The sequence below is a fragment of the Pseudomonas sp. G3-39 genome, assembly GCF_054790485.1.
This window is the reverse complement of record NZ_CP186497.1, coordinates 1720512-1777124: the sequence shown is the minus strand read 5'-3', so window position 1 is coordinate 1777124 and position 56613 is coordinate 1720512. Positions and strand designations below refer to the sequence as shown.

Genomic DNA, 56613 nt, shown 5'->3' with positions numbered 1-56613 from the left:
TCATTTTTACAACGTTAGCTCCCTGACTATCCTGTCCGGTGAAACGAGGGAGTCCGCGTTCAACCCTGGTGGTCGCGAGAACATAGGCTTCAAGCATTATTTCCCAACTGTAAAATCTGGAGCTCGGATTACCTACACCAGCATTTCGACCTCTTCTTGGTTGACCCGTAATCGGGTCCGTCCCATCAATAGCCCTTTTTTTAAATTTTTCATTTGGCAGCTCAGGGCCATGCTTACCAACCATGTGCATCCCCTGACTGTCATTTAACCTCTCAACCTCTTTCTTCGCGGCCTCTCTTGCGCTTAATTTCGGCTTCGGAAGTTCAGGCTCTTCTTCATCAACCTTAGCTCCATCACTCGCACCAGGTACCGTACAGCCCGGCCTATTCGGCGGCGGGCAGTTAGAGTTCAACCCCAACGGATCCACCCACCCCGTCGGATTCGGCACGTACTGGTACTGATTCAACCCACCCGCCAACTTGATGGGATCCGGCGTCAAATACCGCCCCAACCTCGGGTCGTAATACCGATGCCGGTTGTAATGCAGCCCGCTTTCCGCATCGAAATACTGCCCCTGAAAGCGCAGCGGCTGGTCCAGGTAGTCCTCGCCCGCGAGGGTGATCGCCGATACCTTGCCGTAGGCGTCGTATTGCGCCGACCAGACGATTTCGCCGCTGTAGTCGGTGAGTTCCTGCGGGGTGCCGAGGTGGTCGAGTTGGTAGTAGAACGGGCAAGCGCGTTTCGGGCCTTTGCCGTCGAGCAGCGCCAGGGGGCGGAAGGTGCCGGGTTCGTAGACGTAGCTGCGGTGGTGGGTTTTGCTGCTTTCGGCGACGAGGTGGTCGCCTTGCCAGAAGAATTCGGTGGTCTGGCCGTCGACGGTTTTGCGGATGCGTCGGCCGAAGGCGTCGTACTGGTAGGACGCGGTTTGGCCATCGGCGCGGGTCAGGCCGATCAGACGGTGCTGGCAGTCGTAGCGGTATTCGGTGATCAGAAGTTGATCGCGGCCACGACGCTCGCGGATCAGGTTGCCGAAGGCGTCGTAGTCGTAATGCCGGTCGCCCTGCATCAGCAGGCGGTTGCCCTTGATCCGGGTCGGCCCGGGACGATCCTGCATCAGCAGGTTGCCGGCCGGGTCGTGGGCGAAGGATTCCGGCAGTTCGTCGCGCGAGTGACGGACGCGGATCAAGCGGTCGAGGGCGTCATAGCCATAGGTGCGCTGGCCGTGGCGGCTGTCGGCAATGTGCTCCAGATTGCCGTTGGCGCTGTAGGCATAATCCCGGCGATACAGCGAGTCGTGCTGATGACCTACAGCATGGGCCAGCAAACGTCCCTGATCGTCGTAGGCATAATCGCTGAGCAGCAGGCCTTGCTGGCGTTGTTGCTCACGACCGCATTCAAACTGATGGCTGGTCAGCCGCGTGCCATTGAGGTCGATGGCGGTCAGCGCACCGCCCTTGGCGTAGTGATAGTCGAGCTTGCTGTTGTCCGGCAGACGCTGGCGCTTGAGCTGGCCGCAGGCGTCGTAGGTGTAGCGCAGGGTGCCACAGCCCTGATGCTCGGTGATCAGCCGATCCTGCCGGTCGTATTCAAAGGCCAGTGGATGTTGCTGGCCGTCATCAACCCCGGTCAAACGGCCCAGGCGGTCGTAGGTGTAAGCCACCTCAACTCCGTCGGGCAGGGTTTTCAGCAGCAAGCGCCCGGCCGCATCACGCGTGTAGGCGGTGACCAGCGTCGAGCCGTCATCGCCGAATTCGGTCTTCTCCAGCAGGTGCCCGTTGCGGTCGTAGGCGTAGGCGGTGCGCCGGCCGTCGAAGCCGGTTTCCTGTCGGATCAATCCGGTGGGCGTGTAGTCCAGCCGGTACTTTTCCCCGGACTCGTTCTCGATTTCCGTGAGCAGCAGTTGCGCATGGTCGTAGCGGTACTGCACCCGCGTGCCGTCGGGATTGATCTTGCGCGAGACGAGGTGCAGGTCGTCGTCATACTCGTAGCGGGTGATGCGCCCGAGTTCGTCGCGCTCGGCAGTGACCTGGCCGTAAGCGCCATAGCTGTAGGCGCGGGTAGCGCCCGTAGGAAAGGTCGTCTGAATTAGTCGGCCAACCGCATCCCACTGCTGACGGGTGATCGCGCCGTATTCGTCGCAAGTGGTCGTCCGTCGCCCCAGCGCATCGTAGGAAAAGCGCCGTACTCCACCGTCGGGCAGGGTTTCCTCGATCAGTTGCCCGCGGTCGTTCCACGACAACTTGTGCCTGCTGCTGTCCGGGTAGCGGATCGACAGCAACTGCCCGCGCGTGTCGTAGTAGTAATGGGTGACCTGTCCGTCGGGATCGACCGCCTCGGTGACATCGCCCTCGGCGTTGCGCCGAAACGTCCACACCGCCTCGCCGCGAGAACGGCTGTGCAGGAAACCGTTGCGGTACTCGTAGGACGTTGGCTCATCGTCCGGCGGCAGCAGCGCGATCAGCCGTCCAACGTCGTCGTAGCGGTATTCGGTGACCGCGCCCAGCGGATCCTGCTCGGCGATCAGCCGGCCCGCGTCGTCATAAGCCTTGAGGTGCTCACCGCCATCGGCCTCGACCTTGCGCACCAGCCGTGCGCTGTCGTCGTGGACGTAGGTTTCTTCGCTGCCATCGACGTAGTGCACCGCGACGCTGCCGTCATCGGCCCAGACGTAACGGGTGTCCATCTGCGCGAACGACGCCCAGTGCCGCACGCAGCGCGCCGCCTTGCCCGAGCGTTCCCACTCCCAGAAAAAGCTCGCGCCGCCGGTCAGTTGCCGCTGCAGGATGACGTGCTGATCGTCGTAGTCGTAACGCTCGCTGTCACCGACCGCGTTGGTCGCAGCCAACAAACGCTGACGGGCGTCGTAGCAATAACTGACCAGCGTTTGCTCGGTGCGCCAGCCATCAGCCTCAAGCACCTGGTAATCAACCGCCACCAGATGCGCCCGGTCATAACGCAACAGCAGCGACCGACCCGCGCCATTGTCCAGGCGGAAAACCCGCTGTTGATGATCGCGATGCACCGTCAGCCGATTGCCATACGCATCACTGACCGCCACCAGCCGCCCGGCACGAAAGTGATAAAACCGCGCCGCATCCCCCGCCAGCGCGAGGATTACTTCCTCGGGCTCATCCCCGAGAAAAATCGCCGCCCGCGACAGGCTGTTGTGAATCGCCGGGCGCTCAACGCTGGGCAACGGAAACCGCGTGCGGCGGTTCTCGTGATCGACCCAGATCACCGCCTCGCCATCGAACTCCAGCCGATGCGCCAGCGAATGGCTCCAGCCAAACCCCAGCCCGACATCAACCTCCACCGCGCTGGTGCGGTACAACCGGGTGAACTCGAACGGCAACACCCCATCGAGCGTGCCGTCGGTCAGGGTCAGCAGTTCTTCACCGGTGACCATCGACACCGGACAGCCGTTGGTGCAGGTCAGCGGCGCGCAGTCGGCGCTGTCGCCGTTGGGGTTTTTCGCTTGATCGGGAGCGTTATCGTGATGCTCGTTTTTCTTCAGGGCGGCATTGCGCTTCGCATCCCAGCGCAATTGCATGCGGCCCTTTTTCACCCCGGCGGCAATGCCCCGCGCGGCGACAGTTTTGTATTGATCGACGTAATGGATGAACGTGTTGACGATGCCGAACATCGCCTTGACCAGGCGTTTCACAACCGAGAGCAACTGGGCGGCGCGATCCGCCAGGCGTAGCGTCAGATAAGCGATCCCGGCGCCAGCCCCGACGAATGTCAACACAACGCCGATCAGCACATCGATCAGCACCTGCACGATCATCATCGACGCCGTTTCAGCGGTTTTGCCGGCGATCTGGCTGGGCGGCAGCATCTCCAGCCAGAGACTCGCCGCACGCAACAGCAAACACAGCGCCGCTTCATCACTGACCAGCAACTGCAGTTTCTGCATGACATCCGGAGCTGATTCTGCGAGATGAATCAGATCAGCCGCGCCGCTTCCCAGCCGCTCGGCAAATGCGCCTGGATCCTTGAGAATCTCCGACAGCATGCCGATGCTGTCCCATACCCCCTCGATCGCCGCCCAGCTCCCGGCGAGCATGCCGTTGCCCGCCGCCGTCGCCACCGACTGCGACCACTGCGGCTTGAACCCCTGCCACTCGCTGCGCAGCCAGCCATCCAGCTCGCCGGTCAAGCCGTCGTAGGACTTGAACAGTGCCTCGATCTGCTCCGGGGTAACGTCGCTGTGCACCTGCACGCGATAGAACTTGCCTGGCGTACCGCTGAAGGTTCCCCGGCCTTGCGCATCAAGTGCGACGGGGGAGGTTTGGCCATCATCCACCGCGACCACATCCACCACGATGTCGCCCAGCGGAATGTCGTACACCGACTCGAATTTACTCTCGATCGCCAGCACCCCGCTTTTCGGGCACTGCACGACTCCGGAGGCAAACTCACTGTCGCCCGTGCTGACCGCGGTGACGCGATCACCAAAGCGGATGACCCGCTCTATGCCCATCAGCGACGGCAGATCCGCCGCATGACTGACCTGGTCGGCCGCTCCGCTGAGCCAGTGTTCAAGTTGCTGGCGATAGAGGCTGAGGGAGTCGGGGAAGCTGTCGAGTTCCTGCTCGATACGGCTGACGGCTTCCATCAGCGCACGCAACGATGCGGGGTGGAATGAAAAACCGGGTCAAACATGAGCGTTCCCTCGCGCAAAAATTAGGCGCGGGGACTTTGCGGGGGATCAATCAGGAAAGAAGTCAGGCGAGTAGGCGTTTACTGTAGGACTAATCTGCAAAAGACCAATTACTACAAAACGTATGGCGATAAACGCAAACGTGGCGTGAGGTTTCCCTCACGCCACGTTTATCGAGCGATACAAAATGATTTACCGGGTTTAATCCCGAGCGCTCAACTCTTTGAGTTTGAGCTCGGCCAACGGGTGGCCGGCCTTGGCGGCCAGCGTCCACCAGCGTGCCGCTTCGGTCGGATCCGGCGCTTTGCTCGGCGTACCGGCCAAGCTGATCACGCCGACTTGATAAGCCGCTTTGCCATCGCCGGCGAGCGCCGCCAGACGCAACAGCCGCACACCCTCTTCGCGGGCACCCAGGCCAACCCCGCGAAACGTCAGAATGTGCCCATAAAAGCTTTGCGCGCCGACATCGCCAAGATTGGCCATGCGCGCAAACTGCCCTTCGAGCCAGCGCCAGCCTCTGGGCTGGCGAACAAACCACGACCAGTGAAACAGCCTGCGGGCCAACCAGTAACTGGCTGACGCCTTGAGTCGTAAGAACACTCAGGCCTCCGCCGATTCCGGGTACTCGTATTCGAAAACTCTGACCACTTCCGACGCATGCCAGGAAGCAGCCGCGACGCCATCGGAGGGCCCAGAAAAGCGCCCCAGACGCTCGACACACTCAAAGAAACCGGTACGTGGCAAACGGCTGGCACCCTGGCTGATCACCAGCGAACTGCGCAACGGCTGTTCAGCCTTGGCGTCGAGTGCGGCCAGATGCTCAAGTGCCGCGGTCAGCGTCTGCATCGCCGGCGTCGGCAGTTGCAAACGTTCGAGCAAGGCTCGATAGGTCAACAGATGGCGCTGCCTGCGCGCTTGATCCAGCTCCCCGAGCAATCCGTCCCAATGTTGACGACTGATGCGTACGCTCACGATTCATCCCTCCAACCCGGCACCGTCAGTTCCCAGGCCAGGCTGCGACGAATCGCGGCGTCAGGTTGACGCTCGCCGCTTTCGATCATGGCCAGATAAGACGGGCTGATGCCTACCGTGCGGGCCAGCGCCTCGATGGCGATGCCCTTCCCTTCGCGCAAACTGCGTAGTTGATCCAGACCTGGAAGAATCGGGTCTGGCGTTGCGGCGGCCGGCGCTAGCGCCTGCTGCTGCGGTGTTTCGTTGATGCCTGCTGCTTTCAGTAGAGCCTGATACTGAACCCATGGCAGAACCGCATATTCGGGTTCGCCATCGCGTGCAATTATCTGAATATCCATGACTACCCCGTAGGACAACAACACTTAGCGAGTCGGCACTTTTCCCTAGAAGTGTAATCCTAACAGCGGCCAAGGTCGCGGGGGGTATCTATCTGTCTGCAGGCGAAGTGAATCAGGGCTTTTTCGGGCCCTGAAGCTGAAGTTGCTCGGGGGTATCAGGCAGGCGCTCGACCACCGCGAGTTTTTCCGGCTGCTGGCGGTTGCGCCAGAGCCGAAAAGCATTGAGCTCATCGTCGAGGGTTTTCATCAGCCAGGCCAGAACGGCGATGTCATCGAGCATACCGAACACCGGAATGAAATCCGGAATCGCATCCACCGGGCTGAGGAAATACATCAGGCCCGCCACCACCGACACCAGAGCTTTCGGACTGATGGCCCGATACTCGCCGCGCCAGTAGGACAGGCAAAGTGCCTGGAGCAAACGCAGATCATCCTTGAGTTTGCCAAGGCGATTGCCTTGCGCGGCCCCTTTGCTCGCCACCGCGAATAACAGGGTCGGCAGACGCCCACGCGCCAGCAATCGACCGGCGAGGGGCAGAAATCGGGCGAAATTCCACGGCGCTTTCATCTATTTCTCCCGTTGAAATGTTATCCACACAAATTGTGGATAACCTTGTGAACAGAGCTGCATTTCAGCGCTGAAAGCCCCGTTTCATAAGGGCTGCGCTCAGATCGGGCGTTTTTTACTCACATAAAAAACCCCAATATTTCATTGACTTGGCGGCTCAGGGCGTCTAGCGCTGGCAGCCTCAATCTCTAGGACTGCTGTAAGCGCCATCCGTTCGCTCTGTTTACCGCCAGCATCGTCCAGATGCAACAACGCCCCGCATATGCGAGGCGTTGTCTTCGAAGCTACAGCCGATTACTTGGCGGCGGCGTCTTCTTTGGCAGGATCCTTGATGGCCAGCAGTTCCAGGTCGAAGACCAGAACCGAGTTGGCCGGGATTGCCGGGCTTGGCGATTGCGCGCCGTAAGCCAAATCGCTAGGGATGTACAGTTTGTACTTCTCGCCAACGTGCATCAGTTGCAGACCTTCAACCCAACCCGGGATCACGCCGCTGACCGGCAGATCGATCGGGCTGCCACGTTCAACGGAGCTGTCGAACACGGTGCCGTTGGTCAGCTTGCCGGTGTAGTGAACAGTCACGACGTCGGTAGGCTTGGGCTGTGGGCCGTCGGCTTTCTTGACCACTTCGTACTGCAGACCGGAAGCGGTGGTGGTGACACCAGGCTTCTTGCCGTTTTCTTCGAGGAATTTCTTGCCAGCGGCTGCCGACTCTTCGCTCATCTTGGCCATACGCTCTTCAGCACGCTTTTGCAGCGCGGCGAAGGCTTCGACCAGTTCTTCGTCTTTCAGCTTCTGTTCTTTCTTGCCGACGGCATCTTCGATGCCCTGGGCTACCGCTTTGGAGTCCAGATCATCCATGCCTTCCTGAGCAAGGCTCTTGCCCATGTTCAGGCCGATACCGTAGGAAGCTTTTTGCGCCGGGGTTTTCAGCTCTACGCTGGTCTGCGAATCACAACCCGCGAGGACCAGGCTAACCAGGGCTACCGCCGCCGCCAACCGATGCTGTTTCATGCTATTTCCTTGTTCATGCGCCGAAAGGGCAATCGAGTAAAGCCGCGAGCTTATCAGGCCGCCACGACCAATGGCTACCGGCATGAGAGCAGGAAATGTCCGATAAGTTCAGGGATTAAAACGCATTCGGGCCAAGGGACGATGAAGCTTCTGTCATCTGAAGCTGACAAGGGCTGATGAGACTTCCTACGACAGTTGGCGTAATGGCCACTTGCCGCACCTGCAACAGCTGAGGCATAACAAGGCAACAACTCGACAAGGATGTTTATCTTGCGCCTCTTATACCGTGTGCTGGCACTGATCATTGTGCTGCTGGGCCTGGCTCTGGCAGTGATTCTGTACTTCGTCGCCAACCCGAAACTTCCATTCTATATCCCGGCCCAACAGGTGCATTACCTGCAGCAGTGGAGCGAGGAGGAACGCCAGACCTACTACTTCACGCCGCAAGGCACACAGGTCAAAGGCCTGCGCTATGAATGGTTCGAGGCGCTGGAACTGCCCTTCTCGCAGCAGCGTTTCCCGTCCCCGGAATACCTCGCACGCTTCGGTTTTCTGGTTGATCCACAGCAGAAAGCCACGTCGAACAACCCCGGCAATCTGCCGGTCGGCTTTGCCCGCCACGCGAATCCCGGTGGCAGCGAGCAATATCTCGATATCACCTGCGCTGCTTGCCACACTGGCGAATTGCGCTTCAAAGACCAGGCCGTGCGAATTGACGGTGGTTCAGCGCAGCATGTCTTGCCTTCTAGCGTTCCTACATTACGCGGTGGCAGTTTCGGACAAGCCTTGGTCGCAAGTCTGGCCGCGACTTACTACAACCCATGGAAATTCGAGCGTTTCGCCAAAAATGTTCTGGGCGATGAATACGAGACACGCCACGAGCAACTGCGCAAAGACTTCAAGCAATCGCTGAACACCTTCCTCAAAGTCGCCTGGAACGACACGCATCGCGGCCTCTACCCGACCGAAGAAGGCCCGGGCCGCACCGACGCATTCGGCCGCATCGCCAACGCCACCTTCGGCGACGCGATCTCCCCCGCTAACTACCGCGTGGCCAACGCACCGGTGGACTACCCGCAACTGTGGGACATGTGGACGTTCGACTGGGTGCAGTGGAACGGCTCGGCACAGCAACCGATGGCGCGCAATATCGGGGAGGCACTGGGTGTCGGCGCCACGTTGAACTTCTTCGACAGCAATGGCCAGCCGCTGCAGGGCGATGCCCGTTACGCCTCCAGTGTCCGCGTGCGTGATCTGCACAAAATCGAAGAAACCCTGCAACACCTGCAACCACCCGCCTGGCCGGAGGATGTTCTGGGCGCCATCGACAAACCGCTGGCCGCCAAGGGCCGCGCCCTGTTTGAGGAGAACTGCGCCGGTTGCCACGTGCCACGCAAGACTCAGGAGGGCGAACGCTGGGTGCAGCATTTGCACATGCTGCCGGTGGAGGTGATCGGCACCGATCCGAATGCAGCGACCAACATTGCCAACCACCGTTTCGACCTGACGCCGCTGCAATGGGATCTGAAAGAGCTTGAGCAGATGGATGTGAAGCTGCATCCAACGCCCAAAGAGCCATTGGATCTGAGCCAGCTATCGGTGGCCAAGGGCCTGGCTTACGTCACCGCATTCGTCGAAAACCGCGCTTATCGCGAGGCTGGTGTCAGCCCTCAGGAAAAGCCACAACTTGATGGCTTCGGTCTGCCGATCGGCGTGCGCGAAAAAGTCGCTTACAAGGCCAGACCACTGGCCGGGGTTTGGGCCACCGCGCCATTTCTGCACAACGGTTCGGTACCGAGTCTTTATCAACTGCTGTCGCCCCAGGATGAACGCGCCACCACCTTCTATAAAGGCACTCTCGAGTACGACCCGCGCCATTTGGGGTATCGCACCGAAGCCTTTACCAATGGTTTCCTGTTCGACACGCGAATTTCCGGCAACCACAACAGCGGCCATGAATTCCGCGCCGGCGAGCGTGGCAATGGGGTCATCGGCCGACTGCTGCAACCAGAAGAACGCTGGGCCTTGCTGGAGTACCTGAAAGTACTGGGCGGACCGTTGGAGGCGCAATTGCCATGATGATCAACCCGTACAAAAGACCGTCGATGTTCGCCCGCGTCTGGTTATGGCTGGGGCGCCTGCTGGGCAAAGCCCTACTGACATTGCTGATTATCGGCCTGCTGGGCTGGGCCATCGCGAGCGCATGGTTCGTCTGGCAACACAGAGGCCCGGTATCGGCGCAGGAACAGATTCCCGCCGGTGAAGCGGCGATGACCCAGGATGTAATCCAGACCGCCGTACGCATCGTCGATCAACATCGCGAAAGCACGCGTTATCTGCGCGACGCGCATGCCAAGGCCCATGGTTGCGTGAAAGCCGAAGTGACGGTGCTGCCGGAACTGACACCTGCGTTGCGCCAAGGCGTATTCAGTGAGCCGGGCAAAACCTGGCAGGCGATGATTCGCCTGTCCAATGGCAACGCCTACCCGCAGTTCGACAGCATCCGCGACGCTCGGGGCATGGCGATCAAACTGCTCGATGTGCCCGGCAAACCATTGCTCGGCGACCGTCAGCAGCGCCGCGAGCAAGACTTCGTGATGTTCAGCCACCCGAATTTCTTTGTCAGCGATGTCGCCGATTATCGTCAGAATGTGGCGGCTCAGGCTGATGGCAAAAAGATCATGGCGTTCTTTCCTGGCTGGGATCCGCGCACCTGGCAGATCCGCCACCTGTTCATCGCCTTGGCGACCCTGGCGCCGCCACCGAACAGCCCGACGGCGACCACGTACTTTTCGGTATCGCCCTACAAATTCGGGGAGGCCAATGCGAAGTTTCGAGTCGCGCCGGATCCGGACAATTGCCCGGCGTATGCCCTGCCCCCGCAAAACCACGACCTGCCGAATTTCCTGCGCAGCGCCTTGAACCAGCAACTGTCGACGGATCGGGTGCCAGCGTGTTTTGTGTTGCAGATTCAGCGCCAGGACGCGAACAAGTACATGCCGATCGAGGACACCAGCATCGAATGGCGCGAGCAGGATTCACCGTTCGAAACAGTGGCGCGGATTACCCTGCCTGCGCAGGACTTCGACACACCGGCATTGAATCTGGAGTGTGACAACCTGTCGTTCAACCCGTGGTTTGGTATCGAAGCGCATCGACCGATTGGCGGGATCAACCGCTTGCGTAAAGCGGTGTATGAGGCGGTGAGCGATTATCGGCATAGCCGCAATGCCCTTCAGTAAAAAGACGAGCAGATGATTTGTGGTGAGGGGATTGATCCCCTCACCACAAAGGCGTTGCAGAAATTCACAAATCGCAGACAGCAAAAAGCCCGCACTTGGCGGGCTTTCTGTGGTGACCTGGCGTTCAGTGGGTCCAGGTGACCGAATATGGCGCAGCGGACGGGACTCGAACCCGCGACCCCCGGCGTGACAGGCCGGTATTCTAACCGACTGAACTACCGCTGCGCGAAACGCTTGAAACGAATGGTGGGTGATGACGGGATCGAACCGCCGACATTCTGCTTGTAAGGCAGACGCTCTCCCAGCTGAGCTAATCACCCTTCGCTTCGTTACGGGGCGCATTATGCCACAAGTTTTCGTAATGTGTTGATTTAATTGAAGTTTTTTTCAAAAAAATCCGAAAACCGGTGAAACGACACAAACCCGATGGAACAAGGTACAAACTTGAGACAGAAAAAAACCCGCTTCAGCGGGTTTTTCCGTGGTGACCTGGCGTTCAGTGGTCCAGGTTACCGAATATGGCGCAGCGGACGGGACTCGAACCCGCGACCCCCGGCGTGACAGGCCGGTATTCTAACCGACTGAACTACCGCTGCGCTAAACACTTGAAACGAATGGTGGGTGATGACGGGATCGAACCGCCGACATTCTGCTTGTAAGGCAGACGCTCTCCCAGCTGAGCTAATCACCCTTCGCTTCGGTGTGGCGCGCATTCTACGGAGCGACCCAACCTCTGGCAAGCACTTTTTTAATTAATTTTCTCAGGCCTTCCAAAGGCTTAGAGAAGGGTTGGCCTATGACCCGGCGAAGACAATAATGCCCCCCTTTGTATAAAGGAGAGACTCACCCCATGTGGTTCAAAAACCTGCTTATCTATCGCCTGACCCAAGACCTGCCTGTCGATGCCGAGGCGCTGGAAACTGCACTGGCCACCAAACTGGCGCGTCCATGTGCAAGCCAGGAGTTGACCACCTACGGTTTCGTCGCGCCGTTCGGCAAAGGCGAAGATGCGCCACTGGTGCACGTCAGCGGTGACTTCCTGCTGATCGCTGCGCGTAAAGAAGAACGCATTCTGCCGGGCAGCGTCGTGCGCGATGCGGTCAAGGAGAAGGTCGAAGAGATCGAAGCCGAGCAGATGCGCAAGGTCTATAAGAAGGAACGCGATCAGATCAAGGATGAAATCATCCAGGCGTTCCTGCCGCGCGCCTTTATCCGTCGTTCGTCGACCTTCGCCGCGATTGCGCCGAAACAGGGCCTGATCCTGGTCAACTCGGCCAGCCCGAAACGTGCCGAAGACCTGCTTTCCACCATGCGTGAAGTGCTCGGCACCCTGCCCGTGCGTCCGCTGACCGTGAAAACCGCACCGACCGCCGTGATGACCGAGTGGGTCACCACCCAGCAAGCCGCCCCGGACTTCTTCGTTCTGGACGAATGCGAGCTGCGCGACACCCATGAAGACGGCGGCATCGTGCGTTGCAAGCGTCAGGATCTGACCAGCGAAGAAATCCAGCTGCACCTGAGCACCGGCAAAGTAGTCACCCAATTGTCGCTGGCCTGGCAGGACAAACTGTCGTTCATGCTCGACGACAAGATGACCGTCAAACGCCTGAAGTTCGAAGACCTGCTGCAGGATCAGGCGGAACAGGACGGCGGCGACGAGGCTCTGGGCCAACTGGACGCCAGCTTCACCCTGATGATGCTGACCTTCGGCGACTTCCTGCCGGCACTGGTGGAAGCGTTGGGCGGTGAAGAGACTCCGCAGGGGATCTAATCCTGACGAGTTTCAAAACTGTGGGAGCGAGCCTGCTCGCGAATGCGGAGTGACAGTTAACATTAATGTGTCTGGCACGCCGCTTTCGCGAGCAGGCTCGCTCCCACAATTGTTTTTGTGGTGTTCATTCAATAATAAGGAACAGGCCATGCGCGCACTGGCTGCACTCAGCCGCTTTGTCGGCAACACTTTCGCTTACTGGGTTCTGATTTTCGCCGTGATCGCGTTCCTGCAACCGGCGTGGTTCCTCGGCCTCAAAGGCGCAATCGTGCCGCTGCTGGGGCTGGTGATGTTCGGCATGGGCCTGACCCTCAAACTCGATGACTTCGCTGCCGTCGCCCGCCATCCGTGGCGCGTGGCTTTGGGCGTGGTCGCACATTTCGTGATCATGCCCGGCGTGGCGTGGTTGCTCTGCCAGATCTTCCACCTGCCACCGGAAATCGCGGTCGGGGTGATTCTGGTGGGCTGCTGCCCAAGCGGCACCTCCTCCAACGTCATGACCTGGCTGGCCCGCGGCGATCTGGCACTGTCGGTGGCGATTGCCGCTGTCACCACCCTGCTCGCTCCGCTGCTGACCCCGGCATTGATCTGGCTGCTGGCTTCGGCATGGCTGCCGGTGTCGTTCATGGAGTTGTTCTGGTCGATCTTGCAAGTGGTGCTGCTGCCGATCGTGCTCGGCGTGGTCGCGCAACGCGTGCTCGGCGACAAGGTGCGCCACGCGGTGGACGTGTTGCCACTGGTGTCGGTGGTCAGCATCGTGATCATCGTCACCGCCGTGGTGGCCGCCAGTCAGGCGAAGATTGCCGAATCCGGGCTGCTGATCATGGCCGTGGTGATGCTGCACAACAGCTTCGGCTACCTGCTGGGTTACTTCACCGGGCGCCTGTTCAAGTTGCCACTGGCGCAGCGCAAGTCGCTGGCGCTGGAAGTCGGCATGCAGAATTCGGGGTTGGGCGCGGCCTTGGCCAGCGCGCACTTTTCGCCGCTGGCGGCGGTGCCAAGCGCGTTGTTCAGCGTCTGGCACAACATTTCCGGGGCGTTGCTCTCGACGTACTTCCGGCGCATGAGCGAGAAAGAAGACCGTGAGGCGCTAGCGCAGCAGCCGGCCGACTGACCGGCAAACTTGATCCCCGGATTAATGCTCGGCAGACTGTTGCGCTACGCGGGGACGACCCTGCGGCTCGATCGAGTTATCAATCTGGGGACGGCCCCGTCAATCGATGGAGGTCTCTTATGTCCTGGATCATTCTGTTTTTCGCCGGCCTGTTCGAAGTCGGCTGGGCCGTCGGCCTGAAATACACCGACGGCTTCACCCGCCCGCTCCCCACCGTCCTGACCGTTGCGGCCATGGCCATCAGCCTTGGCCTGCTGGGTCTGGCAATGAAGGAATTGCCGCTGGGTACGGCTTATGCAATTTGGACCGGGGTCGGCGCCGTGGGCACGGTGATTGCGGGGATCATTCTGTTTGGCGAGTCGATGGCATTGATTCGGCTGGCCAGTGTGGCGTTGATCATTACCGGGTTGATTGGCCTCAAGGTCAGCGCTTAAGCAACTAGCGCTTTCGCGAGCAGGCTCGCTCCCACACTGGAGTGCATTTCAAATGTGGGAGCGAGCCTGCTCGCGAAGGGGCCCTTGAAGTCACCGATTACCTGACGGTGCCGCGCAACGCCCCCACCAAACCCTGTAATTTCGCCGGCTGCGCCGCCTCAACCTCGACCGCCGAACCCGCCACCAACGTCACCCGCGACCACAACCGCTTGAACAGCCCCTTGTTCGGATCGCGGCTGAAGAAACTCCCCCACAACCCTTGCAACGCCAGCGGAATCACCGGCACCGGCGTCTCTTCGAGAATCCGCGTCAGCCCGCCCTTGAACTCGTTGATCTCGCCATCGGTGGTCAACTTGCCTTCGGGGAAGATGCACACCAGCTCACCGTCCTTCAGATACTGGGCAATCCGGGTGAAGGCCTTTTCGTAGATCTGGATGTCTTCGTTGCGTCCGGCAATCGGAATTGTTCCCGCCGTGCGGAAGATAAAGTTCAGCACCGGCAGGTTATAGATTTTGTAGTACATGACAAAGCGAATCGGCCGACGCACCGCACCGCCGATCAGCAGCGCATCGACGAACGACACGTGGTTGCACACCAGCAGCGCCGCGCCCTCGTCCGGGATCGCCTCGAGGTTGCGGTGCTCGACGCGGTACATGGAATGGCTGAGCAGCCAGATCATGAAACGCATGCTGAACTCGGGGACGATCTTGAAGATGTAGGCGTTGACGCCGATGTTCAGCAGCGACACCACCAGGAACAGCTGCGGAATCGACAGTTTGACCACACTCAGCAACACGATCGAAACGATCGCCGAGACCACCATAAACAGAGCGTTGAGAATGTTGTTGGCGGCAATCACCCGCGCCCGCTCGTTTTCGGCGGTGCGCGACTGGATCAGCGCGTACAGCGGCACGATATAGAAACCACCAAAAATACCCAGGCCGAGAATGTCGACCAGCACCGCCCAGGTATGCGCAAAGCCCAGCACTTCAGTCCAGTTGTGGCCGGTGACGCTCTCGGGGATTCCGCCGGAATGCCACCACAGCAACAGGCCGAACACGGTCAGACCGAACGAACCGAACGGCACCAGTCCGATCTCGACCTTGCGCCCGGAGAGTTTCTCGCAAAGCATCGAACCCAGCGCAATCCCCACCGAGAACACGGTGAGAATCAGGGTGACCACGGTTTCGTCGCCGTGCATCCATTCCTTGGCGTAGGCCGGGATCTGCGTCAGGTAAATCGCCCCGACAAACCAGAACCACGAGTTGCCGACAATCGAACGCGACACCGCAGGCGTCTGGCCCAGTCCGAGTTTCAGCGTGGCCCAGGACTGGCTGAAGATGTTCCAGTTCAGGCGCATTTCCGGCGACGCGGCGGCCGCGCGCGGAATGCTGCGACTGGCGAGATAACCGAGCACCGCAATTCCGACAATCGCGGTCGACACCAGTGGCGCGTAATGGGTCGAGGACATGATGATCCCGGCGCCGATGGTTCCGGCAAGGATCGCCAGAAACGTACCCATCTCCACCAGACCGTTGCCGCCGACCAATTCATCCTCGCGCAACGCCTGCGGCAGGATCGAATACTTGACCGGCCCGAACAGCGCCGAATGCGTGCCCATGGCAAACAGCGCCACCAGCATCAGCGACAGGTGATCGAACAGGAAACCGATCGATCCTACGGCCATGATCGCGATTTCCGCGAGCTTGATCAGACGGATCAGCGCGTCCTTGGCGAATTTTTCCCCGAACTGCCCGGCCAGCGCCGAAAACAGAAAGAACGGCAGGATAAACAGCAGCGCGCACAGGTTGACCCAGATCGAGCGGTCACCTTCGATGGTCAGCCGATACAGAATGGCGAGGATCAGCGATTGCTTGAACACGTTGTCGTTGAACGCGCCCAGCGACTGCGTGATGAAAAACGGCAGAAAGCGCCGAGTGCGAAGCAGGTTGAACTGTGAGGGGTGACTCATCTTCCGTGTTTCCCTGAGGTCGGTAGAGAATGGCCTGGATCTGCTTATTGGAATCTCGATCGGCGTTCCAGGCCACACCTTACCTAAACTTTTCAGGTTATTTCTTCAACCCTGCAATACAAGGTGAGACAAACAGCTCACCGCGCCACGCGCCTTGCACGGTGCGTTTACCGACGATCAGCCACATCACCGCCAGCAGGCTCACCAGCATGCAGCCGACCACGCTGAAAAAACCGAGGTTCAGCGTACTGGCGAGCTTGAGGGTCGCCAGCGAATACACGCCCAGCGGAAAGGTGAAACCCCACCAGCCGAGGTTGAACGGGATGCCGTCACGCAGGTAACGCGCGGTGATCAGCAGCGCCATCAACATCCACCACAAGCCGAAGCCCCACAGCGTGATACCGGCGACCAGCCCCAGCCCCGCAGCGATTTCACCGATGCCCGGCAGGCCGTTGGCGGCGAAGATCGCCGGTGCATCAGCGCCCAGCAGCAACATACCCAACGCACCGGTACCGATCGGACCGAGGGCCAGCCAGCTCGAAGCGGCCATGTTTTCGTGAGGCAGTTTATGCAGGGCCATGCGCAGCAACAGGATAGTCAGAATGCTGAACGCCACCGGCAGGGAAAATGCCCAGAGCACGTAGCTGGTGGTCAGCACCACCAGTTGCGCGTGGGCATCGGCCAGATGCGGCGCGAGCAAGCCGCCGCTGGCCGCCGCCACTTCCGCCGCCACCACCGGCAACAGCCAGACCGCCGTCATCTGGTCGATGCTGTGTTCCTGGCGGGTAAACATCATGTAAGGGATCAACACACCGCAGGCCAGCGACATCGCCACGTCGAGCCACCACAGCACTTCGGCCAAATGAATCACGCCTTCGCCCCAGCGTGGCAGGCCGAACAGCAGAAAGCCGTTGATGATGGTCGCCAGGCCCATGGGGATGGTGCCGAAGAACATCGAAACGGTGGAATGGCCGAAGATCCGCCGCGCTTCATCGAAGAAGAGAACCCAGCGCGCGGCATAGGCAAAGGTAAACAGGGTGAACAACAGAATGTTGAACAGCCACAACCCTTCGGCCACCGCGTGCAACCCGGGGATCGCCACCGGCAGTTGCGCCAGCGCCAGGGCCAGCACGCCGGTGCCCATGGTCGCGGCGAACCAGTTCGGGGTGAATTGACGGATCACTTCACGCGGATGCTGAAGCTGACTGAACGGCTTGATGCCGGGTTTGGCTATGTTGGGGCAAGTCATCATGAACTCCTGTCCTCAGGTGAGGTTGAGTCCATGGTAGAACCGAATCGAATATCTATATAACGGGTAATTTCTCTATCTGTTATCTACTTTACAGATAAGCAGTCAAACACTGCCTTCTCTTTCGATCACCAGAATCCGCGCCGCGCCTTGCGGATGCGCCACGTGCTCGGTACCGACTGAGGCGTAGAAGATATCGCCGACCTCAAGCAGCGCCTGCTTTTCTTCACCCTGTTCGCGATAGCGCATCTGCACCTGACCATCGAGCACCACAAACACTTCCTCACCATCGTTGACGTGCCATTTGTACGGCTGATCAGTCCAGTGCAGGCGCGTGGTGATGCCATTCATGTTGGCAATGTCCAGCGCACCCCAGGCACGCTCGGCGGTGAACGACTTGCTGCGGATAATCTTCATCTGTCGATCCGTGAAAAGAAGGCCGGACAAAGGTAGCTGAAACCATCACGTTTATGGAGTGCTGCAAGCCTTCACTGCTTGCGGGCGCAGGCTGAGCAACAGCGCGGCGACGGCCAGGACGATCAATCCGGCGCCGTAGCCGTCGGTGGTCGCCAGCAACCCATAGGCTCGGGTCAAATGCCCAGCCAGCAACGCCGGCAAACAGAACGCCAGATAACTCAACGCGTAGTACGCCGACATCAAACCGGCCCGTTCATGCGGCAGGGCCAACGGCACCAGGCTGCGCACCGCGCCTAGGAAACCCGAGCCAAAGCCGCAACCGGCAACCAGTGTGCCGAGGAAAAACAGCGCCAGACTGGCGCTGTGCACGCCGAGCAAAATCAGCAGCACGCCGATAGGCAGCAGACTGGCGCCGATTTGCAGGGCTTTGCCGGCGGGACGATTGCGCAAAGTGAAGATCATCAGCGCCCCGGTCACGGTCAACGCCGAAACGGTAGCGCCGCCGATCAGGTTCGAAGTCGAACCGGTAGCAGTGCGCACCAGCGACGGTGCCAGTGAGGCAAAAAAGCCGCCGAGGGCCCAGGTTGCGGTGTTCAGCGGCAGCACACGCCATAAGGTCGAACGCGCCTGAACCGGCACATGCAGGGTCGGCCGCAGTGAAGCCCAAGCCCCGGATTGCGGGGTGACGCTTTCCGGCAGACGCCAGACATACACCGCCTGCAACACAAACAGCGCCAGCAGCAGCCAGTAAGTCAGTTGCAACGGCGCCGGGGCGAACTCGGCCAGCAAGCCGCAGCCCATGCTGCCCAGCGCCATGCCGAGCAACGGTGCGACGCTGTTGATCAACGGCCCTTGCTGACGGTCGGTGTCGAGCAGCGTCGCGCTCAAAACAGCGGTGGCCATGCCGGTGGCAAAACCCTGCAATACGCGGGCACTGATCAGCCAGGCAACACTGTCGGCGCTGATAAACAGCAACATCGCTAGCGCATTGAGCAGCACGGCAGTGAAAATCACCGGTCTACGTCCCAGGTGATCGGACAGCGATCCGACCGTCAGCAGCGCCGCCAGCAGACTCAGCGCATACACGCCGAAAATCAGGGTCAGCACCGCTGCCGAGAAGTGCAGTTGATCCTGATACAGGTGATACAACGGCGTCGGCGCCGTGGAAGCGGCGAGAAAACTGAGTAAGGTGATCGCCAGAAAAATCAGGCTGCCACGGTTGGAAGCAAGGCTGGTCATGGGCACACTCCGCAAAAGCTAATTTTTTGCTTTTGCGGAGTGTGCTCCCGGCTTTGGCTTAAAGCAAATTCTTTGTGTTAAGGTCTGACGCATGGCTACTAAAGAAGGTTTACGCCCCGGCGGCCGCAGTGCCCGGGTGCAAGAGTCGATTCATTCGGCAGTCCGCGCGCTTCTGCAAGAACAGGAGCGCAGCAGCGTGACCGTCCCGCAAATCGCGGCGCGCGCCGGGGTCACGCCGTCGACGATCTATCGGCGCTGGGGTGATCTGGCGGCGTTGCTCGCCGACGTAGCCCTCGCTCGCATGCGCCCGGACAGCGAACCGGCGGTGACCGGTGACCTGCGTGGTGACATTCGCGCCTGGGCTGAACAGTATCTCGACGAGATGAGCTCAGAGCCGGGGCGCAACATGATGCGCGATGTGCAGGCCAGCGCCACGCCGGGGTACTGCGTGACGATTCTTGGTGGGCAGTTGCAGACCATCATTGACCGCCACCCCGATGAAGCAGCGCCGAGCGTTGATCGGTTGATCAATCTGGTGGTGGCGCCGGTGGTGTTCCGGATTCTGTTTTCGGCGGCGGCGCTGGAGGTGGATGAGCTGCATCGGTTGATCGATATCGCACTGCAACAGGACTGACGCTTCCGCGAGCAGGCTCGCTCCCACAGGGGATTGCATTCCAAATGTGGGAGCGAGCCTGCTCGCGAAGAGGCCCGACCGGTCACCCCAAAAACCACCCGGTTTCAAACCTGCGACACCCCGCCACGCCACGACCTTGGTCGACACTGACTAACCGCCATACTCATGCGAGACTGTCCGCCCGGGCAGGACTGCCGGGGAGTCTTTTGTCGGGAGTGTTGCATGTCGCTGTCCACCGGGCTGATCGCCGCCGTCGCCCTGGCCTATATGGCCATCATGTTCGCCATCGCCTTCTACGGCGACCGTCGCAGCACACCGTTGCCGCCGCGGATGCGCGCGTGGGTGTACAGCCTGTCGCTGGCGGTTTATTGCACCAGTTGGACGTTCTTTGGCGCGGTTGGTCAGGCGGCGGAACAGCTGTGGTCATTCCTGCCGATCTACCTCGGACCGATCCTGTTGCTGCTGGGCGCGCCGTGGGTCCTGCAGAAAATGGTGATGATCAGCAAGCAGGAGAACATCACCTCGATTGCCGACTTCATCGCCGCGCGCTACGGCAAATCTCAATCGCTGGCGGTGGTGGTGGCGCTGATCTGTCTGGTTGGCGTCCTGCCCTATATCGCTCTGCAACTCAAAGGCATCGTCCTTGGCGTGAACCTGCTGATCGGCGCCGGGGCCGACGCCATGGGCACCCGCGCCCAGGACACCGCGCTGATCGTCTCGCTGGTACTGGCGCTGTTCACCATCGTCTTCGGTACGCGCAACCTCGATGCCACCGAGCACCACCGCGGCATGGTGCTGGCGATTGCGTTTGAATCGCTGGTCAAGCTGTTCGCCTTTCTTGCCGTTGGCGCGTTCGTGACCTACGGGCTGTACGACGGTTTTGACGACCTGTTCAATCAGGCGATGCTCGCGCCACGCCTCGAGGAATACTGGAAGGAAACGATTAACTGGCCGTCGATGGTAGTGCAGACCGGGGTGGCGATGATGGCGATCATTTGCCTGCCGCGGCAGTTTCACGTCACGGTGGTGGAGAACATCGACCCGCAGGACCTGCGTCTGGCCAAGTGGGTGTTCCCGGCGTATCTGGCGCTGGCCGCGCTGTTCGTGGTGCCGATCGCCCTCGCCGGGCAGATGATGCTGCCGAGTCACGTGTTGCCCGACTCGTTCGTGATCAGCCTGCCGTTGGCCCAGGCCCATCCGGCATTGGCGTTGCTGGCGTTCATCGGCGGTGCGTCGGCGGCCACCGGGATGGTGATTGTGGCCAGCGTGGCACTATCGACCATGGTTTCCAACGACATGCTCTTGCCGTGGTTACTGCGACGTAACAACGCCGAGCGCCCGTTCGAAGTGTTCCGCCAGTGGATGCTCTCGGTGCGCCGCGTGAGCATCGTGCTGATTCTGTTGCTGGCCTACGTCAGCTACCGCTTGCTCGGCTCCACCGCAAGCCTCGCAACCATCGGCCAGATCGCCTTCGCCGCTGTCACCCAACTGGCCCCGGCGATGCTCGGCGCGCTGTACTGGAAACAGGCCAACCGCCGTGGGGTGTTCGCCGGTCTGGCCGCCGGTACGTTCCTCTGGTTTTACACGCTGATCCTGCCGATTGCGGCCCATAGTCTCGGCTGGTCATTGAGCACGTTTCCCGGTCTGGCGTGGCTGCACAGCAACCCGCTGAACCTGCCGATCACCCCGCTGACCCAAGGCGTCGTGCTGTCACTGGCGGGCAACTTCACGTTGTTCGCCTGGGTTTCGGTGCTGTCGCGTACGCGGGTTTCGGAACACTGGCAGGCCGGGCGCTTCATCGGTCAGGAAATCAGCGCGCGGCCGAGTGCGCGTTCGATGCTGGCGGTGCAGATCGACGACTTGCTGCAACTGGCGGCACGCTTTGTCGGTGAAGAACGTGCGCGGCAAAGCTTCATTCGTTTCGCCTACCGCCAGGGCAAAGGCTTCAACCCGAACCAGAACGCCGATGGCGAATGGATCGCCCACACCGAACGCTTGTTGGCCGGTGTGCTCGGTGCTTCGTCGACGCGCGCGGTGGTAAAAGCCGCGATCGAAGGTCGGGAAATGCAGCTGGAGGACGTGGTCCGTATCGCTGACGAAGCCTCGGAAGTCCTGCAGTTCAACCGCGCGTTGCTGCAGGGCGCGATCGAGAACATTACCCAGGGCATCAGCGTGGTCGACCAGTCGCTGAAACTGGTGGCATGGAACCGGCGTTATCTGGAGTTGTTCAACTACCCCGACGGTTTGATCAGCGTCGGCCGGCCGATTGCCGACATCATTCGCTACAACGCCGAACGTGGCCTGTGCGGCCCCGGCGAGGCGGAAGTCCACGTCGCCCGGCGCCTGCACTGGATGCGTCAGGGCCGTGCGCACACCTCCGAACGCTTGTTCCCCAACGGCCGGGTGATCGAGCTGATCGGCAACCCGATGCCCGGCGGCGGTTTCGTCATGAGTTTCACCGACATCACCGCGTTCCGCGAAGCGGAGCAGGCACTGACCGAGGCCAACGAAGGCCTGGAGCAACGGGTCAGCGAGCGCACGCAGGAGCTATCGCAGCTCAACGTCGCACTGACCGAAGCCAAGGGCCATGCCGAGGCGGCGAACCAGTCGAAAACCCGCTTCCTCGCCGCCGTCAGTCATGACCTGATGCAGCCGTTGAACGCCGCTCGCTTGTTCTCTGCCGCCCTCTCCCATCAGGACGACGGCTTGAGCAGCGAGGCGCAGAAACTGGTGCAACACCTCGACAGTTCGCTGCGCTCGGCAGAAGACCTGATCAGCGACCTGCTGGATATTTCCCGCCTGGAAAACGGCAAGATCAACCCCGATCGCAAACCGTTCGCGCTCAATGAGCTGTTCGATACGCTCGGCGCCGAATTCAAGGCGCTGGCCCAGGAACAAGGCCTGACTTTCCGCGTGCGCGGCAGCCAGTTGCGCATCGACAGCGACATCAAATTGCTGCGGCGGATTCTGCAGAACTTCCTGACCAACGCTTTCCGCTATGCCAAGGGCCCGGTGCTGCTGGGCGTACGTCGGCGCGATGGCGAGTTGAGCCTGGAAGTGTGGGATCGCGGGCCGGGAATTCCGGAAGACAAACAACAAGTGATTTTCGAGGAGTTCAAGCGCCTCGACAGCCATCAGACCCGCGCCGAAAAAGGTCTTGGGCTGGGCCTGGCGATTGCCGACGGTTTATGTCGCGTGCTCGGCCATACCCTGCGCGTACGCTCGTGGCCGGGGCGCGGTAGTGTGTTCAGTGTCAGTGTGCCGCTGGCCCGGGCGCAATCTCTGCCACAGAAAACTGCGGTGGAGTTGAACGGCAAGCTGCTCAGCGGCGCGCAGGTGCTGTGCATCGACAATGAAGACAGCATTCTGATTGGCATGAACAGCCTGCTGACCCGTTGGGGCTGTCAGGTGTGGACGGCGCGCAATCGCGAAGAATGCGCGGCGTTGCTGAACGAGGGTGTGCGACCGCAACTGGCACTGGTCGACTATCACCTGGACCACGGCGATACTGGAACCGAGCTGATGGCGTGGTTGCGCACCACGCTGGGTGAGCCGGTACCAGGGGTGGTGATCAGCGCCGATGGTCGTCCGGAGACGGTGGCGCAGGTGCATGCGGCGGGGCTGGATTATCTGGCCAAACCGGTGAAACCGGCGGCGTTGCGGGCGTTGTTGAGTCGGTATGTGCCGTTGTAACCGTTCGACTTGAGTGTTGCAGCGCTACCACTGACGCCTTCGCGAGCAAGCCCGCTCCCACTTTTGGAATGCATTTCACTGTGGGAGCGAGCCTGCTCGCGAAGCTCTTCGGGTTATTCCGGGAGCTCGACCAGCCCATCGACATCGGTCATCGCCCGCTCCAGCAGATCCGCCGGCAAACTCTTGCTGGCCCGCGCGCCCAGCAATTTGAGCTGCTCACTGCGGCTGACCAGGTTGCCGCGCCCTTCCGTGAGTTTGTTGCGCGCCGAGCTGTAGGCCTTGTCCAGCTGTTGCAGGCGATTGCCGACTTCGTCCAGATCCTGAATGAACAGTACGAACTTGTCGTACAGCCAGCCGGCACGCTCAGCGATTTCCCGGGCGTTCTGGCTCTGCCGCTCCTGCTTCCACAGGCTGTCGATCACCCGTAACGTCGCCAGCAACGTGGTCGGACTGACGATCACGATGTTGCGGTCGAACGCTTCCTGGAACAACGCCGGCTCGGCTTGCAGGGCGGCGGAAAATGCCGCTTCGATCGGCACGAACAGCAAGACGAAATCGAGGCTGTGCAGGCCTTCCAGACGCTTGTAATCCTTACCGGCGAGGCCCTTGACGTGGCTGCGCAGAGACAGCACGTGCTGCTTGATCGCGACCTGGCCGAGGGTGTCATCTTCGGCGGCAACGTACTGCTGATAGGCAGTGAGGCTGACCTTGGAGTCGACCACCACCTGCTTGTCGCCCGGCAGGTAAATGATCACATCCGGCTGGAAGCGCTCGCCGTCCGGCCCCTTGAGATTGACTTGGGTCTGGTACTCGCGGCCCTTCTCCAGCCCCGCGTGTTCCAGCACCCGTTCAAGGATCAATTCACCCCAGTTGCCTTGGGTCTTCTGGCCTTTGAGGGCGCGGGTCAGGTTGGTCGCTTCGTCGCTCAGGCGCAGGTTAAGCGCTTGCAGACGCTCCAGCTCCTTGGCCAGCGAGAAGCGTTCGCGGGCTTCGGCCTGATAACTTTCTTCCACGCGCTTTTCGAAGGACTGGATGCGTTCTTTCAACGGATCGAGCAACTGCCCGAGGCGCTGTTGACTGGTCTCGGCAAAACGCTGTTCACGTTCATCGAAGATCTTCCCTGCCAGCTCGGCGAATTGCGCGCGCAGCTCATCGCGCGAGCCTTGCAGGTCGTTGAGGCGTTGTTGATGGCTTTCCTGTTGCTCGCGCAGTTCGGCGTTGAGCGACGCGGCCTGAGCGTCGAGACGCCGCAATTCGGCTTCTTTGTTGGCGCGCTCGATGTTCCACGCGTGGGAAGCGTCACGGGCATCATCGCGCTCGATCTGCAGCAGTTCGACTTCGCGGCGCAGAGCCGCCAGCTCCGCCTGCTTGGCGGCATTGGCCTGGCCGAGGTCGACGATTTCATCGCGGCTGGCCTCCAGCTGCGCGTTGAGCCCGTCCTGCGCCAGTTGCGCCATGGCCAGGCGCTCTTCGAGCAAGGCGACCTCGGCTTGCCGGTCGCTGGCCCGCCGCTGCAGTTGCCAGGCCAGCGCCAGCAGCGGCAATCCCGCGCCCGCCAGACCCAGCAACACGCTGGTCAAGTCCATAGCCATAGCCACTCCTGCCGATTCGATAAAGCCTGAAGGTTAACCAAGGCGTGGGGCGTTGGACAGCTCAGTCTTCGAGCAGACCGAGTTCGCGTTGTGCACGCCGGTCGCCGGCGCGAGCGGCCTGGCGCAGCAGATCCTGCCCGATGCGCCGATCACGGGCATTGCCGCACTCGCGGCACATCAATTGGCCGAGACGACTTTGCGCGGCGACCACGCCTTCGCGCGCCGGTTGCTTGAGCAGACACCCCGCCAGATGCTTGGCATTACGGCTATCGCCCAGGCGCGGGCTGTCGAGCAGCCATTCGGCCACACGCACGGAAAATCGCTTGGGAGGGGTAACACGAGGGTGTTCGGAGGTAACAGAGTCTGATACTGAGCGAAACTTCATAAAACACTGTGGGACAGATCGGAAGGCGCGCCACTCTACTCTCTTTTTCGTACAGGTAAAGTCGAAAAAAACCCGGCACGCCCGTCCTAGAGCAAGCGCTAGGGACAATCCACAGAAGCTGTGGATAACTCAGTGGACAACCGCTCCCGAACCTCCGCAAAGCCTTGTGGAATGGGGCTCGCAGTCAAACTGACGATTTTTTCACCAACAAAAAAAGACGATATTTTTCATTGACTTAAACTTTTGATACAGGCAGCCATCGGGGTCAGGATTGATATGACAGCAAGGTTACCGTCTGCGCAACTAATGTGCACAAGTACCTGTTACCCGGTTATATCGATGCGCTTTTTTGGCCCGTTTTGCGCTTCGGACTGGGGATAAGCGGGTTGGCGCTGGGCATGGCTGCACGCTTTTGTGGCGACGGATGGTTTCTTCGCGAGCGGGCTCGCTCCTACAATCGGCCCCGTTCTCCTGGGGGAGCGAGCCTGCTCGCGAAGGGGCCAGCCCTGTCCCCCGTGATCCGCGCCACCGACCGAAATCTTTTTTTGCCGCCGGGTTTGCATTGCCCAGGACGTTCCGTTACTATCCGCGGCGTTAGTACCAAGCTGAAAGTCAATTCCGGTCGAACACATCCCCACGGTCAACCTTCTTCCCAGAAGCCCTTCACCGAAAAAAGCGGGAACGACCCCTCGATGGTTTCCAGGTAAATCTTGCGCCGACACTGCCTTTGAATGAATGCAAAGGGTGTTGCGAAGACCACTTACTCTGACCGAACCAGCCTGCAAATTGATCAGGATCTTCACCCCGGGCCCAGAACCTTTGCCCTCGATGTGTTGCCTGTCCTCCTAAGTACCTACCTGCCAGCCCAAGCGCGCAAACTTATCAGCGCTTCAAACTGGCTGCTTTGTTCCAGTCGGGTTCTTTGTACGACCAATGGTGGTCGACATTACTGGAACGTTTTAACGTTGCACGGTTCTTATCCGTGTCATTTGTAGGAACACCTAATAACTATGTCTACTCAAATCCAGACTCAGGATGCCATTCGCACCCTAACCAACGCTTTTGCCCCAATGAACTGCCTGATCATGGCCGCTCGCAAAGGCTGCTTCAGCTTCACCGTGGTCAATGAACACGGGATCGCTCGCCACAGCGAGCGTCTGTACCCAGATCAGTACTCCAGCGCCGAACCGCTGCAGGCCATTATTGATCGTACCCGTCAGGCCTTGATTGCCTGAGAGCCGAAAAGGCTGCAAAAGCAAAAGCCCCGCACAAAAATGCGGGGTTTTTTATTGCCCGATATTTCGCTTTTAGCCCTTCGCGCCTAAGCACCTTCGGATATAACGCCTGTGGCTCGCTGCCGGAAATATTTTAAAAACAGGCCTTTACGTCGCGAATATGACACTACACTTCAACTCAAGCGGCTTGATCCGCTTTCGGCGAGCCTGAGTCGATCCACTGCTGCCAAGGCCCTTTCAGGTATCGCCGGCCAATTACAAGATCCGAGGGTTTTATGGGTATCGCTGCCAGCGAACTGTGCCGCTATGTGATCCGTCCCACACTGATCTATCTGGGACGCCACTGCGCAACTGCCGAATCCCTGCTACTGGGCATTGCCGCCAGCCAGTCCGCCCTCGGTTCCGCCCTGCATGACCGCCGTGGCCACGGCCTCTACCGGATTGCCGAGCACCGCCACCAGGCCCTTTGGGATCACTATCTGGCACTCGATCCGGAGCGTGCGAGCCTGGTTCGCGGCCTCGCCAGCCAACATGCTTTTTTGAGCGGCCCGCACCTGGAATTGACCGTCAACCTGCGTTACGCCACCGCCATCGCCTGGCTGCTGGTAGAAGAACAACACACCCCCCTCCCCGCCCCGGACGATCTGCTGGGCATGGCGCGAATCTGGCGTCAGACCTTCCAGCCGCAAGGTCGTCTGCGCGACTTCACCTACGCCTGGCAAACCTGTGTTTCACCGGTGAATCAGGTCGCGTGTTGACTGGCGAGTTTCAGAAGATCGCTCAACAGGTCGCGAATCTGGTCGGATTGTCCTACAAAACCGCTCTAACTCAAGCCATACGGACTATAGCGCTGGGACGAAAATGTTGGTAATTTTCGCCCCGGTGATCACCAGGAGTTCTAATAATGAAAAAAGTCATGCTCAAAACCACCCTTAGCCTCGCCGTTACCATGGCATCCACCCAGATCTTCGCAGCTGGCTTTGCCATCAACGAACACAGCATCAGCGGGATGGGCACTGGTTACGCTGGGCGATCCTCTTCTGCCGACGACGCAAGCACTGTTTATGGCAACCCTGCCGGCATGTCGCGCCTCACGCGCGAACAAGTCACTGGCGGTGTTGCATTTCTCGATGCCAAGACCGATATCAGCGACGCCAGCTCCAGCCCTAACGGCGGCAGCAACAAAGGCGACATGGTGCCCTTCACCTCCGTACCTATGGGCTTCTACGTCAAACCGATCGACGAGCATTGGGCATTCGGCCTCGGCGTGTACGTGCCGTTCGGTCTGATTACCGACTACGAAAAAGGCTTTGGCGGCCGTTACTTCGGCAGCAAGTCCGAAGTACAAGTCATCACTTTCCAGCCAACTGTCAGCTACAAGTTCAACGACGTGGTGTCGATCGGTTTCGGTCCGACCATCAACCGCATCGACGGCACGCTGGAATCCAACCTGTCGATCACTCAGGCTGCGCCGGACGGCAAGGTCAAGATCAAGGGTGACGACACCGCGCTGGGCTACAACATCGGCGTGCTGGTACAGGCCACCGACACCACTCGTCTGGGTCTGACCTACCACTCGAAAGTCGATTACAAGCTCGAAGGCAACACCAAGGTCAACTACGGCGTATTGGGCGCCGTCGGCCTAAGCGCCCAGCAGAAGTACGACGCTTCGCTGAAGATCACCACCCCTGAATCCGTGGACTTCTCGGTCACTCAGGCGATCAACGATCGCTGGAACGTTTACGCCGGTTCGACCTGGACCCGCTGGAGCCAGTTGAAGAAGATCACCGTTGAAAACTCGGGCGTACAGCCGCTGCTGGCCGGTCAGTTTGGCGAGATCACCGAAGACCAGAACTGGCACGACTCCTGGGCTTACGCCGTGGGTACTTCGTACCAGTTGAACAAGGAATGGGTACTGCGTACCGGTCTGACCTTCGACCAGTCGCCGACCAACAACGTCGATCGTTCGCCACGCATTCCTACTGGCGACCGCACTATCTTCAGCATCGGTGCCGGCTGGAGCCCGACCGAAGACCTGACCATCGACGTGGCTTACTCGTACCTGAAGGAAGAGTCGGTCAAGATCCACAACCAGAACGATCGTGGCCAGACCTACGATGCCAAGTATGAAAACTCGGCAAACGGTTTCGGTGTTGGCGCAACTTACCGCTTCTGATGCTGCACGGCGAGGCTAACCCCTCGCCCACAGAAAAGCCCCGCTCTCTTTACAGAAAGCGGGGCTTTTTAATACCTGTTCAAACACCCCAGATCAAATGTGGGAGCGGGCTTGCTCGCGAATGCGGTCTGACATCCAGAACAAGTGCTGAATGATCCGCAGCCCTCGCGAGCAAGCCCGCTCCCACAAAAAGCGTGTGTTATCAATTGAGAGGTTTTGAGGCGATAGCCTTTTCAACCGCCGCAATAAACTCCGGATCATCGGGTTTGGTCAGACTGGAGAAATTCGCGATCACCTTGCCCTGACGATCAATCACGTACTTGTAGAAATTCCACTTCGGCGCACTGCTCTGTTCGGCCAGCACCTTGAACAGGTGAGTAGCATCGTCGCCACGGACCTTCTGCGGTTCGGTCATGGTGAACGTCACGCCGTAGTTGGCGTAGCAGACCTTGGCGGTTTCGGCGCTGTCCTTGGACTCCTGCTTGAAGTCATTGGACGGCACGCCGAGCATTTCCAGGCCTTGCGCCTTGTAATGCTGATTGAGCGCTTCGAGGCCCTCGAACTGCGGGGCGAAGCCGCAGAAACTGGCGGTATTGACCACCACCAGCGGCTTGCCGGCGTAGCGCTGGCACAGATCGACGGATTCCTTGGCGCGCAACTTGGGCAACGAACCTTGCAGCGCCTCCGGACAGTCAGCGGCCTGGGCCAGTCCGGTCAACGCCATCAGCAACGCGGGTACAGCACACCAGCGCATGAGCATGTCGGGGCATCCTTTGAGCAGTCATCAGACTCCCGACGTTACTCGCCATCCAAGCCTACAAGCAAGCGCCCAGGCCCAACTGCATTAACGCCAGGCCGCCCTGATGCCAGCCCCACCACACCAGCGCCAGCAACAGCGCGCCGAGTGCGGTGAAGGCGATTCGCGGCCAGGAACGCTTCATACGGCGCCGACAGCCGGTTGCAGACGCGCCACCGGACGCTCGCGCACTGGCCAGTTCAGCGCGGCTGCCAGCAGACTCAAGAGAATCGCCACTTGCCAGATCAAGTCATAACTCCCGGTACGGTCATACACCACCCCGCCCAGCCAGCCGCCGAGGAACGAGCCGAGCTGATGAAAGAGGAACACGATACCGCCGAGCATGGACAGGTTACGCACGCCAAACAAGGTCGCCACCGTGCCGTTGGTCAACGGCACCGTCGACAGCCAGAGGAAGCCCATGGCCATGCCGAACAGGTACGCCGAGGTCGTCGTCACCGGCAGCCACAGGAACAGCACGATCACCACCGCACGCAGCAGGTACAACGCCGTCAGCAGACGCGGCTTGGACATGCGCCCACCGAGCCAGCCGGCAGTATAAGTGCCGAAGATATTGAACAGCCCGATCAGCGCCAGCACCGTGGTACCGACCGTCGCCGGCAGATGCTGATCGACCAGATAGGCCGGCAGGTGCACACCGATGAACACCACCTGGAAGCCGCAAACGAAAAAGCCGAACGCCAACAGCCAGAACCCCGAGTGGGAGCAGGCTTCGCGCAGCGCTTCAGACAGGGTCTGTTCATGACCGAGCACCGGCAGCGGTTTGTCCTTGAGCATGCTCACCAGCGGCACGATCAGCGCCACCAGCAGGCCAAGCACCAGCAGCGCCGCCGACCAGCCGAGCCAGCCGATCAAGCCCAAAGTGCCCGGCAACATCGCAAACTGGCCGAACGAACCGGCAGCACTGGCGATGCCCATGCCCATGCTGCGTTTTTCCGGCGGCACCGCACGACCGACCACGCCGAGAATCACCGAGAACGACGTACCGGACAGACCGATACCGATCAACAGACCGGCACTCAGCGACAGGGTCAGTGCCGAATCGGACAGCCCCATGCACACCAGGCCCGCGGCATACAGCACGCCGCCGACCAGCACCACTTTCGCCGCCCCGAAACGGTCAGCCAGCGCGCCAGTGAACGGCTGCGCCAGACCCCAGATCAGGTTCTGCAAAGCGATCGCGAAGGCAAACACTTCGCGCCCCCAGCCGAACTGCGCGCTCATCGGCGACAGGAACAGACCGAAGCCGTGCCGCACGCCCAATGACAACGCCAGAATCAGCGCACTTCCCAGCAACACCCAACCGCACGTACGCCACATCGATGTCATTGTTATTCTCCGTTCGCGGGTATATACCCGCTTAAAACCGGAAAAACCGGCCTTCAGGCCAGTTCGTCCAAAAGTCGCAGCAAGGTTTCACGCTTCTCGGCGCCCAGACGATCGATCAATCGCTGTTGCGCCGCTTCCCAGGCCGGCAGCGCCGCCGCGAGGCGCTGTGCACCGGTTTCGGTGAGACGGACGATGCGGTTACGCATGTCCTCACCCTCGGCCAGCGCCACCAGGCCCTCGCCTTCGAGCACCCGCAGGTTACGCCCCAGGGTGCTGCGATCCAGGCCCATGGCTTCGGCCAGTTCCGAGATGCTCGGTTGATCCAGACGCTGCAGATTGCACAGCAAAGAATACTGGGCAACGTTGATCCCGAAGCCGTCGAGAGCGCCGTCGTAATGCCTGCTGACGCCACGAGCGGCGCGACGCAGGTTGGTGCACAAACACTGAGAAGGAAGCATGATGCGTGTATATACCCGCGACTGTGTTAAATCAAGTTACACATGAGTTTTACCACTACATTTGTAGCGCCTGACAGGCCGCTTTCGCGAGCAGGCTCGCTCCCACAGGGGAATGCATTCCAAATGTGGGAGCGAGCCTGCTCGCGAAGAGGCCGGCGGTGTCTTGGCAATATGTCAGACCAACACCACCCCAACCAACACCACCATCTCCAGCAATTCCAGCAACGCCCCCGCCGTATCGCCCGTAGTCCCGCCCAACCGCCGCATCATCACCCGCCGCAGCCAGACAAACCCGACCAACGCGAAAACCAGCGCAACAATCGCTTTCACCCCGCCGATCAACAAACAACCCAGCGCACTCGCCCCAAGCACCCACCAACCAGCTCTACGCGGCAAATGATCAGCCAACGCCTGCCCCAACCCACCCGCGCGCACATACGGCGTGGTCAGAAACAGCCCTAGCAGCGCCGCCCGCCCCAACAACGGAACGATGATCAACATCACTGCGTACCCTTGCTCGATCAGCGCCAGCAACGCGCAGAACTTCAGCAGCAACACCAACACCAGCGTCACCACGGCACTCGGCCCGCTGCGCGGATCCTTCATGATCGTCAGCGTGCGCTCGCGATCACCGAAACCGCCAAGCCAGGCATCGGCACTGTCAGCCAGACCATCGAGGTGCAGCGCGCCACTGAGCAGCACCCACACCGTCAGCAACAGCGCCGCATGCAGCAACAACGGCGCGCCGGCCAACGCCAGGTTGAATGCCCAGAGGATCCCTCCGAACAGCAACCCCACCAGCGGATAAAACACCAGCGAACGCCCGAGCTGTTGCGGCTCCGGCATACCCGGCAGACGAATCGGCAAACTGCTGAGAAATTGCAGGGCGATCCACAGTGGCAGCATCTCAGTGACCTTCCTTGAGCACGCCATCTGCTTCGACGCTGAGCGCAAACAGCGAAGCATGCGCGACTTCGACATTGAGCAACTGTTCACGCGGCAAACCTCGCGCTTGCGCCAGCAACAGACGCATCACGCCGCCATGACTGATCAACAAAACACGTTCACCGGCATAGGCCTGATGCAACCGCGCAACCGCGCCCAGCACACGTTCAGCAAAATTGCTGACCGGCTCACCCTGCGGCGGCGTGAACGAATACGGATCGGCCCAGAACAACCCCAGCGCTTCGGCATCAGTCTCCATCAACGCCGCTGCGCTCTGGCCCTCCCAGGCACCAAAATGCAGCTCCTGCAGATCCTTTTCCAGCTGCACCGGCAGATTCAGTTGCTCGCCCAGCTCTGCAGCGAACCGCGCACAACGCTGCAACGGCGAACTGATCAACCGATCCCACGGCCCGCCCGCCAGCACCGCGGCACGCATCTGTGCCCACCCCTTTTCGGTGAGCGCATCATCGAGACTGCCGCGCAAACCGCCGCCCAGTTCAGTTTCACCGTGGCGCAACAGGTCCAGTCGCAACGTCATGCCGGACGATCCGCCACCGCAGCTTCGGCGAACGTCGCCATCTGCCCGTGAAGGTCACAGGCCAGACGCAACAGCGGCACGGCCAACGCCGCCCCGCTGCCCTCGCCCAAACGCAGGCCGAGCTCCAGCAACGGTTCGGCGTTAAGGGTTTCCAGCACATGGCGATGGCCCGGCTCGGCCCCACGATGACCGAACAGCAGCCACTCGCGGCAGGCCGGGTTCAGCCGCACCGCGACCAACGCGGCGACCGTACAGATAAAGCCGTCGACCAGCACCGCGACGCCTTCCTGCGCACACGCCAGGTACGCGCCGACCAGTGCGGCGATTTCAAAACCGCCGAGGTTGAACAGGGTTTGCAGCGCATCGCCACGTTGCGCCGCGTGCAGCGCCAGTGCGCGCTCGATCACTTGTGCTTTATGGCTGACGCCCTCGGCATTCAACCCCGTGCCGGGACCGGTCAAGTGCTCCACCGGACAGTCGAGCAAGGCACACGCCAGCGCACTGGCGGCAGTGGTGTTGCCGATGCCCATTTCGCCGCCGATGAACAACTGTGTGCCGGCCGCTTTGGCGCGCAGCACGCTGTCGCGACCGGCCTGCAAGGCGAGTTCGCCCTGTGCCTGGGTCATCGCCGCGCCCTTGGCGAAATTCGCCGTGCCCGGGCCGATGTTCAGATGACGCACGCCCGGCAGATTCAACGACGGCGTCACGGTGCCCAGATCGACCACTTCCAGCTGCGCATCGAGCTGCCGCGCCAACACGCTGATCGCCGCACCGCCGCTGACAAAGTTGAGCAACATCTGCCCGGTGACTTCCTGCGGGAATGCCGAAACGCCTTCCGCGACCACCCCGTGATCACCGGCGAAAATCGCGATCCAGACCTGCTCCAGCGTCGGTTTGATCTGCCCCTGCAATCCGGCCAGTTGCACCGCCACGCTTTCGAGGCGACCGAGGGAGCCGGCCGGTTTGGTCAGTTGCTGCTGGCGCGCCGCCGCCTGTTCAACGATCTCGGCATTCACGGATTGGCACGGGTTCAACCACCACGCTTGAGTCATAACGCAGGTCCTTTCAGGGTCAGGGGCAGGCCGGCGACGGTCAGGACGACTCGCTGACAACGCTCGGCCAGAGCTTGATGCAGCCAACCGGCTTCATCGACGTAGCGGCGAGTCAATTCGCCCAGCGGCACGACACCCATTCCGGTCTCGTTGCTGACAAAAATGATTTCCCCCGGCAATGACGCCAGGCAGTCCAGCAGGGCTTCACGCTCGGCGGCGAGACGCGCGGCGTCATCGAGCATCAGCAGATTGGTCAGCCACAGGGTCAGGCAGTCGACCAGCAGGCAACGCTCGGCACTGGCGTTTTCACGCAGGACGCGGGCCAGTTGCAGCGGTTCTTCGATCAACGCCCATTCGGCCGGACGCCGGGCGCGGTGATGGGCGACGCGTTCGTTCATCTCACCGTCCAGCGGCTGGCTGGTGGCGATGTAAGTGACCGCCAGATGGCTGTCGCTGGCGAGTTTTTCCGCCAGGCGACTTTTGCCGGAGCGGGCGCCGCCGAGGATCAGTTGGAGCATGGGGACATCCTGAAAATTATGTGTTGAGGCAATCGCCCTCTTCGCGGGCAAGCCCGCTCCCACAGTGACCGCAGTGGCTGAAACACCTCACTCCCCTGTGGTGGATGGAGATGTTCTGTCATTTATGTATTGAGGCAACCGGCCCCTTCGCGAGCAAGCCCGCTCCCACATGGGAATGCGTTCCAACGTGGGAGCGAGCCTGCTCGCGAAGAGGCCGTAACAGCCAGCCTAAATCCCGCAGAGCTGACGCAGCAGCCCGGTATCCAGATGCTGCTCCACCAGATCCGCCAGCCGCTCGATATCGCGCTCGCGCAAGCCGTGGTAATCCACCTCCTGCACTTCGCTCAACCCGGCCCAGCGCAGCAACGCGGCACTGGCTTGCGGCGACTCGAACAAGCCGTGCAGATAAGTGCCGAACACCTGCCCGTCCAGACTCTGCGCGCCATCGCAACGACCGTCATCCAGATGCACCGCCGCGTTCTCCAGCGCCGGCCCTACCGTCACGCCGGCATGGATTTCATAGCCACTGACCTTGGCGTTTTCCAGCGCCAGACACCCGCGTACATTGCGCAACTGCTTCTCGGCTTCAAGCGTGGTTTCGAACGCCAGCAAGCCCAGACCTGCACTGGAACCCGGTGCGCCTTCGAGGCCCAGCGGATCGTGCACTTGCTCGCCGAGCATTTGCAGACCGCCGCAGATCCCCAGCAACTTGCCGCCATAGCGCAAGTGCCGATTAATCGCCGCGTCCCAGCCGTTGGCGCGCAGATACGCCAGATCGCTGCGCACGCTTTTCGAGCCGGGCAGGATGATCAGGTCGGCGGCAGGGATCGCCTGCCCCGGGCCGATAAATTGCAGATCGACCTGCGGATGCAAGCGCAGCGGATCGAAGTCCGTGTGGTTGCTGATGCGCGGCAGCACCGGCACCACCACTTTCAGCACCTGCTCGGCCTTGTCGGTCTGGCGCTGGTCGATGCCGTCCTCGGCTTCCAGGTGCAGATCCATCACGTAAGGCAACACGCCGATCACTGGTTTACCGGTGCGCTGCTCCAGCCAGTCGAGTCCGGGTTGCAGCAAGGCGATGTCACCGCGAAAACGGTTGATGATGAAGCCCTTGACCCGCGCCTGTTCGCTCGGCGACAGCAGCTCCAGGGTGCCGACCAGATGCGCGAAAACGCCGCCGCGATTGATGTCGGCGATCAGCAGCACCGGGCAATCCACCGCTTCGGCAAAGCCCATGTTGGCGATGTCGCCGGCACGCAGATTGATCTCGGCCGGCGAGCCAGCGCCTTCGACCATCACCAGCGGATACGCCGCGCTGAGCCGTTGATGCGACGCGAGCACCGCTTGCATGGCGATGGCTTTGTAGTCGTGATACGCCACCGCGTTCATGCTGGTGACCGCGCGGCCATGGATGATCACCTGCGCGCCGGTATCGCTGTTGGGCTTGAGCAGCACCGGGTTCATGTCGGTGTGCGGTTCGAGATGCGCGGCTTGTGCCTGCACCGCTTGCGCCCGGCCGATCTCGCCGCCGTCGGCGGTCACCGCGCTGTTGAGCGCCATGTTCTGCGGTTTGAACGGCACCACCGCCACGCCCTGACGGGTGGCCCAGCGGCACAGCGCCGTCACCAGCGTACTTTTACCGGCATCGGACGTGGTGCCCTGAACCATCAAGGTTGTCATTGGGTTTCCTTGGCGAAAGCTTGCAGCGCCTGTTCGAGACGCGCTTCTTCAGCGGCGTTGGCAGGCAGGCCGAAACGCAGGCTGCTGTTGTGGGTGAAGATGCGCAGGAGGATGCCGCGTCGGGCCATGAACTCGTGCAGCGCAGGCGCGTGCTCGGTGATCAGCCACTGAAACAACGCGCAACCGCCCTGAGGTTTGAAGCCATAGCGCTCCAGCAACAACGCGAGGCGTTCACTGGCTTCATCGCTGCGAATGCGTTGCCGGGTGTGCGCTTCGGTGTCTTGCAGGCAAGCCTGACCGAGCACCCGCGTCGGCCCGCTGACCGCCCAGGGTCCGACCTGTTCCGCGAGCAATCTGAGCAACTTGCGCTCGGCCAGCACAAAGCCCAGACGCACACCGGCCAGACCGAAAAACTTGCCGAAGGAACGCAGCACAATCAAACCGATCTGGTGGGTATGCGGCGCCAGACTCAGCTGCGGTGTGTTATCCATGAACGCTTCATCGACCACCAGCCAGCCGCCACGCTGGGCCAGCCGCGCGTGCCAGTCGAGCAGTCGCGCCGGGGTCAGGCTCAGGCCGGTGGGGTTGTTCGGATTGACCACCACCAGCACGTCGAGGCTGTCGAGGAAGAATTCGACTTCCTGCTCCAGCACTTCGCGCACGATGTAACCGCTGCGGCGCCAGGCTTCGGCGTGCTCGGCATAACACGGCGACAACACACCGACCTTGCCGGCGCGGCGCAAACGCGGCAGCAACTGAATCGCCATCTGCGAACCGGCCACCGGCAGCACCTGCGAAGCGCCGTAGTAATCACACGCGGCCTGTTCCAGCCCGTCATCGGTTTCCGGCAAGCGTGCCCAGGCGCGCAGCGGAATTTCCGGCACCGCAAACGGCCACGGCGCGAGGCCGCTGGAGAGGTCGAGCCAGTCAGCCTCGGCAATCCCGTAATCGAGTGCAGCCTTGCGCAGCCGGCCACCGTGCTCAAGCATAGAATTCAGCCCCCACGCAGAGAATCAGCAGCCATAACCATACCCCGCGCTGGACCAATTGCCAGCCGCGATCAATCGAATCGGCATCGGCCGGCGAACCTTCGCCCAGTTGCGGACGCTCATGCAGTTCGCCGTGATAGATCGCCGGGCCGCCCAGTTCGACATTCAATGCACCGGCACCGGCCGCCATCACCGGACCGGCATTCGGGCTGTCCCATTGCGGGCCCTGGCTGCGCCAGCATTTCCAGGCGAGCCGAGTGTTGCCCAGCAGCGCGTAGGTCAGCGCCACCAGCCGGGCCGGAATGTAGTTGAGCACGTCGTCGATTTTTGCCGCGCACCAGCCGAAGCGTTCGAAGCGTTCGTTGCGATAGCCCCACATAGCGTCGAGCGTATTGCTCAGGCGATAGAGCACCACGCCCGGCGCGCCGGCCACGACAAACCAGAACAGCGCGGCGAACACCGCGTCACTGCCGTTCTCCAGTACCGACTCAGTGGCCGCGCGCGCAACGGCGGTGCTGTCCAGTTCGCTGGTCTGGCGGCTGACCAGATAGCCGACGCGTTTGCGCGCCTCTTCCAGATCATCGGCGCGCAAGGCGGCGGCTACTGGCGCGACATGCTCACCGAGGCTGCGCATGCCGAGGGCGCAATACAGCGCCAGAATCTCGACGATCCAGCCCACGTACGGTGCCCAGGAAAACGCGGTGGCGAGCAAGGTCAGCGGCAGCACGGCGATCACCCACGCGGTGACCCCGTGACTGCGCCAGCCGCGCCCGCCCGCATTGAAACGGCGCTCGATGCGTCCGGCAAAATTGCCGAACGCCACCAGCGGATGCCAGCGTTTCGGTTCACCCAGCAGCGCATCCAGCGCGACCGCGGCGACACTCAACAACGCCACACTCATTGACTCACTCCCCAATAATTTTCGTACAGCAACTCATTGAGCGGCCGCGCCTGCGCCCACCCTTCGAGTACCAGCATCGGCGCCGGATAGAATTCCTTGACCGGCCCCAGGCACAACACTGCCAGCGGCTTGGCTCCGGCCGGCAACTGCAGCAGATCGGCCAGTGCCTGCGGTTCGAACAGCGACACCCAGCCCATGCCCAGCCCTTCGGCACGGGACGCCAGCCACAGGTTCTGAATCGCGCAGGACAGCGAGGCCATGTCCATTTCCGGCAGCGTACGACGGCCGAAAATATGTTTTTCGCGATCGTCCATCAGCGCCGCGACCAGGACTTCGGCGCAGTCGTTGATGCCTTCGACCTTGAGCTTCATGAACTCGTCACTGCGCTCGCCGAGGGCTTCGGCGGTACGCACGCGTTCTTCTTCGACGAGGCTCTGGATCTGCCCACGCAAGGCGCGATCGCTGATGCGGATGAAACGCCATGGCTGCATCAGGCCGACGCTGGGCGCTTGATGCGCGGCTTCCAGCAGACGGCGCAGCAGCTCCGGTTCGACCGTGCCGCCGGTGAAGTGGCGCATGTCGCGGCGTTCGGCGATGGCTCGGTAGACGGCTTGGCGCTCGGCTTCGGAGAATGTGTTGTCGGTCATGGACTCTTCGCGAGCAGGCTCGCTCCCACATTGGACGGGGTGCTTGCTCAAGAAACGCGATCCCCTGTGGGAGCGAGCCTGCTCGCGAAGGCGGCCTGACATTCTGGCGCAAACAATGCGGCAATCGCCTTCGGATTCGACGGAAAGTAGAAATGCACGTACGACGCCGTCATCCGCCCTTCCCGATATACCGCCTCGGCCCCGCGCCCGCCATTCGGGCTGATGCCCCGGGCAATCGGCGTCAGTTCGGTGCTGGTCAGGGAATGGTGATAGGTGTGCCCACGCAGCGAGCCCTCCGGCAGATCCACCGCTTGCAGTGCCAGTGCCGCCAGACGTTTTTGCATCACCGCCTCACCGCGCAGCAGCCCCACCAGTTCGGCGCGGGTGCCGTCAACGTCGGTCAACGCGTCGAGCAGATAGAGCATGCCGCCGCACTCGGCGAGCAGTGGTTTGCCGGCGGCGTGGTGCGCACGGATTGCATCAAGCATTGCCACGTTTTGCGATAGCGCGACATGGTGCAATTCCGGATAACCGCCGGGCAGATACAGACTGTCGGCCTCGGGCAGTTGGGTATCGCGGATCGGCGAGAAGAAACTCAACTCGGCGCCCATCGCCCGTAGCAGGTCGAGACTGGCGCCGTAGGTGAAGGCAAAGGCCTCATCGCGAGCGACAGCAATGCGCACGCCGTCGAGCAGCGGTTCAGCGCTGATCATTTCAGGCGCGGCGAATTCCACGGCCGGTGGCAGCGCTACCTCGCAACTGCTGGCCAGTGCTTCAGCCGCCGCGTCGAGACGCAGATCCAGATCATTCAGTTCACTGGCCTGCACCAGACCGAGATGGCGGCTCGGCAACTCGATCCCGGTCTCGCGGGACAATGCGCCGTACCAGCGCAAACCTTCGGTGAGGCTGCCTTCGAGCAATTGCGCATGACGCAAGGTGCCGACACGGTTGGCCAGCACGCCGGCAAACGGCAGGTCCGGCTGGTAACGCGCCAGCCCCAACGCCAATGCGCCGAAGGTCTGGGCCATGGCGGTGCCGTCGATCACGCCGAGCACCGGCACACCGAAATGCCGCGCCAGATCGGCGCTGGACGGCGTGCCGTCGAACAGGCCCATCACGCCTTCGATCAGGATCAGATCGGCTTCGGCGGCGGCTTCCCACAACAGGCGGCGGCTTTCCTGCTCGCCGACCATCCACATGTCCAGTTGATACACCGGCGCACCGCTGGCGCGCTCGAGAATCATCGGGTCGAGGAAATCCGGGCCGCACTTGAACACGCGCACCTTGCGCCCCCGGTTGCGATGCAAGCGAGCGAGCGCGGCAGTGACGGTGGTCTTGCCCTGACCGGAGGCCGGCGCGGCGATCAGTACCGCCGGGCAGTGACGTGGTTGATTCAAAGTTCGACGCCTTTCTGCGCTTTGATGCCGGCCTGGAAGGCGTGTTTGAGCATGCCCATTTCGGTGACGGTATCGCCCATCTCGATCATTTCCGGCTTGGCCGCGCGACCGGTGACGATCACGTGTTGCATCGGCGGACGCGCCTGCAAGTCACTGAGCACTCGATCCAGATCGAGGTAGCCGTGCTTGAGGGCGATGTTCAGTTCGTCCAGCACCACCAGGCCGATCGACGGATCACGCAGCAGCTCGCGGGACACTTCCCACGCGGCTTCGGCGGCGGCGATGTCACGCTGGCGATCCTGGGTTTCCCAGGTGAAACCCTCGCCCATCACGTGAAAGCGCACTTGCTCGGGGAAACGGCGGAAGAACAGTTCTTCGCCTGTGCTGTTGCGGCCCTTAATGAACTGCACCACGCCGCACTGCATGCCGTGGCCCATGGCGCGGGCGAGCATGCCGAACGCCGAGCTGCTTTTGCCTTTGCCATTGCCGGTGAGCACCAGCACCAGACCGCATTCGTCAGGCGAATTGGCGATGCGTTCGTCGATCACGGCTTTTTTGCGCTGCATACGCGCCAGATGGCGTTCGTCGCGCTCGGGGGAATCGGTCATGGGGGAGCTCTCCGTTGAGGCTGGATAACGGCGGGCAGGCACAAGAATAGACGGCAAAAAGCCTGGCATCGCCCACCGTGATGCCGCTGGATGGATCAGGCCGGTCTCCGGGCTCACGAGCGGCGAATCGCCTGACTGCGCGCCTTCCCGCGTCGTCGACACAGTGGCTCAATGCACAGTTTTCACTCATTTACCGTTGCGGGGGCAGCGCCGGGATCGTGATCGTGCTTCGCCTGAAGACAACCCTCACCGGCTTCCCTGTTTCACTCTGTCGACACGCGTCACAGAGCACCTGAAACAAGCCGCGAAGGTTAGAGGGTTGGGGGTGGAGCGTCAATTAAAGAGGGGGCCGTCGGGCGAATAACTGCCGTCGATCAATTATCTGACGCCAATCTTGTGCCACACTGAGACAAGTGATATCAAAGAGCCATGCTTTTGTTTGAAAAAGCACACCACAACAATAAGGATGATGACGATGCAAGGCATGATCATCAGCAACCCGCGCCTGGAATTCCTGCGCCCGATGCTTGAACGCTGGTTTGACTGTATCGACCGCTACAACGCCATTCGCGGCGACAACGACACCCCTTACTGGCATGACGAGAAAGCCAATCTCGGCTTGCTCTCCGCGGCAGCCTGGATGGCCGAGCTGGTGACCCTTTGTGATACCTCGACCCGAAAGCAGAACGAGGATGGCGAGCGCAATGCCCGCGCCGATCTGTTCATCGCCGGCGCCGAAGACCGCGCCTACCTTCAGGCGACCCAGCGCTGGCCACGGGTCAACAACCTTAATCTGACCCAGGCCCTGCTGGACATCACCAGCGACGCCAAACGCATCAGTTTTGCCAGCGACCTCAAGCTCGGTTGCCTGTTCGTCGCCCCGCAAAAAGCCCAACACAGCGCCAGCCCCGAAGAGTTGCAGGACATGGTCGACGACCTGCAAAAGGAACACTGCTGCGCCGTGGCCTGGTATTTCCCCTACGCCTACCGCAAGTTGCGCAGCGAAGCGGGTAACTATCACCCAGGCATCGCCGTGCTGTTCAAAGAGGCCCGTGGTTGAGCGGTTGAACCATCGGGTGCGCGCACTCCTCTATGATTAGGCATGCATTCATAGGGAAGATCAGTAATGCGCAAAACCCAACTCGCTCTCGTCATCGCCCTCGCCGGAGGGCTCGCCGCCTGCGGTGAATCCTCCAGCCTGCAAGTTTCTGACGGCACCGGTCCGTCACCGAAGCTGCCTGAACCAAACAAAACCCTGATCCCGACGGTGAACATCGCCCCGGCGGTCGGCTGGCCCGCCGGCGGTAAACCGACCGCTGCAGCCGGCACGCAGGTCGCAGCATTCGCCGAAGGCCTCGATCATCCGCGCTGGCTCTACGTGCTGCCCAACGGTGACGTGCTGGTGGCGGAAACCAACGCTCCGCCCAAGCCTGACGACAGCAGCGGCATTCGTGGCTGGGTGATGAAGAAAGTCATGGGCAAGGCCGGCGCTGGTGTGCCGAGCCCGAACCGCATCACCCTGTTGCGCGACGCCGACCACGACGGCGTGGCCGAGACCCGCACGGTGTTTCTGCAAAACCTCAATTCGCCGTTTGGCATGACCCTGGTCGGTAACGATTTGTACGTCGCCGACACCGATCGCCTGCTGCGCTTCCACTACGAATCCGGCGCGACCGAGATCAAGACCCAGCCGATCAAAGTCACCGATCTGCCGGGCGGCACGCTGAACCATCACTGGACCAAAAATGTCATCGCCAGCAAGGACGGCAGCAAGCTGTACGTCACTGTCGGCTCGAACAGCAACGTCGGCGAGAATGGTCTGGATAAAGAAGAAGGTCGCGCGGCGATCTGGGAAGTTGATCGCGCCACCGGCAACCACCGGATCTTCGCCTCGGGCATCCGCAACCCCAACGGCCTCGCGTGGGAACCGACCACGGGTGCGCTGTGGACAGCGGTCAATGAGCGTGACGAGATCGGCAGCGACTTGGTGCCGGACTACATCACCTCGGTCAAGGACGGTGGCTTCTATGGCTGGCCATTCAGCTATTACGGTCAGCACGTGGATGTGCGGGTGAAGCCGCAGAATCTGGATCTGGTGGCCAAGGCTATCGCCCCGGACTACGCCGTCGGCCCGCACACTGCCTCGCTGGGCCTGACCTTCGCCGAGGGCAACAGCCTGCCGGCGCAGTTCAAGGAAGGCGCCTTCATTGGCCAGCACGGCTCATGGAACCGCAAACCGCACAGTGGCTATAAAGTGATTTTCGTACCGTTCGCCGCTGGCAAGCCGAACGGAGCACCGGTGGATGTGCTGACCGGTTTCCTCGACAAGGACGAGAACGCTTTGGGTCGCCCGGTAGGCGTGGTGATCGACCAGCAAGGTGGTTTGCTGGTGGCGGATGATGTGGGGAACAAGGTTTGGCGGGTTTCGTCCGCCAAGTAATCTGACACGCCCCAAAACAACTGTGGGAGCGAGCCTGCTCGCGAATGCGTAGTGTCAGCCTCCATTGGGTTGACTGATACACCGCTTTCGCGAGCAGGCTCGCTCCCACATTGGAATGGCTGCGATTTTTACTACGGGTTATGCGCCAGATGCTCCGGCTGCAGCACCCGCTTGGCGCTCAGATACGCCTTTTGCCAGTAAGCCTTTGACAGGCTGTCCAGCTTCACCGTGCCGCCGGTGGCCGGCGCATGCACGAAGCGCCCTTCGCCGACGTAGATCCCCGCATGGCTGACCTGCGAGCCGCCATTGGTGGCGAAGAAGATCAGGTCGCCGGTCTGCAAACCCTCTTTGCCGACATTCGGCGCCTGCATCACGATCATCTCGCGCGTCGAACGCGGCAAAGAGATACCGGCGGCATCGCGGTAGACGAAACCGATCAGGCCACTGCAATCAAACCCGGAATCCGGTGTGTTGCCGCCCCAGCGATAAGGCGTGCCAACCAGGCCCAGCGCGCGAAACAGCACGTCTTCAGCAGCCGGCGAAAAAGCTTGGGAAGGCCCGAATACCACCGGAGCGCGTACCACGGGCGCAGGCGGCGGAGTGCGGCTGGCGCAGGCGCTGAGCAGCGCTGCGAAGAAAATCACTGTGAGGCGGGCCGACATCGTCATAAGCAGAACATCCTGATCTGGCTGCGGCTTTCTCTGCCGAATGGACAGAAACAAAACCGCCTGCGGAGCACGCAGGCGGTTTGCCATCAATATAGATACAGGATTCTAGCGGCTACGCGGCAAACTTCAAGTAAGACTTTAACTTCACCTTGTAAAGTCTAGGTCTACTCCCTTGCCAAGCACCGTTTTTGTCGCCACGGACGTGGCGACAACGGGGGAATTACTTGCGAGCGGTGACCACGGTCGGAGCCATCGCGAGGGCGCGCTTGGCTTCGATGAAGGTCTTGCTCCAGTAGCTGTCACCCAGGCTGTCGATGCGAACACCGCCGCTGCGACGACTGCTGGAGTGGATGAACTGATTGTCACCCAGGTAAATCCCGGCGTGGCTTACACGACCGCGACGACCATTGGTAGCGAAGAACAGCAGATCGCCGGGCTCAAGGTTGCCGCGCGAGACCAGAGGCGCATCCACGTTGATCATTTCACGGGTGGAGCGCGGCAGATTCATGCCGGCTTCTTCGCGGAACAGATAACCGATGAAACCGCTGCAGTCGAAGCCGGCTTCAGAGGTGCCGCCGAAACGGTAACGGGTACCGATCAGGGACATGCCGCGTTCAAGGATACTGTCGGCCAGAACCGGAAGCTCGTACGGCTTCTTGTTGAAGTCCGAGAGTTCTTTTTCGGTGTCCAGCTCTTCCTGGTAAATAACGGAAGACTGGGCAGTGGCAGAATTTTTAACCTGCTGAGGCTGCTCTTGAACTGGAGAATGAGCAGCGCAACCGAACAACAGGGTGACGAGTGCGAGAGGCACGAGGGGTGCGAAGCGATTTAGCATGGGCACGACCGTGGCTGAAGTTGTAAAGAAGCCGAGACTATGCCCGCTATCGGCCTCATTTGCAAATTCAATCGATCTTTTTGTGACTTCCCGGTTTCTCGTTTACATCTAAGCGCTTAAGCCCATTTGACTCGATACGCGGTCTGCATGCGTTGCGGAAACGCGGATTTTCTGGCGCCTGAAATATGTCGAAACGTGCTGAAAGCCTCGTATTTCAAGGGCTGGCTACCAACCAAGGGTCTCTTTCAGGAACGGAATCGTCAGCTTGCGTTGCGCCTGCAGCGAGGCCTGATCCAGCTGTTCGAGCAGGTCGAACAATGCACTCATGCTGCGGGTGCCGCGAGTCAGAATAAAGTGTCCGACTTCATCGGTCAGATGCAGACCGCGACGCGACGCGCGCAATTGCAGGGCACGCAATTTGTCTTCATCGGAGAGCGGCCGCATCTGGAAGATCAGCGCCAGGGTCAGGCGCGATTTGAGGTCAGCCAGTTTCACCGGCAGCTCGCGCGGCGAGGTTGAAGCGGCAATCAGCAAACGTCGACCGCTGTCACGCAGGCGGTTGAACAGATGAAACATCGCCTCTTCCCAGTCCGGCTTGCCGGCAATCACCTGCAAGTCATCCAGGCAGACCAGTTCGTACTGCTCAAGGTTGTCGAGGATTTCGATACCACGATCCATCAGCTCGGCCAGCGGCAGATACACCGCCGGTTCACCCATCTGCTCGAAACGCAGACACGCCGCCTGCAACAGATGCGTACGCCCTACCCCATGCTTGCCCCACAGGTAGATGAGGCTTTCGGTCCAGCCGGCGTCGGCTTCGCATAGGCGCTCGACATAGCCGAGTGCAGCGGCATTGGCGCCTGGGTAGTAGTTGATGAAGGTGGCGTCGTCACGCAGACGCACACCTAGGGGCAGCTGAATCGGTTTCATGCTGACTGAACAGTTCTCAAGGAACCGTTAGTGGCCTCTGTGTAAAGTTTGCGAAGTTTATACCCGTGAAGCTGAGCGCACAATGCGACAGACCCCAAGCAAAATCAAAGGTTTGCGTTAACACGCTGGTTTTATGACAGTTTCTCTGACGCGGTATCGAACGAACCCGCCGCAAAACCCGGGCCACCCCGGCACAATGCCGGACCGCCCGTGATCGGATTACAACTCGGGCTCATCTGCCCCGCTGTAAATATCCGAGTCCTTGTACAAATCGTGCACGTGACGCACCAGCACCATGATCACCGCCGCCACCGGCAATGCCAGCAGCACTCCGGTAAAGCCGAACAGCTCGCCGCCGGCCAGGATCGCGAAGATCACCGCCACCGGATGCAGGCCGATCCGGTCGCCGACCAGCAGCGGCGTCAGCACCATGCCTTCCAGCGCCTGCCCGACCATGAACACCGCAACGATGCCGATCATCGGGTACAGGTCGCCACCGAACTGGAACAGCCCGGCAATCAGCGCCGCGCCAATACCGATCACAAAACCCATGTACGGCACGATTGCCGCGAGGCCTGCGATCAGGCCGATCAACAGCCCCAATTCCAGACCAACAATCATCAGACCCGCTGCGTAGATCACGCCCAGCGCCAGCATGACCAGCAACTGTCCGCGCACGAACGCGCCGAGCACTTCGTGGCACTCACCGGCGAGCGAGACGATGGTTTCTTCACGATCACGCGGCAACAGGCTGCGGATCTTGGCCATCATCACGTCCCAGTCGCGCAGTAGATAAAAACTCACCACTGGAATCAGCACCAGATTCGCCAGCCAGCCGATCAGCGCCAGACTCGAGGCCGTCGCCTGACTCAGCACCACACCGACGATGTCAGTGGTCTGCCCCATGTGTTCGCTGATCGCCGCCTTGACCTTGTCGAACTTCCAGAAGCCGTCAGACAGGCCCAGCTTCGATTGCGCCCACGGCAGCGCCGTGTGCTGCAGCCAGTCAAGCATTTGCGGCGCCAACTCATACAAACGCACCAACTGCTTGGCAAGCATCGGCACCAGCACCAACAGCAACGTGGTGACGATCAGAGTGAACAAGGCGAACACCGCGATCACACCCCAGGTTCGCGACAAACCGAGTTTCTCCAACCGATCCACCAGCGGATCGAACAGATACGCCAGCAGCAACGCCACCAGAAACGGCGTGAGGATCGGATGCAGCAACCACACAAACGCGCAAAGCAGGACTACCCCACCGAGCCAGAACCAACGCCGCGTATCGGCCATTTACCACTCCCACTGCTTCTATATAAGGAAAGACTTACCAGCGAAACCGCAACGAAGGTGCTACCGGTGCAGGCGCTGGAGCCGCAACAGGCGCTGCACCTGCCACCGCTGGCTGCGGCGCTGCCACTGGCGTCGGTGCTTCGGCCGGCAACTCCTGCAACTTCGCCAACGACAACTGCGCGCGCAACTGATCGGCACTGCCGTTGACCCGATACACGATGCGATCACCATCGACACTTTGCAGACGCACACCGAAGGGTTCGAGTAACCGCAGCAGTGTGGCGTAATGCTCAAGATTCATGCCCTGCACTTCCAGGGTCTGTTGGCCCGAAGCACCAGGCTTGGCGACAAAGCGCGGCGCCAGACGCTCGGCCACCGCCAGCATCACCGCATCGGCCACGGCAGCCTGGTCGGCGCCCTGCACACTGCCGGCCTCTTTCTGATCACCCAGCCACAGATGCCACTTGGCCTGCCACTGCCCGCCCTCTTCGTGCGCATGCACCGCCAGCAACGCATCCGCGCCGTAACGCTCCGAAGCGCCGCGCAATGGCGCGGGATCGGTGCCATCCAGCACTGGTGCGGTAGCCACCAGTTGCTCACTCAGATCCGCCAGCGGCAGACGCAGCGGCAAGCCGCGATGCTGAGCCGCAGAACGCAATGGTGCAGCCGCTGCCTGACCGTCGCCGACCAGGCTCGAACCTTCAGTCGAATCGTTCAGCCACCAGCTCAGAATCGACGGCCGACTCGCCCCCCACAATGACAGCCCGGCGCGACGCAGCGCCTGCTCGGTGGTGGCCGGATCGAAATCGACCTTGAGCACCTCCGGCGGCCCGGCATCGAAACCGAACTGACTGATGATCTGCTGCGGATCCTTGCGAATCGCTGCCAGCCCCGGATTCTGCGGAGCCTTGGGGTCACCGGTCAGGCGCAACACCAGCGTATCCAGTGCCGCCTGAGTGGCGCGGTCACGCTCTTCCGGCGCCTGACTGCTGACTGGCTGGCGCACTTGATAGAGACCTTTGAGGTTTTCGGCATGACTCGCCAGGCTGACCAACGACAAACAACCCACAACCAACAATTTACAAAAACGCATGGAAAATTCCCGTCGACAGGAGCGGCTGGAACAGGCCGCGTGAACCGGTTAAGCAAGGCTGTGACAATCTGCCATCGCAAAACATTCACACGCTAGCGGTAAGTTTTTGCACAGTGATAACGATAGACGGTTAATCGGCACACCTTATACAGGCAGCCGCCCGGCACAATTGCAAAAAATTTCAGTCGATTATGCCCCTGCCCGTCGGCGCGAGGATGGCCGCTGCCCCTCAAGCCTGATAAAATCGCGCGCCTTCGCAGACCGGCAACAGCCGGGCACCCCGAAATTCGCGTAAGGCCATCGCCCTCTCGATTTCGATGTTCCCGCTGAACTCGGTCGTTACCCCTGAATCCCCTCCCCTAAAGGCCTGGATCATGAGCAAGCAACCCTCCCTGAGCTACAAGGACGCCGGTGTAGACATCGACGCCGGTGAAGCATTGGTCGAACGCATCAAGAGCGTCGCCAAGCGCACTGCGCGCCCGGAAGTCATGGGCGGCCTGGGCGGTTTCGGCGCCCTCTGCGAGATCCCGGCCGGTTACAAACAGCCGGTGCTGGTTTCCGGTACTGATGGCGTCGGCACCAAGCTGCGCCTGGCGCTGAACCTGAACAAGCACGACAGCATCGGCCAGGACCTGGTCGCCATGTGCGTCAACGATCTGGTGGTGTGCGGCGCAGAACCGCTGTTCTTCCTCGACTACTACGCCACCGGCAAGCTGAACGTCGACGTAGCTGCCACCGTGGTCACCGGTATCGGTGCAGGCTGCGAACTGGCTGGCTGCTCGCTGGTCGGCGGCGAAACCGCTGAAATGCCTGGCATGTACGAAGGCGAAGACTACGACCTGGCCGGTTTCTGCGTCGGCGTCGTGGAAAAAGCCGAAATCATCGACGGCTCGAAAGTCGCCACCGGTGACGCACTGATCGCCCTGCCATCGTCCGGCCCGCACTCGAACGGCTACTCGCTGATCCGCAAGATCATCGAAGTGTCGGGTGCCGACATTGAAACCGTTCAGCTCGACGGCAAGCCACTGACCGAACTGCTGATGGCTCCGACCCGCATCTACGTGAAGCCGCTGCTCAAGCTGATCAAAGACACCGGCGCGGTCAAAGCCATGGCCCACATCACCGGTGGCGGCCTGCTGGACAACATTCCGCGCGTTCTGCCAAAAGGCGCTCAGGCCGTGGTTGACGTGGCCAGCTGGACTCGCCCGGCGGTCTTCGACTGGCTGCAAGAGAAAGGCAACGTCGACGAGACCGAAATGCACCGCGTACTGAACTGCGGCGTGGGCATGGTGATCTGCGTGGCTCAGGAGCACGTTGAAGTGGCCCTGAACACCCTGCGTGACGCCGGCGAACAGCCTTGGGTCATCGGCCAGATCGCTGCCGCTGCCGAAGGCGCTGCCCAGGTTGATCTGCAGAACCTTAAGGCTCATTAATGTCCGCAACCTGTGATGTCGTGGTGCTGTTGTCCGGCACCGGCAGTAACTTGCAGGCTCTGATCGACAGCACGCGGACCGGCGACAGCCCGGTCCGCATCGCTGCGGTGATTTCCAACCGCGCCGACGCCTATGGCCTGCAACGCGCCAGTGACGCGGGTATCGCCACCCGCTCGCTGGATCACAAGGCTTTCGAAGGGCGCGAGGCCTTCGATGCTGCCCTGATCGAACTGATCGACGAATTCAAACCGAAACTCGTGGTACTGGCCGGCTTCATGCGCATTCTCAGCGCTGATTTCGTGCGTCACTACCAGGGTCGCCTGCTCAATATCCACCCGTCGCTGCTGCCCAAATACAAAGGGTTACACACTCATCAGCGCGCGCTGGAGGCCGGCGATGCGGAGCACGGCTGCTCCGTGCACTTCGTCACCGAGGAACTCGATGGTGGACCACTGGTCGTACAGGCAGTAATACCGGTAGAGTTGCACGACACGCCGCAGACACTTGCGCAGCGAGTGCATGTCCAGGAACACCTGATCTACCCGATGGCTGTACGCTGGTTTGCCGAAGGCCGACTGGCACTCGGTAAGCAAGGTGCTTTACTGGATGGCCAGTTACTCGCGGCCAGCGGCCACTTGATTCGACACTAGGAGATTTTATGCGTCGCGCCCTGCTCTTCGCTTGCGCTCTGCTCGCCCTGCCTTTCGCGCAGGCGGCAGACCTTCAACCGTTCTCCGCCAGCTACACCGCCGACTGGAAACAGTTGCCCATGAGCGGCACCGCCGAACGCAGCCTGACCAAGGAAGCCAACGGCGTCTGGAAACTCAGCTTCAAGGCGTCGATGATGATCGCCAGCCTGACCGAAGAAAGCACGCTGACCCTGGACAAGGACACCCTGCTGCCACAGTCCTACCACTTCGAACGTGGTGGTCTGGGCAAAGCGAAAAAGGCTGATCTGGACTTCGACTGGAACAGCAAGATGGTCACCGGCACTGACCGGGGCGACGCGGTGAAGATCCCGCTGAACCGTGGCATGGTCGACAAGTCGACCTATCAGCTGGCGCTGCAGCATGACGTGGCCGCCGGCAAAAAGACCATGAGCTATCAGGTGGTCGACGACGGTGAAGTCGACACCTATGACTTCCGTGTACTGGGTGCCGAGAAAGTCGACACCAAGGCCGGCAAGATCGATGCAATCAAGGTCGAGCGCGTGCGTGACCCGACACAAAGCAAGCGCATCACGGTGCTGTGGTTCGCCAAGGACTGGGATTACCTGCTGGTCCGCCTGCAACAGGTTGAAACCGACGGCAAGGAGTACAACATCATGCTCCAGGACGGTACGGTCAACGGCAAAACCGTTAAAGGCAGCTGATCCGCCGCTACAACGAAAAGCCCCGCAGATGCGGGGCTTTTTTGTGCCTGCGATTTCCGCGACGACACATATCCCCTGTGGGAGCGAGCCTGCTCGCGAAGGCGTCAGTTCAGCCGACTTGTATATGGCTGATACACCGCTTTCGCGAGCAGGCTCGCTCCCACAGGGTTCAGCTCGATCTTCAAGGGTCAGCTCAGACCGAAAATCTGGCCACCATATTGTTCAAATCCACCGCCAGCCGCGACAGCTCCTGGCTTGCCGCACTGGTCTGATTTGCCCCCGCCGACGTCTGCATCGCCAGATCGCGGATGTTCATCAGGTTGCGGTCCACCTCCCGCGCCACCGCTGCCTGCTCCTCCGAGGCGCTGGCGATCACCAGGTTGCGCTCGTTGATCAAGGTGAACGCCGAGGCAATTTCCTCCAGCGCCAAACCCGCAGCCTTGGCCAGTTCCAGAGTCGAATTGGCGCGGACGCTGCTCTGTTGCATCGAACTGACCGCCGAATCGGTGCCCTGCTGGATGCCACCGATCATCTGCTCGATTTCCTGGGTCGATTGCTGGGTGCGATGGGCCAGCGCCCGCACCTCATCGGCCACCACCGCGAAGCCACGCCCGGCATCCCCGGCCCGCGCCGCCTCAATCGCTGCGTTCAGTGCCAGCAGATTGGTCTGCTCGGCAATCGAGCGGATCACGTCGAGCACTTTGCTGATGCCGTGAACCTTCTGCGCCAGATCCTCGACCTGCGTTGCATTGGACGTGACGTCGTCAGCCAGGGACTGGATCGAAGTCACCGTCTGGTTGACCTGCTCGCGCCCATGCTGGGCAATCCGGTCAGACTCGCGCGACGCCTCGGAAGTCGCCACGGCGTTGCTCGCGACCTCTTCCACGGCAGCGGTCATCTGATTGACCGCCGTGGCGGCCTGCTCGATCTCCAGGCTTTGCTGGTGCAGCCCGCGCGTGGCGTCCTCGGTGACGCAACTCAGTTCCTCCGAGGCCGACGCCAACTGGCTGGACGACTCGGAAATCTGCCGGATGGTGTCGCGCAGGTTGTGCTGCATGCTTTTCAGCGCCTGCAGCAGCCGCGCCGGTTCGTCCTTGCCGGAGATGTTGATATCGCCCGTCAGATCACCGCCGGCCACCACTTCCGCCACGCCCAGTGATTGCGCCAGCGGCAGGACGATGCTGCGCGTCAACAGCAATGCAAGACCGATGGTGATCAGCGCGGTGATGCCGATCATTACCCCCACCCACACCCGCGAATTGATGAAGACCAGGCGCGCAGCTTCGGTGGCAAGGTTGGCGTTGTGCTTGTTCAGCTCGACCAACTCCTTCAGGGTGGCCGCCATGTCGTCGGCCAACGGGCTCATTTCACCGTTGAGAATCGCCGCCGCCTCCTCCACCCGATTCTGCGCGGACAATTGCATGACCTGCGCCTGAAACTCCAGGTACTTGTGCTCGGCAACCTTGAAGCGGTCGAACAACTTGCGCTCTTCGGGCAGCACGATCAACACGTCATAGCGTTGTTGGGCTTCGCTCAAGACACCGCGCAGATCATTGAGCTTGGCGACATTCTGCGCCAGCGCCTGCGGGTCACGATTGAGCAGCAGGCGCATGGTCAGCGCACGCAGGCGCAACATGTCCTGACTCATCTCGCCGACCGCCATCACGCTCGGCAGCCAGTTGTTGTCGACCTCATCAGACTGGGCGCGCATGTTCGCCATTTGCAGCAGGGCGAACGCCCCCAGGGCAAACACCATCAGCGCCAACACACCAAAACCCAGGCCGGCTCGCGGCGCGATATTGAGACTACGGATGCTCATGACTCTGGTTCCTTCCAAAAGCGCTGCATCAACCCTGCAGCTGGTTGCTTTAGAAGGTATCGGCCCGGCGAAAATTTGCGTAAGACCAAAAGGTGATATCAAAAGGCCTTGATACTTCGAACCCTCGGCATTAACGATTCAGCGCGGTTTCCCGGACTTTGCCGCTGTTCGCGGCAATATCGCCAGGAAGTTATCCCGGGCGACCTTATGCGCAACTTCTTCAGGCAAGGCATCAAGGAACGGCGTGAAGCTGCGCATTTCCTGACCGAGCTTGGTGAAACGGCCTACAACATCCGAGCCGATCATGAACCGATCAGGGTATTTCTCGACCAAGGCCAGCCATTCGGCGCGCGGCTTGCCCTGCTCGTCCAGCAGGTACGGTGTGAGCATGCTCCACGACAGATCGATGTACAGATTCGGATAAGCCTCAAGCATCCGACTCACCGTGGGCAGGAGAAAATCCAGTTGCGTCTGGTGCCGATGAATTTCCGCGCTGGTGCCGGCGTGCGCCCAGATGAACCGCGTGTGCGGATGATTACGCAGCGGTTCCTCGACTTCCTTCAGGTACAGCGGATTTTTCTCACGCTTGGAAGTGATGTTGGAATGCAGCATCACCGGCAAATCGTTTTCGGCGGCCAGGTGATAAATGCGCTTCATCGCCTCATTATTGGCCCGTGGCGTGTCGCCGGCGGTCAACGCCGTCAAGTCATCATGGCGGGTGAACACTTCACCAATGCCCTGCCACAGCCCCGGATACAGATCGAGCATGCGCTGAATGTGCGCGGCGGAGTTCTTGTCATTGGGGTTGAAGCCCGACAGGAACGGATGAAAGTGCTGACGCTGCTCCGGAGTCAGCTTTTGCACGGCATCGGCAACGATCACGTCGGTGGCGCTGTACCAGTAGGCATCGGCATCATCGCCGGCGTAATAACGCGGACGCTTGGGTTCGTCCTCATGCCATTTCTTCGCCACGGGAATCCCGGAAATCATCACATGGTCGATGGAATTGTCCTGCATGGCCGTGAGCAATTTCGCCATGCCGGCGGTTTCCTGGAAAAAATCCACGTAGTGCAAGTGCGCATCGCTGTAGGTGTAATCGCGGGCGCTGGCGCTACCGGCAAATGCCAGCAGGCAGGCAAGACTCAAACGAAACAAGGACACAAGTAATCTCCGGCAGGTAGGCATAGCCTAGACCCTGAGCCGATGACAAGGGTTCATCCTGCAGGAAAGTGGAACGCGGCTCTGTAGGAATGCTCTATAACTGCAAGGTCCTTTTTTGATCGCACGACTTTTTCCTACTGCCAGTGAGGTTGCCATGACTGTTACCGTCAATACCGTCTCCGCCGAAGGTTTTCGTCACACCGTACAGATCGATGACCACGAATTGTTTGCCGACGTGCCGAAGTCTGCCGGCGGCGAGGGCTCGGCCCCCGAGCCACACGACTACTTCGACGCCGCGCTCGGTGCCTGCAAGGCACTGACCCTGAAGATGTACGCAAAGAAGAAAGACATCCCGCTGACCGGCGTGGGTGTCGAGGTCAAACGCGACAACAGCGAAGAGCAAAAAGGCAAATACGCCCTGCACGTGACGCTTACCCTCAAGGGCGTCCTCACCGATGCCCAGCGTGAAGAACTGCTGCGCGTCGCCGATCGCTGCCCGATACACAAACTGATGACCACCACCGACGTCAGCATCGAAACCCACGCCCCACAAGGCTTCGACAGCCAGTAATCACCCTCTTGCCAGCGGCGGGTTATGCTTCTGGCATCACCCGCTCAGCCTGGAATGCACCATGGATACGCAACCACTGATCATCCGCCCGCGCGCCGAAGACGTCGAAGGCCAGCCGATCCTGCGCCCGCTGCCGTCAGCCAAATGCCGTAGCGTCGGGCCTTTCGTGTTTTTCGACCACATGCTCGAAACGGTTTATCCGACGGGCAAAGGCATGAACATCCGACAGCATCCGCACATTGGTCTGTCGACCCTGACCTACCTCTTCGAAGGGCAGATCCAGCACAAGGACAGCCTCGGCTCCGATCAGGTGGTCAGCGCCGGCGATGTCAGCTGGATGACCGCCGGCAGTGCGATTGCCCACGTCGAGCGCACGCCCGAGCCGTTGTGGGAGCAAAGCTTCACCATGCACGGCCTGCAGATCTGGCTGGCCTCGCCCAAGGATCACGAGCAAGGCCCGGGACATTACAGCCATCACCCGGCGGCAACCTTACCGGTCAGCGATAACCTTGGCGTGCAGATTCGGATGATTGCCGGGTCAGGCTTTTGCCTGGAATCACCGGTGCCGGTGCTTTCTCCTACGCTGTACGCCGAAGTAAAGATGCAGACCGCGACTACTTTGCTGATCCCGACCGAGCACGCAGAGCGCGCGATTTATGTGCTGAGTGGCGATGCGCAGTTGAATGGTGAGCCTCTCGAACCCCATGCGCTGGCGGTGTTGCCGGCCGGGGAACAGATGAGCCTGTTTGCCGAGGGTGATGTACACGCGGTGGTGTTTGGCGGCGCAGCGCTGGACGGGCCTCGGCGAATCAACTGGAATTTCGTTGCGAGCGATCCGGCGGCAATCGATGAGGCGCGGCGTAAGTGGGCGGCCGGGGATTGGCCGACGGTGCTGGGGGAAGTCGAGCGGATTGAATTGCCTTAGCTCTGTGTCGCCTGTTAGTCAGCCATCGCTGGCAAGCCAGCTCCCACAGGTTTAGCGCCGGACAAATATCCAGCAAACCAATCGAACACTGTGGGAGCTGGCTTGCCAGCGATGAGGCCAGATCAGGCACCGATCGAGTCAATACCTGACTGCACAATCAGCCGTTAAACACTTCTTCCAGCAAATCATGCATCGACTTGAACGCACGCTTGGCAGTCTTCGCGTCGTACATCATCTTGCCCGGGACATTGGCATGCGGATCGGTGAACGAATGCACCGCACCGCCATAGCTGAGCAACTGCCAATCGACCTTCGCCGCGTTCATTTCTTCTTCGAACGCCGGCAATTGCTCTTTCGGCACCAATGGATCGGAAGCACCGTGCAACACCAACACTGAACCCTTGATGTTCTTGGCATCCGCCGGGTTCGGCGAATCCAGCGTGCCATGGAACGACACCGCAGCCTTCACTGGCGCACCGGTACGGGCCAGATCCAGCGCACAGCAACCACCAAAGCAGAAACCGAACACCGCAAGCTTCGATGTATCGACTGCCGCCTCACCCTGCTGCTGCAACTGCTCGAACGCTGCCTGCATGCGCTTGCGCAGCAGTGCGCGGTCGTTCTTCAGCGGCATCATCGCCGCGCCGGCCTCGTCAGCGTTCTGCGGACGTACTGCCTGGCCATACACGTCAGCAATCAACACCATGTAGCCCTTGGCCGCGACCGATTTGGCGATCTCTTCCGCCCCGGCGCTGACGCCCATCCAGTTCGGCGCCATCAGCAGGCCCGGGCGCGCGCCCTTGTGCTCGGCGTCGAACGCCAGACGACCTTCATAGGGCTGGCCATCCAGCTGATAGACCACGGAACGTACAGTAACTTGGCTCATTTCTGACTCCTGATTAGTTAAACACCAGAATGAAAAAACCCGCCGAAGCGGGTTTTTCTACATCGTGATTAGGCTGACAGCTCAACCAGCAGCTTGTTCAGACGGGTCACGTACGCGGCCGGGTCTTTCAAGCTTTCGCCAGCCGCCAGAGCGGCCTGATCGAAGAGGATGTGCGACAGGTCGCCAAAACGCCCTTCGTTCTGCTCGCCGTCGAGTTTCTCGATCAGCGGGTGGCTCGGGTTGAATTCGAAAATCGGCTTTGACTCCGGCACTTTCTGCCCGCTGGCTTCGAGGATCTGGCGCATTTGCAGGCCCAGGTCCTGTTCGCCGATGGCCAGAATGGCTGGCGAATCGGTCAGACGGTGAGAGACGCGAACCTCGGCAACGGAGTCGCCCAGCGCGGTTTTCAGGCGCTCGACCAGACCTTCTTTGGACTTGGCGACTTCTTCTGCAGCTTTCTTGTCCTCTTCCGAGTCCAGGTTGCCCAGATCAAGGTCACCGCGTGCCACGTCGACAAAGGTCTTTCCGTCGAATTCGCTGAGGTAGCTCATCAGCCACTCGTCGATGCGATCGGTCAGCAGCAGCACTTCGATGCCTTTCTTG

52 protein-coding genes, 4 tRNA genes and 1 riboswitch (2 of these 57 running past the window's edge) are annotated in these 56613 nt (G+C 60.8%); of the genes, 17 read left to right on the top strand and 39 right to left on the bottom strand.

The genetic code is table 11. The features are described 5' to 3' along the window. The 6 genes from ACOYXG_RS08060 to ACOYXG_RS08035 all read right to left on the bottom strand — a co-directional run. Positions 1 to 4618 carry the 5' portion of an RHS repeat-associated core domain-containing protein gene (locus tag ACOYXG_RS08060; RefSeq protein ID WP_460356923.1) on the bottom strand. The gene continues 140 nt to the left of window position 1, outside the view, so the window shows 4618 of its 4758 coding nt (coding positions 1-4618); it begins with the start codon at positions 4616 to 4618; its stop codon lies off the left edge, out of view. 246 nt (positions 4619 to 4864) lie between these two features. Next, positions 4865 to 5263, bottom strand: coding sequence for an SEL1-like repeat protein (locus tag ACOYXG_RS08055; RefSeq protein WP_027613365.1), 399 nt, complete (start codon positions 5261 to 5263; stop codon positions 4865 to 4867). Beyond that, positions 5264 to 5635 carry a hypothetical protein gene (locus ACOYXG_RS08050; protein WP_003223109.1) on the bottom strand — a complete coding sequence of 124 codons (372 nt, stop codon included), beginning with the start codon at positions 5633 to 5635 and terminating at the stop codon, positions 5264 to 5266. Continuing rightward, positions 5632 to 5973, bottom strand: coding sequence for a helix-turn-helix domain-containing protein (locus tag ACOYXG_RS08045; protein WP_330208021.1), 342 nt, complete (start codon positions 5971 to 5973; stop codon positions 5632 to 5634). The genes ACOYXG_RS08050 and ACOYXG_RS08045 overlap by 4 nt, the downstream gene beginning before the upstream one ends. Before the next feature lie 112 nt (positions 5974 to 6085). Continuing rightward, a complete protein-coding gene (locus ACOYXG_RS08040) occupies positions 6086 to 6541 on the bottom strand; it encodes a YkvA family protein (protein WP_047600220.1) in 456 nt (151 codons plus the stop codon). Positions 6542 to 6835: 294 nt separating this feature from the next. Then, entirely contained in the window at positions 6836 to 7552 is a 717-nt protein-coding gene (locus ACOYXG_RS08035; RefSeq protein ID WP_007966725.1) for an FKBP-type peptidyl-prolyl cis-trans isomerase, read from the bottom strand. Between the two features lie 270 nt (positions 7553 to 7822). Here ACOYXG_RS08035 and ACOYXG_RS08030 point away from each other — a divergent pair, with 270 nt between their 5' ends. Next, positions 7823 to 9631, top strand: a complete 1809-nt coding sequence (locus ACOYXG_RS08030) for a di-heme-cytochrome C peroxidase (protein ID WP_460356918.1) — start codon at positions 7823 to 7825, stop codon at positions 9629 to 9631. Continuing rightward, positions 9628 to 10794: a catalase family protein gene (locus ACOYXG_RS08025; protein ID WP_460356915.1), complete on the top strand. Its 1167-nt coding sequence runs from the start codon at positions 9628 to 9630 to the stop codon at positions 10792 to 10794. The genes ACOYXG_RS08030 and ACOYXG_RS08025 overlap by 4 nt, the downstream gene beginning before the upstream one ends. A 148-nt stretch (positions 10795 to 10942) precedes the next feature. On the opposite strand, the gene ACOYXG_RS08020 is transcribed toward ACOYXG_RS08025, so the two are convergent. The 4 genes from ACOYXG_RS08020 to ACOYXG_RS08005 form a co-directional block, all read right to left on the bottom strand. Next, a tRNA-Asp gene (locus ACOYXG_RS08020) sits at positions 10943 to 11019 on the bottom strand. 19 nt (positions 11020 to 11038) lie between these two features. Further along, positions 11039 to 11114: transfer RNA gene (locus ACOYXG_RS08015), tRNA-Val, on the bottom strand. A gap of 199 nt (positions 11115 to 11313) precedes the next feature. Continuing rightward, a tRNA-Asp gene (locus ACOYXG_RS08010) sits at positions 11314 to 11390 on the bottom strand. 19 nt (positions 11391 to 11409) lie between these two features. Beyond that, positions 11410 to 11485 (bottom strand) — tRNA-Val (locus ACOYXG_RS08005). Between the two features lie 159 nt (positions 11486 to 11644). Here ACOYXG_RS08005 and rdgC point away from each other — a divergent pair. The 3 genes from rdgC to sugE all read left to right on the top strand — a co-directional run bounded on the left by rdgC (position 11645) and on the right by sugE (position 14113). Further along, positions 11645 to 12565, top strand: coding sequence for a recombination-associated protein RdgC (rdgC, locus tag ACOYXG_RS08000; RefSeq protein WP_003223096.1), 921 nt, complete (start codon positions 11645 to 11647; stop codon positions 12563 to 12565). Positions 12566 to 12713: 148 nt separating this feature from the next. After that, positions 12714 to 13679: a bile acid:sodium symporter family protein gene (locus ACOYXG_RS07995; RefSeq protein WP_096797726.1), complete on the top strand. Its 966-nt coding sequence runs from the start codon at positions 12714 to 12716 to the stop codon at positions 13677 to 13679. 119 nt (positions 13680 to 13798) lie between these two features. After that, a complete protein-coding gene (sugE, locus tag ACOYXG_RS07990; protein ID WP_003223093.1) occupies positions 13799 to 14113 on the top strand; it encodes a quaternary ammonium compound efflux SMR transporter SugE in 315 nt (104 codons plus the stop codon). 97 nt (positions 14114 to 14210) lie between these two features. On the opposite strand, the gene ACOYXG_RS07985 is transcribed toward sugE, so the two are convergent. The 4 genes from ACOYXG_RS07985 to ACOYXG_RS07970 all read right to left on the bottom strand — a co-directional run bounded on the left by ACOYXG_RS07985 (position 14211) and on the right by ACOYXG_RS07970 (position 18990). Continuing rightward, positions 14211 to 16085 carry an MFS transporter gene (locus ACOYXG_RS07985; RefSeq protein WP_460356910.1) on the bottom strand — a complete coding sequence of 625 codons (1875 nt, stop codon included), beginning with the start codon at positions 16083 to 16085 and terminating at the stop codon, positions 14211 to 14213. 97 nt (positions 16086 to 16182) lie between these two features. After that, a complete protein-coding gene (locus ACOYXG_RS07980; protein ID WP_097087531.1) occupies positions 16183 to 17334 on the bottom strand; it encodes a TDT family transporter in 1152 nt (383 codons plus the stop codon). A gap of 105 nt (positions 17335 to 17439) precedes the next feature. Beyond that, positions 17440 to 17751 (bottom strand): cupin domain-containing protein, encoded by a 312-nt coding sequence (locus ACOYXG_RS07975; RefSeq protein WP_460356907.1) that lies wholly within the window; start codon positions 17749 to 17751, stop codon positions 17440 to 17442. 51 nt (positions 17752 to 17802) lie between these two features. Beyond that, a complete protein-coding gene (locus tag ACOYXG_RS07970; RefSeq protein WP_097087526.1) occupies positions 17803 to 18990 on the bottom strand; it encodes an MFS transporter in 1188 nt (395 codons plus the stop codon). A 91-nt stretch (positions 18991 to 19081) separates the two neighbouring features. Between ACOYXG_RS07970 and ACOYXG_RS07965 the strand changes: the two genes are divergently transcribed. Further along, entirely contained in the window at positions 19082 to 19624 is a 543-nt protein-coding gene (locus ACOYXG_RS07965) for a TetR/AcrR family transcriptional regulator (RefSeq protein WP_097087525.1), read from the top strand. A gap of 222 nt (positions 19625 to 19846) precedes the next feature. Then, positions 19847 to 23317, top strand: coding sequence for a hybrid sensor histidine kinase/response regulator (locus tag ACOYXG_RS07960; protein WP_460356903.1), 3471 nt, complete (start codon positions 19847 to 19849; stop codon positions 23315 to 23317). Between the two features lie 113 nt (positions 23318 to 23430). Here ACOYXG_RS07960 and ACOYXG_RS07955 read toward each other — a convergent pair whose 3' ends face one another. Both ACOYXG_RS07955 and ACOYXG_RS07950 read right to left on the bottom strand, forming a co-directional pair. Beyond that, positions 23431 to 24795 (bottom strand): DNA recombination protein RmuC, encoded by a 1365-nt coding sequence (locus tag ACOYXG_RS07955; RefSeq protein ID WP_177325662.1) that lies wholly within the window; start codon positions 24793 to 24795, stop codon positions 23431 to 23433. Between the two features lie 175 nt (positions 24796 to 24970). After that, positions 24971 to 25294 (bottom strand): sel1 repeat family protein, encoded by a 324-nt coding sequence (locus ACOYXG_RS07950; RefSeq protein ID WP_460356900.1) that lies wholly within the window; start codon positions 25292 to 25294, stop codon positions 24971 to 24973. 1010 nt (positions 25295 to 26304) lie between these two features. On the opposite strand from ACOYXG_RS07950, the gene ACOYXG_RS07945 reads away from it, so the two are divergent. The 3 genes from ACOYXG_RS07945 (at position 26305) to ACOYXG_RS07935 (ending at position 28705) form a co-directional block, all read left to right on the top strand. Beyond that, a complete protein-coding gene (locus tag ACOYXG_RS07945; RefSeq protein WP_007962908.1) occupies positions 26305 to 26529 on the top strand; it encodes a hypothetical protein in 225 nt (74 codons plus the stop codon). 275 nt (positions 26530 to 26804) lie between these two features. Then, positions 26805 to 27287: a hypothetical protein gene (locus ACOYXG_RS07940; RefSeq protein ID WP_007962906.1), complete on the top strand. Its 483-nt coding sequence runs from the start codon at positions 26805 to 26807 to the stop codon at positions 27285 to 27287. 146 nt (positions 27288 to 27433) lie between these two features. Next, a complete protein-coding gene (locus ACOYXG_RS07935; RefSeq protein ID WP_096797717.1) occupies positions 27434 to 28705 on the top strand; it encodes an OmpP1/FadL family transporter in 1272 nt (423 codons plus the stop codon). Between the two features lie 202 nt (positions 28706 to 28907). Here ACOYXG_RS07935 and ACOYXG_RS07930 read toward each other — a convergent pair whose 3' ends face one another. The 14 genes from ACOYXG_RS07930 to cobO all read right to left on the bottom strand — a co-directional run bounded on the left by ACOYXG_RS07930 (position 28908) and on the right by cobO (position 40584). Beyond that, positions 28908 to 29465 (bottom strand): glutathione peroxidase, encoded by a 558-nt coding sequence (locus ACOYXG_RS07930; protein ID WP_096797413.1) that lies wholly within the window; start codon positions 29463 to 29465, stop codon positions 28908 to 28910. 55 nt (positions 29466 to 29520) lie between these two features. Next, positions 29521 to 29646 (bottom strand): hypothetical protein, encoded by a 126-nt coding sequence (locus ACOYXG_RS07925; protein ID WP_256588587.1) that lies wholly within the window; start codon positions 29644 to 29646, stop codon positions 29521 to 29523. Next, entirely contained in the window at positions 29643 to 30851 is a 1209-nt protein-coding gene (locus ACOYXG_RS07920) for an MFS transporter (RefSeq protein ID WP_103486115.1), read from the bottom strand. The genes ACOYXG_RS07925 and ACOYXG_RS07920 overlap by 4 nt, the downstream gene beginning before the upstream one ends. A 53-nt stretch (positions 30852 to 30904) precedes the next feature. After that, entirely contained in the window at positions 30905 to 31309 is a 405-nt protein-coding gene (locus tag ACOYXG_RS07915; RefSeq protein WP_007950413.1) for a MarR family winged helix-turn-helix transcriptional regulator, read from the bottom strand. Between the two features lie 174 nt (positions 31310 to 31483). Then, complete coding sequence (locus ACOYXG_RS07910; protein ID WP_027614066.1) at positions 31484 to 32215, bottom strand: adenosylcobinamide-GDP ribazoletransferase; 732 nt, start codon at positions 32213 to 32215, stop codon at positions 31484 to 31486. 1 nt (position 32216) lies between these two features. Further along, positions 32217 to 32792, bottom strand: coding sequence for an alpha-ribazole phosphatase family protein (gene cobC / locus ACOYXG_RS07905; RefSeq protein WP_027614065.1), 576 nt, complete (start codon positions 32790 to 32792; stop codon positions 32217 to 32219). Then, positions 32789 to 33844 carry a nicotinate-nucleotide--dimethylbenzimidazole phosphoribosyltransferase gene (cobT, locus tag ACOYXG_RS07900; RefSeq protein WP_103369314.1) on the bottom strand — a complete coding sequence of 352 codons (1056 nt, stop codon included), beginning with the start codon at positions 33842 to 33844 and terminating at the stop codon, positions 32789 to 32791. Before cobT ends, cobC begins: the two co-directional genes overlap by 4 nt. Next, positions 33841 to 34362 carry a bifunctional adenosylcobinamide kinase/adenosylcobinamide-phosphate guanylyltransferase gene (gene cobU / locus ACOYXG_RS07895; protein ID WP_098967887.1) on the bottom strand — a complete coding sequence of 174 codons (522 nt, stop codon included), beginning with the start codon at positions 34360 to 34362 and terminating at the stop codon, positions 33841 to 33843. The genes cobT and cobU overlap by 4 nt, the downstream gene beginning before the upstream one ends. 228 nt (positions 34363 to 34590) lie before the next feature. Next, positions 34591 to 36042 (bottom strand): cobyric acid synthase, encoded by a 1452-nt coding sequence (locus ACOYXG_RS07890; RefSeq protein WP_460356893.1) that lies wholly within the window; start codon positions 36040 to 36042, stop codon positions 34591 to 34593. Then, positions 36039 to 37031, bottom strand: a complete 993-nt coding sequence (gene cobD / locus ACOYXG_RS07885; protein ID WP_027614061.1) for a threonine-phosphate decarboxylase CobD — start codon at positions 37029 to 37031, stop codon at positions 36039 to 36041. The genes ACOYXG_RS07890 and cobD overlap by 4 nt, the downstream gene beginning before the upstream one ends. Continuing rightward, entirely contained in the window at positions 37024 to 37932 is a 909-nt protein-coding gene (gene cbiB, locus ACOYXG_RS07880; protein WP_097087506.1) for an adenosylcobinamide-phosphate synthase CbiB, read from the bottom strand. The genes cobD and cbiB overlap by 8 nt, the downstream gene beginning before the upstream one ends. Further along, positions 37929 to 38579 carry a 5,6-dimethylbenzimidazole synthase gene (bluB, locus tag ACOYXG_RS07875; RefSeq protein WP_460356888.1) on the bottom strand — a complete coding sequence of 217 codons (651 nt, stop codon included), beginning with the start codon at positions 38577 to 38579 and terminating at the stop codon, positions 37929 to 37931. Before bluB ends, cbiB begins: the two co-directional genes overlap by 4 nt. A gap of 47 nt (positions 38580 to 38626) precedes the next feature. Continuing rightward, a complete protein-coding gene (locus ACOYXG_RS07870) occupies positions 38627 to 39976 on the bottom strand; it encodes a cobyrinate a,c-diamide synthase (protein WP_460356885.1) in 1350 nt (449 codons plus the stop codon). Beyond that, positions 39973 to 40584, bottom strand: coding sequence for a cob(I)yrinic acid a,c-diamide adenosyltransferase (gene cobO, locus ACOYXG_RS07865; RefSeq protein WP_027614057.1), 612 nt, complete (start codon positions 40582 to 40584; stop codon positions 39973 to 39975). The genes ACOYXG_RS07870 and cobO overlap by 4 nt, the downstream gene beginning before the upstream one ends. A gap of 81 nt (positions 40585 to 40665) precedes the next feature. Beyond that, a riboswitch (cobalamin riboswitch) is annotated at positions 40666 to 40895 on the bottom strand. A gap of 164 nt (positions 40896 to 41059) precedes the next feature. Between cobO and ACOYXG_RS07860 the strand changes: the two genes are divergently transcribed. Both ACOYXG_RS07860 and ACOYXG_RS07855 read left to right on the top strand, forming a co-directional pair. Further along, positions 41060 to 41644 (top strand): hypothetical protein, encoded by a 585-nt coding sequence (locus ACOYXG_RS07860; protein WP_027614056.1) that lies wholly within the window; start codon positions 41060 to 41062, stop codon positions 41642 to 41644. A 66-nt stretch (positions 41645 to 41710) separates the two neighbouring features. Continuing rightward, a complete protein-coding gene (locus ACOYXG_RS07855; protein ID WP_096797404.1) occupies positions 41711 to 43024 on the top strand; it encodes a PQQ-dependent sugar dehydrogenase in 1314 nt (437 codons plus the stop codon). 131 nt (positions 43025 to 43155) lie between these two features. Here ACOYXG_RS07855 and ACOYXG_RS07850 read toward each other — a convergent pair whose 3' ends face one another. The 5 genes from ACOYXG_RS07850 to ACOYXG_RS07830 form a co-directional block, all read right to left on the bottom strand. Then, positions 43156 to 43692, bottom strand: a complete 537-nt coding sequence (locus ACOYXG_RS07850; protein ID WP_027614054.1) for a C40 family peptidase — start codon at positions 43690 to 43692, stop codon at positions 43156 to 43158. A gap of 220 nt (positions 43693 to 43912) precedes the next feature. After that, positions 43913 to 44527, bottom strand: a complete 615-nt coding sequence (locus tag ACOYXG_RS07845) for a C40 family peptidase (protein WP_007962885.1) — start codon at positions 44525 to 44527, stop codon at positions 43913 to 43915. 225 nt (positions 44528 to 44752) lie between these two features. Further along, on the bottom strand, positions 44753 to 45457 hold the full coding sequence (hda, locus tag ACOYXG_RS07840; RefSeq protein WP_025111852.1) for a DnaA regulatory inactivator Hda: 705 nt from the start codon (positions 45455 to 45457) through the stop codon (positions 44753 to 44755). A 219-nt stretch (positions 45458 to 45676) separates the two neighbouring features. Next, positions 45677 to 46750, bottom strand: a complete 1074-nt coding sequence (locus ACOYXG_RS07835; RefSeq protein WP_027614053.1) for an AI-2E family transporter — start codon at positions 46748 to 46750, stop codon at positions 45677 to 45679. 34 nt (positions 46751 to 46784) lie between these two features. Continuing rightward, entirely contained in the window at positions 46785 to 47843 is a 1059-nt protein-coding gene (locus ACOYXG_RS07830) for a DUF2066 domain-containing protein (RefSeq protein WP_027614052.1), read from the bottom strand. A gap of 374 nt (positions 47844 to 48217) precedes the next feature. On the opposite strand from ACOYXG_RS07830, the gene purM reads away from it, so the two are divergent. Genes purM through ACOYXG_RS07815 form a run of 3 tightly spaced genes read left to right on the top strand, consistent with a single transcriptional unit; the run spans position 48218 to position 50648 of the window. Then, on the top strand, positions 48218 to 49276 hold the full coding sequence (gene purM / locus ACOYXG_RS07825; protein WP_027614051.1) for a phosphoribosylformylglycinamidine cyclo-ligase: 1059 nt from the start codon (positions 48218 to 48220) through the stop codon (positions 49274 to 49276). Next, on the top strand, positions 49276 to 49926 hold the full coding sequence (gene purN / locus ACOYXG_RS07820; RefSeq protein ID WP_027614050.1) for a phosphoribosylglycinamide formyltransferase: 651 nt from the start codon (positions 49276 to 49278) through the stop codon (positions 49924 to 49926). The genes purM and purN overlap by 1 nt, the downstream gene beginning before the upstream one ends. 8 nt (positions 49927 to 49934) lie before the next feature. Further along, a complete protein-coding gene (locus tag ACOYXG_RS07815) occupies positions 49935 to 50648 on the top strand; it encodes a DUF3108 domain-containing protein (RefSeq protein ID WP_007962880.1) in 714 nt (237 codons plus the stop codon). Between the two features lie 193 nt (positions 50649 to 50841). On the opposite strand, the gene ACOYXG_RS07810 is transcribed toward ACOYXG_RS07815, so the two are convergent. Further along, entirely contained in the window at positions 50842 to 52467 is a 1626-nt protein-coding gene (locus tag ACOYXG_RS07810; protein ID WP_460356877.1) for a methyl-accepting chemotaxis protein, read from the bottom strand. 138 nt (positions 52468 to 52605) lie between these two features. Beyond that, entirely contained in the window at positions 52606 to 53652 is a 1047-nt protein-coding gene (locus tag ACOYXG_RS07805; protein ID WP_414887893.1) for an amidohydrolase family protein, read from the bottom strand. Positions 53653 to 53782: 130 nt separating this feature from the next. Here ACOYXG_RS07805 and ACOYXG_RS07800 point away from each other — a divergent pair, with 130 nt between their 5' ends. Further along, on the top strand, positions 53783 to 54199 hold the full coding sequence (locus ACOYXG_RS07800) for an OsmC family protein (protein ID WP_027614046.1): 417 nt from the start codon (positions 53783 to 53785) through the stop codon (positions 54197 to 54199). A 61-nt stretch (positions 54200 to 54260) separates the two neighbouring features. Continuing rightward, a complete protein-coding gene (locus ACOYXG_RS07795; RefSeq protein ID WP_460356874.1) occupies positions 54261 to 55124 on the top strand; it encodes a pirin family protein in 864 nt (287 codons plus the stop codon). A gap of 157 nt (positions 55125 to 55281) precedes the next feature. Here the strand turns inward: ACOYXG_RS07795 and ACOYXG_RS07790 are convergent, their stop codons facing one another. Continuing rightward, entirely contained in the window at positions 55282 to 56010 is a 729-nt protein-coding gene (locus tag ACOYXG_RS07790) for a dienelactone hydrolase family protein (RefSeq protein ID WP_460356871.1), read from the bottom strand. A gap of 68 nt (positions 56011 to 56078) precedes the next feature. After that, a protein-coding gene (htpG, locus tag ACOYXG_RS07785; protein WP_027614043.1) for a molecular chaperone HtpG crosses the window boundary here: on the bottom strand, positions 56079 to 56613 show its end. 1370 nt of this gene lie beyond the right edge of the window; the window shows 535 of its 1905 coding nt (coding positions 1371-1905); its start codon lies off the right edge, out of view; it ends in the stop codon at positions 56079 to 56081.

Coding starts and splice junctions, on each gene's coding strand:
- ACOYXG_RS08045 (WP_330208021.1), bottom strand. CDS start 5,973: ATGGATATTCAGATAATTGCACGCGATGGCGAACCCGAATATGCGGTT.
- ACOYXG_RS08040 (WP_047600220.1), bottom strand. CDS start 6,541: ATGAAAGCGCCGTGGAATTTCGCCCGATTTCTGCCCCTCGCCGGTCGA.
- ACOYXG_RS08035 (WP_007966725.1), bottom strand. CDS start 7,552: ATGAAACAGCATCGGTTGGCGGCGGCGGTAGCCCTGGTTAGCCTGGTC.
- ACOYXG_RS08025 (WP_460356915.1), top strand. CDS start 9,628: ATGATGATCAACCCGTACAAAAGACCGTCGATGTTCGCCCGCGTCTGG.
- rdgC (WP_003223096.1), top strand. CDS start 11,645: ATGTGGTTCAAAAACCTGCTTATCTATCGCCTGACCCAAGACCTGCCT.
- ACOYXG_RS07995 (WP_096797726.1), top strand. CDS start 12,714: ATGCGCGCACTGGCTGCACTCAGCCGCTTTGTCGGCAACACTTTCGCT.
- sugE (WP_003223093.1), top strand. CDS start 13,799: ATGTCCTGGATCATTCTGTTTTTCGCCGGCCTGTTCGAAGTCGGCTGG.
- ACOYXG_RS07985 (WP_460356910.1), bottom strand. CDS start 16,085: ATGAGTCACCCCTCACAGTTCAACCTGCTTCGCACTCGGCGCTTTCTG.
- ACOYXG_RS07980 (WP_097087531.1), bottom strand. CDS start 17,334: ATGACTTGCCCCAACATAGCCAAACCCGGCATCAAGCCGTTCAGTCAG.
- ACOYXG_RS07975 (WP_460356907.1), bottom strand. CDS start 17,751: ATGAAGATTATCCGCAGCAAGTCGTTCACCGCCGAGCGTGCCTGGGGT.
- ACOYXG_RS07970 (WP_097087526.1), bottom strand. CDS start 18,990: ATGACCAGCCTTGCTTCCAACCGTGGCAGCCTGATTTTTCTGGCGATC.
- ACOYXG_RS07965 (WP_097087525.1), top strand. CDS start 19,082: ATGGCTACTAAAGAAGGTTTACGCCCCGGCGGCCGCAGTGCCCGGGTG.
- ACOYXG_RS07960 (WP_460356903.1), top strand. CDS start 19,847: ATGTCGCTGTCCACCGGGCTGATCGCCGCCGTCGCCCTGGCCTATATG.
- ACOYXG_RS07950 (WP_460356900.1), bottom strand. CDS start 25,294: ATGAAGTTTCGCTCAGTATCAGACTCTGTTACCTCCGAACACCCTCGT.
- ACOYXG_RS07945 (WP_007962908.1), top strand. CDS start 26,305: ATGTCTACTCAAATCCAGACTCAGGATGCCATTCGCACCCTAACCAAC.
- ACOYXG_RS07940 (WP_007962906.1), top strand. CDS start 26,805: ATGGGTATCGCTGCCAGCGAACTGTGCCGCTATGTGATCCGTCCCACA.
- ACOYXG_RS07935 (WP_096797717.1), top strand. CDS start 27,434: ATGAAAAAAGTCATGCTCAAAACCACCCTTAGCCTCGCCGTTACCATG.
- ACOYXG_RS07930 (WP_096797413.1), bottom strand. CDS start 29,465: ATGCTCATGCGCTGGTGTGCTGTACCCGCGTTGCTGATGGCGTTGACC.
- ACOYXG_RS07925 (WP_256588587.1), bottom strand. CDS start 29,646: ATGAAGCGTTCCTGGCCGCGAATCGCCTTCACCGCACTCGGCGCGCTG.
- ACOYXG_RS07920 (WP_103486115.1), bottom strand. CDS start 30,851: ATGACATCGATGTGGCGTACGTGCGGTTGGGTGTTGCTGGGAAGTGCG.
- ACOYXG_RS07915 (WP_007950413.1), bottom strand. CDS start 31,309: ATGCTTCCTTCTCAGTGTTTGTGCACCAACCTGCGTCGCGCCGCTCGT.
- ACOYXG_RS07910 (WP_027614066.1), bottom strand. CDS start 32,215: ATGCTGCCACTGTGGATCGCCCTGCAATTTCTCAGCAGTTTGCCGATT.
- cobC (WP_027614065.1), bottom strand. CDS start 32,792: ATGACGTTGCGACTGGACCTGTTGCGCCACGGTGAAACTGAACTGGGC.
- cobT (WP_103369314.1), bottom strand. CDS start 33,844: ATGACTCAAGCGTGGTGGTTGAACCCGTGCCAATCCGTGAATGCCGAG.
- cobU (WP_098967887.1), bottom strand. CDS start 34,362: ATGCTCCAACTGATCCTCGGCGGCGCCCGCTCCGGCAAAAGTCGCCTG.
- ACOYXG_RS07890 (WP_460356893.1), bottom strand. CDS start 36,042: ATGACAACCTTGATGGTTCAGGGCACCACGTCCGATGCCGGTAAAAGT.
- cobD (WP_027614061.1), bottom strand. CDS start 37,031: ATGCTTGAGCACGGTGGCCGGCTGCGCAAGGCTGCACTCGATTACGGG.
- cbiB (WP_097087506.1), bottom strand. CDS start 37,932: ATGAGTGTGGCGTTGTTGAGTGTCGCCGCGGTCGCGCTGGATGCGCTG.
- bluB (WP_460356888.1), bottom strand. CDS start 38,579: ATGACCGACAACACATTCTCCGAAGCCGAGCGCCAAGCCGTCTACCGA.
- cobO (WP_027614057.1), bottom strand. CDS start 40,584: ATGACCGATTCCCCCGAGCGCGACGAACGCCATCTGGCGCGTATGCAG.
- ACOYXG_RS07860 (WP_027614056.1), top strand. CDS start 41,060: ATGCAAGGCATGATCATCAGCAACCCGCGCCTGGAATTCCTGCGCCCG.
- ACOYXG_RS07855 (WP_096797404.1), top strand. CDS start 41,711: ATGCGCAAAACCCAACTCGCTCTCGTCATCGCCCTCGCCGGAGGGCTC.
- ACOYXG_RS07850 (WP_027614054.1), bottom strand. CDS start 43,692: ATGACGATGTCGGCCCGCCTCACAGTGATTTTCTTCGCAGCGCTGCTC.
- ACOYXG_RS07845 (WP_007962885.1), bottom strand. CDS start 44,527: ATGCTAAATCGCTTCGCACCCCTCGTGCCTCTCGCACTCGTCACCCTG.
- hda (WP_025111852.1), bottom strand. CDS start 45,457: ATGAAACCGATTCAGCTGCCCCTAGGTGTGCGTCTGCGTGACGACGCC.
- ACOYXG_RS07835 (WP_027614053.1), bottom strand. CDS start 46,750: ATGGCCGATACGCGGCGTTGGTTCTGGCTCGGTGGGGTAGTCCTGCTT.
- ACOYXG_RS07830 (WP_027614052.1), bottom strand. CDS start 47,843: ATGCGTTTTTGTAAATTGTTGGTTGTGGGTTGTTTGTCGTTGGTCAGC.
- purM (WP_027614051.1), top strand. CDS start 48,218: ATGAGCAAGCAACCCTCCCTGAGCTACAAGGACGCCGGTGTAGACATC.
- purN (WP_027614050.1), top strand. CDS start 49,276: ATGTCCGCAACCTGTGATGTCGTGGTGCTGTTGTCCGGCACCGGCAGT.
- ACOYXG_RS07815 (WP_007962880.1), top strand. CDS start 49,935: ATGCGTCGCGCCCTGCTCTTCGCTTGCGCTCTGCTCGCCCTGCCTTTC.
- ACOYXG_RS07810 (WP_460356877.1), bottom strand. CDS start 52,467: ATGAGCATCCGTAGTCTCAATATCGCGCCGCGAGCCGGCCTGGGTTTT.
- ACOYXG_RS07805 (WP_414887893.1), bottom strand. CDS start 53,652: ATGCCTACCTGCCGGAGATTACTTGTGTCCTTGTTTCGTTTGAGTCTT.
- ACOYXG_RS07800 (WP_027614046.1), top strand. CDS start 53,783: ATGACTGTTACCGTCAATACCGTCTCCGCCGAAGGTTTTCGTCACACC.
- ACOYXG_RS07795 (WP_460356874.1), top strand. CDS start 54,261: ATGGATACGCAACCACTGATCATCCGCCCGCGCGCCGAAGACGTCGAA.
- ACOYXG_RS07790 (WP_460356871.1), bottom strand. CDS start 56,010: ATGAGCCAAGTTACTGTACGTTCCGTGGTCTATCAGCTGGATGGCCAG.